This is a genomic window from Amycolatopsis sp. NPDC049159 (genome assembly GCF_040648295.1).
Classification (GTDB): domain Bacteria; phylum Actinomycetota; class Actinomycetes; order Mycobacteriales; family Pseudonocardiaceae; genus Amycolatopsis; species Amycolatopsis pretoriensis_A.
This window is the reverse complement of record NZ_JBEZDL010000023.1, coordinates 79,418-134,887: the sequence shown is the minus strand read 5'-3', so window position 1 is coordinate 134,887 and position 55,470 is coordinate 79,418. Positions and strand designations below refer to the sequence as shown.

Genomic DNA, 55,470 nt, shown 5'->3' with positions numbered 1-55,470 from the left:
GCCCCAGCAGCTTTTCGAGCGAAGGCCCGGTGACGGCGAATTCGCCCCGGCGAGCCGCGTGGAACATGCCGAGCAGCAGCGTCGCCTGCGCCTCCGGGACACCGTGCCCGGTCAAGCCGGCCACCCACTCGCCGTCCTCGGCCACCACGCGCCGGATCGGGCGGCCGGTGAGCTCGGTGAGCAGAGCGGCGACGTCGCCGAGGTCGAGGGCGGCCGGCGCGGTCAGCGGCGGCGTCGGCCCGTCGAACCGGCCCTCGTCGGCCAGGACGACGGCCGCCGCCTCGGCGAGGTCGGCGTGCGCCGTCCACGACACCGGGCCGTCGGCCGGGGCGACCAGTTCGCCGGTCCGCAGCGCCTCCCCGAGCAGCAGCGGGACGGTGGCGGCGTAGAACCCGTTGCGGAGCACGGTGAACGGCGAGCCCGCCGCCGCGAGGTGGCGTTCGGTCGCCGCGTGGTCAGGCATCGGCGCGAAGAGCGAGTCCGCCGCGGCCGCCTGGTGGCTCGTGTAGAGCACGCGCTTCACCCCCGCCTCGCGCGCGGCGTCGATCGCCGCGGCGTGGTGCGCGACGGCCGTGTCGCCGGTCACGTCCGTCGAGACGACGAGGACCTGCGTCGCGCCCTCGAACGCCTCGGCCAGCGAGGCCGGGTCGGCGAAGTCGCCGCGGCGCACGCGGACGCCCCGCTCGGCGAGCCCGGCCGCGCGGGCGGGCTCGCGGACGCTCACGCCGATTTCGCCGGCCGGAACCCGGTCGAGGAGGTGGGCGACGACCTGCGAGCCGAGCTTGCCGGTGCCCCCGGTGATGACGATCATGGTGCTTCCCTTCGTTAACGTCGTTAGTAACTACGTTAGCACCATTGATAGCAGAGATGCGTTACCATCGAAACCATGAACCGGACGGAAGCCCGCGAGAAGATCGTCGAAACCGCCGCGCGGCTGCTCCAGGAGCACGGCGCGGCGGCGGTGACCGTCCGCGCGGTCGCCCAGGCGGCCGGCCTGCAGGCACCGGCCCTCTACCGGTTCTTCGAGGACAAGGACGCGCTGCTCGACGCGGTCGCCGAGCACGTCTTCACCACCTACGTCGCCGAGAAGTCCGGCACCGCCGGCACCGGCGACCCGGTCACCGACCTCCGGACGGGCTGGGACGCGCACATCGGCTTCGGTCTCGCCAACGCGGCTCTGTTCGGCCTGCTGGTCGTCCCCGGCCGCGTGTCCCCGGCGGCGGAGGCGGGCCTGGCGGTGTTGCGCGCCCGCATCCGCCGCGTCGCGGAGGCCGGCCGCCTGCGCGTCCCCGAGCCGCGCGCGGTCGACCTGGTCCACGCCGCCGGCACCGGCACGGTGCTCGCCCTGCTGGCCGCGCCGCCGACCGGCCGCGACCCCGGTCTCGCCGACGCGATGTGGGAGGCGGTCGCGCACCGGATCCTGACCGACGTCCCGACCCCGGACGCCGCGCCCGCGCAGCTCACCGACGCCGAACGCGCGCTGCTGGCCGAATGGCTGTCCCGGCCGCGGCAGTGAGTTATTCACCCTCCGGGGGTTTGCGCGATTCGTGGACACTTTTGTCTGCGGTGTAACAACTTTCGGACTCCTCGCGCCATAGGGGACAGCGTTCGCGCTTGTCCGGTCCCCGCCACCCCAGGAGTTCGTGATGAGTTCTCGTCGCTCCACGCTTCCGCGAAGATCCCGACGTGCCTTGGCTTTGGGCGTCGTCGTGCCGCTCGCCCTCGGCTTGGCCGTGGCCGCCGCGCCACCGGCCGCCGCGGTGCCGGCCGGGTTCGCCGACACCGTCGCCATCGGCGGCCTGACCTCGCCGACCGCCGCGGCGCTCGCGCCCGACGGGCGGGTGTTCATCGCCGAGAAGAGCGGCCTGGTCAAGGTCTTCGACTCCCTCGCCGACCCGACCCCGACCGTGTTCGCCGACCTGCGCACCCCGACCCAGGACTTCTGGGACCGGGGCCTGCTCGGGCTCGCGATCGACCCGGGCTTCCCCGCCCGGCCGTACGTCTACGTCTCCTACACCCTCGACGCCGAGCCGGGCGGCACCGCGCCGCGCTGGGGCGACACCTGTCCCACGCCGCCGGGCGCGACCGACCAGGGCTGCGTCGTCACCGGCCGCGTCTCCCAGCTGACCATGGGCCCGGCCGGGACCGCGGTCAGCGAGAAGCCGCTGGTCACCGGCTGGTGCCAGCAGTTCCCCAGCCACTCGATCGGCTCGCTCGCCTTCGGCCCGGACGGCGCCCTGTACGCGGGCGGCGGGGACGGCGCCAGCTTCAACTTCGCCGACTACGGCCAGGTCGGGAACCCCTGCGCCGACCCGCCCTCCCCCGCCGGCACGAACCTCTCGCCGCCGTCGGCCGAAGGCGGCGCGCTGCGCTCGCAGTCCCCGCGCCGGGCGGCCGGACAGCCGGTGCTGCTCAACGGCACGATCCTGCGCATCGACCCCGACACCGGCGCCGGGCTGCCCGGCAACCCGTTCGCGGGCAGCGCCGACGCCAACGCCCGCCGCATCATCGCCTACGGCGCGCGCAACCAGTTCCGGTTCGGCTTCCGGCCGGGCACGAGCGAACTGTGGGCCGGCGACGTCGGCTGGAACACGTGGGAAGAGATCAACCGCGTCGCGAACGTCGGCGACGCCGTGGCCGAGAACTTCGGCTGGCCCTGCTTCGAGGGCACCGCCCGGCAGGCAGGCTACGACGGCGCGAACCTCGACCGCTGCGAATCGCTCTACTCGGCGGGCGGCCAGACCGCGCCGTACTACGCCTACAACCACAACGCCAAGGTCGTCGCGAGCGACCCGTGCCCGACCGGCGGCTCCTCGATCAGCGGCATCGCCTTCGAAGCCGGCAGCAACTACCCCGCCGAGTACGCCGGCGCGCTGTTCTTCGCCGATTCCTCCCGCGGCTGCATCTGGGCGATGCAGGCCTCCGGCGGCCAGCCCAGCCCGAGCCGACTGGTGCCGTTCGTGACCGGAGCCAACGTGCCGGTCCAGGTGCTCACCGGCCCCGGCGGCGACCTGTTCTACGTCGCACTCGGCGCCGGTGAGCTCCGCCGCGTCAGCTACCCCGGCGGCACCAACCGGCCGCCGGTCGCCGCGGCCACGGCGACGCCGTCGAGCGGGCCCGCGCCGCTCACCGTCCAGTTCGACGGCACCGGCTCCACCGACCCGGACGCCGGGGACACCCTGAGCTACGCCTGGGATCTCGACGCCGACGGCGCGTACGACGACTCCGCCGCGCCGCGGCCCACGTGGACGTACGGCACGGCGGCGGCGGTCGACGCGGGGCTGCGGGTGACCGACTCGCACGGCGCGACGGCGACCACGACCGTCCGCGTCACCATCGGGAACCCGGCCGGGCTCGACCCGGTGCCGGTCATCGACACGCCCGACGCCGCGCTCACCTGGTCGGTCGGCCAGACCGTGCCCTTCGCCGGGCGCGCGATCGACGCCCAGGACGGTCAGCTCCCGCCCTCGGCGCTGTCGTGGCGGCTCGCGATCCGGCACTGCGCGGCCAACGGCACCTGCCACACCCACAACGTCCAGGACTTCCCGGGCGTGGCTTCGGGGTCGTTCGTCGCACCGGACCACGAGTACCCGTCGTACCTGCAGCTGACGCTGACCGCGGCGGACTCGACCGGCCGCACCGGGACCAAGACGATCGACCTGCAGCCGAAGACGGTGGCGCTGAACTTCACGTCGAGCCCGAGCCAGGCGATGCTCACCGTCGGCGGGACCCAGCAGCGGACCCCGTTCTCCCGCACGGTGATCGCCGGATCGACGAATTCGATCAGTGCGAACAGCCCGCAGAACCTGCCGCCGCTCAACCTGAAGTACGCCTTCACCAGCTGGGCGCACGGCGGGGCGCGCACGCAGAACGTCGTCGCGCCGCCGGCCGGGGCGACCTACCAGGCGAACTTCCGGCTCTGCTGGCTGCTGCAGCCCTGCTGACCGGGTGGCCCGGCCCCCGCGCGGGGGCCGGGTCAGCCCTTGGGCTCCTTCGTCTTCTCCGCCTTCGTCGACTCCTTCGCCGCCTGCTTGGACTCCTTGGCGGCTTCCTTCGACGCCTGCTTCGACTCCTTCGCGGCTTGCCTGGACTCCTTCGCCGCTTGGTTGCCGTTCGCCGATTGGTTGCCGTCCGCGGCCGTCTCGCCGGCGCCGGTGGTCTCGGCCTGCTCCTCGCCCGCCGCCGCTTCCCCGGACTCCCCCGGCGTCGGCGGCACCGACGTCACCTGAGCTGCCGAGGCCGGTTGCGAACCGCTGCCCGCGGCGGGCACGCCCGCCGCGGGCCCGGTTTCCGCCGGCTGCGAAGCCGCACCGTCGGCGCCCGGCGCCGGCGCGAGGTCGGACGTGCTGGCGCCGATGGTCACGGTCGTGACCAGCGCCGCGCTCGCCGCGGCCACCTTCGCCGCCGTCGCCCACGACAACGCCGACGTGCTCGCCGCGGCACTGGACGAGGCGAGCGATCCCGTGGCGGACAACCACTGCGACACGATCGGGACGCCCAGGATGAGCGGGGCGATCGCGCCGGGCAGTTCTTCGTTGAGCAGCCGGAGGCCGCCGGCGAGTTCCCGGCAGTCGGGGCAGCGGTCGAGGTGGCTGGTGATCCGGTGGGCCTTGTGGTCCCCGATCCCGTCGCGCACGTACCGGGCCAGCTGCCCGGAGACGACCTTGCAGTTCCGCCGCCGCGCGGCCGGGACGTGCTGGTCCAGGTAGGCCTGGCGCAGCCCTTCGCGGGCGCGGTAGGCCAGCGCGGCGACGCCGTTGGGCGTCATCCCGATGTCGGCGGCGATCCGCGCGGGCGATTCGCCGTCGATTTCGGTCCGCCACAGGACAGTTCGCCACCGTTCGGGCAGGCTCGCGAACGCATCCGCGGCGACGCTCGCGTGCAGCCGGCTGTCCACCGGCTCGTCGCTCCGTTCGCCCGGCACGACGTCCGGCACCTCGGCGACGAGCGAGACCGCCGAGTCCCGCCGCCGCCAGCTGATCATCGTGTTCCGGATGGTGGTCAGCAAATACGGCCGGAAATCTTCGTCCGGACCGTCGCCGGAGCGCAGAATCCGTAGTACGCGGGTGAATCCTTCCGCGATCAGGTCGTCCCGCTCGGCCTCGTCGGCCGCGATCGCGGCCGCCACCCGGCGCGCGGCCCCGAGGTGCCGGTCGTACAACCGGCCGTACGCGGCGATGTCCCCGCCGCGCACCGCCTCGATCAAAGCCGCGTCGCTCGGGCCGTCCACCGTCCCGGCCACCGCCGGCACCACCTCGGTCACCACACCCCCTCGCCCGTGCGCTTGCACGTGCAGAACGTTCCGCGAATAGTCGCGCAACGAGTGACACCAGCGCAAGGTTGCGGCCCCGGGAGGACTTCCCGGATTTCTCCGGATCCGAGTGACCGGTGCCTTCGATTTGTCACTTCCCTGAGCTTTCCCCGGCGAATCCACCCCCGCCGCCGGGCCCGTCGTTGCCCTCTTCCGTACCGGCGAGTAGAAGACGAAGGCGGTGGCCGGGCCGGCCACCGCGTTCGTGTCCGATGTGGACGGTGGCGGGAGCCGGAGCCGACCCGCCGCGGCCACCACCAGGAAGGATTCCCATGCGCAGAGCCCTGCTCGTCCTGCTGACCGCGCTCCTGCCCTGTCTCGTGCTCACCGCACCCGCGCGCGCCGGCGCGCCCGCCGTGACGGCGATCCCCGCGAACGCCGGCCGGGGCTGGCCGGTCAGCGGCTCCCAAGGCGTCCTCGACCTCGCCGCGCGCGGGTACGTCGAGGAGGAGTACCTTCTTTCCGGCCAGGCCGACACGTACGCCCAGACCGGCCTGTGGACCGAAGACGGGCGATGGGCCACCCGGATCGTGAGCACCGGCACCCCGTACACCACGCGGCTGGTCGTGGTGCGGCCGGCGGATCCCGCGCGCTTCAACGGCACCGTCGTGGTCGAGTGGCTCAACGTCAGCTTCGGCGTCGACATCCCGGTCGACTTCTCGCAGTCTTACGAGCACTTCACGCGTGAGGGCTACACCTACATCGGCGTGACGACGCAGAAAGCGGGTGCCGACAAGCTCAAGAGCCTCGACCCAGGCCGGTACGCCGGCGTGGACCTGAGCGGGGATGCGCTTTCCTACGACGTGTTTTCCCAGGCCGCGCAGGCCGTCCGGGCCACACCGCGGCTGCTCGGCGGCCGGACGCCGTCGGTCGTGCTGGCCACCGGCCACTCGCAGTCGGCACTGCGCCTGACCACCTACGCCAACGCGATCCAGCCGGTGCGCCACGCCTACGACGGCATCCTGATCCACGGCCGCGCCGCGCCGGCGGCCCCGATCGGCGACGGCGCCCTCGGCCCGCTCTCCGCCCGCATCCGCACCGATCTCGACGTGCCGGTGTTCGTCCTGCAATCCGAAACCGACGTCGTCGCTTCGGCTTCGGTCCGCCAGAACACGGCACGGGTGCGCACCTGGGAGGTGGCCGGCACCGCGCACGCCGACCAGTACGGGCTCGACCTCTACAACGCCGCCAACGCGCGGGACGGCTCCCTCAACGGCGGCGCGCCGACGACGTGCGACAAGCCGGTCAACAGCATGACCTTCCGGTACGCGGAGAACGCGGCGTTCGCGCACCTGGACCGCTGGGCCCGCGGTGGCGGCGCCCCGCCCCTCGCGCCGCCGATTTCGCTGCTGCTCAACGTCATCGTCGTGCGCGACGCCGATCAGAACGCCCTCGGCGGCGTCCGGCTGCCGGATTTCGAAGCCCCGCTGGCGGCCTACGCGCCGAACAACAGCGGCGGCAACGTCCCGGGTGCCTGCCTGCTGCTCGGGACGACGACACCGTTGTCACCGGCGCGGATCCGGCAGCTGTACCCGGACCACGCCACGTACGTCGCGAAGTTCACCGCGGCGGCGGACCGGGCGCTGCGGGCGGGCTACCTGCTGGGCGCCGACCGTGACGAGGCCGTGGCCCGCGCCCAGGCGGCCCCGGTGCCGTGACGCTTCAGTGCCCGCCCGGCCACCGCGGGGCGGGCACTGAAACCTGTTCCAGCACGTGAGCAAGCCGCCAAACCTTGCCCCGTCGTCGGATGTTGCCCGAAACAGTAACGTGTTCTAGTCTGACGCCGTGGAAGGGAGCCCGATGGACGAGCAGGCGATGCGGTACCCGAACCACCTCGGACACCTCGTCGTGTCCGCCCTCAAGCGCCACCGGGACAAGCCCGTGATGGTGCTCGGCGACACCACGCTGACCGGGGGCCGGACCGCCGAACAGGTCAGCCAGTACGCCCAGGCCTTCGAGGCGCTCGGGGCCGGCACCGGGGCACCCGTGGCGCTGCTGTCGCTGAACCGGCCCGAAGTCCTGCTCGTCATCGCCTCCGGGCAGGTGCAGGGCTCGCGGCGGACCGCGCTGCACCCGCTGGGCTCGCTCGACGACCACGCCTACATCCTCGCCGACGCCGGCATCACCACGCTGATCATCGACCCGGTGCCCGCCTTCGTCGACCGCGCGCTCGGCCTCCTGGAGAAGGTGCCCGGGCTGACCCGGGTGCTCACCATCGGACCGGTGCCGGACGCCCTGTCCCACGTCGGCAAGGACCTGACCGCCGCCGCCGCCGGGTTCGAGCCGCGGCCGCTCGTGCCGGTCGAGCTGCCGCCGGACCAGGTCGTGTCCATCACCTACACCGGCGGCACCACGGGGAAACCCAAGGGCGTCATGGGTACCGCGCGGGCGATGACCACGATGACCCAGATCCAGCTTTCCGAGTGGGAGTGGCCCGAAGCGCCGAAGTTCCTCATCTGCACCCCGCTTTCCCACGCCGGCGCGGCGTTCTTCGCGCCGACGCTGCTCAAGGGCGGTTCCCTGGTCGTGCTGCCGAAGTTCGACGTCGCCGAAGTGCTGCGCGTCATCGAAGAGCAGCGGATCACCGCCACCATGCTGGTGCCGACCATGCTCTACGCCCTGATGGACCACCCCGACTCGCGCACCCGCGACCTCTCGTCGCTGCAGACGGTCTACTACGGGGCGGCGTCGATCAACCCGGTGCGGCTGCGCGAGGCGATCGACCGGTTCGGGCCGATCTTCGCGCAGTACTACGGCCAGTCCGAAGCCCCGATGGCGATCAGCTACCTCGCCAAGGGCGACCACGACGACGCGCGGCTGGCGTCCTGCGGGCGGCCGTCGGCCTTCCTCCGCACGGCGCTGCTCGGCCCCGACGGTGTCCCGGTCGCCCCCGGCGAGCCCGGCGAGATCTGCGTTGCCGGGCCGCTGCTGGCCGGCGGTTACTGGAACCTGCCGGAAGTCACCGCCGAGACCTTCCGCGACGGCTGGCTGCACACCGGCGACGTCGCCCGCGAGGACGAGGACGGGTTCTGGTTCATCGTCGACCGGGTCAAGGACATGATCGTCACCGGCGGGTTCAACGTGTTCCCCCGCGAGGTGGAGGACGTCGTCGCCGAGCACCCCGCGGTCGCGCAGGTCGGCGTGATCGGCACGCCGGACGAGAAGTGGGGCGAGGCCGTGACGGCGGTCGTCGTCCTGCGCGAAGCCCTGGACGAGGCCGCGATCGAGCGTCTCACCACCGAGATCCAAGCGGCGGTACGAGAGCGCAAGGGCCCGGTGCACGTCCCCAAACAGGTGATCGTCGCCGCTTCCCTGCCGATGACGGGGCTGGGCAAGCCGGACAAGAAGGCGCTCCGCGCTCAGTACGAGCCCCGCAGCGCCGCCGTGTAGGGCGTTATACGGCGGCGAGCTTGCCCGGGTTCATCATCCACAGCACCTGGTCGATGCCTTCTTCGGACGCGGTGACGGTGAGCACGGTGAAGATTTCGCCGTCCCGCGAGAGCAGCATGGCGTGCGCGCCGTTGACGAACGCCGGCGTCACCGACACCCCTTCCCAGAACCGGGTGGCGAACGCGCGGACGTACTTCGCCACCGTCGTCGCGCCGCGCACCGGGATGCGCGAAGCCCGGGCCGCTCCCCCGCCGTCGGAGTAGCTGATCACGTCGGCGGCGAAGAGCTGCTCCAGCGCCGCCAGGTCGCCGGCCTGGGCCGCGGCGACGAACGCGGTCAGCAGGCGGCGCTGCTCGGGCAGCCCGGCGGGCGTGCGGCGCCCGGCCGCCAGGTGCTTGCGCGCCCGGCTGACCAGCTGGCGGGCCGCGGCTTCCGTCGTCTGCACGATGTCGGCGATCTCGCGGTACGGGTAGTCGAACGCTTCGCGCAGCACGTAGGCCGCGCGCTCGGTCGGGGTGAGCTTTTCCAGCAGGAGGAGCACGGCGAGCTCGAGCACGGCGCCCCGTTCGGCACCCAGCTGCGGGTCGGCGGCCGTGTCGACCGGCTCCGGCAGCCACGGGCCGACGTAGGTTTCGTGGCGCGCGTAGGCGGTCTTGGTGGCGTTGATCGCCAGCCGGGTGGTGGTCGTGGCGAGGTAGGCGGCGGGGTTGAGCACCGCGGCCCGGTCGCTCGCCTGCCAGCGCAGCCAGACATCTTGCAGGAGGTCCTCGGCGTCGACGGCGCTGCCGAGCATGCGGTAGGCGATGCCGAACAGCCGCGGCCGCACCTCGCCGAACACGGCGGCGGCGTCGTCGAGACCCTCCACGGTTCCGAATCCTGTCACAAATCCGCGCGCTGTCTTGTCGTAGCGGGTGTGCGGCGTCCCGGGACCGTCCGGGGCGCGCCGGAACGGAAAGGACGCCCCATGAAGGTCGTCGTCATCGGCGGGACCGGTCTGATCGGCACCGCCCTGGTCGCGAGGCTGGCCGGGCACGGGCACGAGGCGGTGCCCGCCGCGCCGAGCACCGGCGTGAACACGCTCACCGGAGCGGGCCTCAAGGAGGTGCTGCGGGGCGCGGACGTCGTCGTCGACGTGTCGAACTCGCCGTCGTTCGCCGACGACGACGTGATGGCCTTCTTCACCACCTCGACCCGGAACATCGTCGAGGCCGCGAAGGACGCGGGCGCCGGGCACTACGTCGCGCTCTCGGTGGTCGGCACGGACCGCCAGCCCGGCGTCGGGTACTTCCGCGCCAAGCTCGTGCAGGAGGAGCTGATCACCGCGGCCGGCCTGCCGTTCTCGATCGTGCGCGCCACGCAGTTCTTCGAGTTCGCCGGCGGCATCGCGGACACCTCGACCACCGACGGCGTGGTCCGGCTGCCCGGCGCGGGCGTGCAGCCGATGGCGGCCGCGGAGGTCTCGGCCGCCGTCGGGCGGACCGCCGCGGGGACGCCGGTCGGCGGCGTCACCGAGGTGGCGGGCCCCGAGGTGTTCGGCCTCGACGAGTGGGTCCGCCGCGTGCTGACCGCGCGTTCCGACCCGCGCGAGGTGGTCACCGACCCGGCGGCGCCGTACTTCGGAGCCGTCCCGGGGCCGGAAGACCTGCTGCCCGGCCCGGGCGCGCACCTCGCGGAGACGACCCTCGGCACCTGGCTGACCCGGTCGTGACGCGGTCCCGCACGGGTGGCGCGGTGCCACCCGTGCGGGATCGGCTTGCACGTCTCGCTGTCCTGCACCCGCAGGGACAGCCGCAGTTTCATCCCCTGCTTGTCCTCGCGGACGTCGCTGCGGATCTTGTCGGCGTCGAAGTAGTACGGCCCCTGGGTGGTGGCGCGGTGAGGGTGCACGTCCGCGCGCCGGCCTGCACGGATGACCATGCTGCTACGCTTTACTCAACTAATTGACTAGGTGAGGTGGCGCAATGAGCAGCTTCCGCAAGGCCGTCGAGGCCCGTGATCCCGAGGCCATGGCCGCGACGCTCGCGGAGAACGTCGTGTTCCGCAGCCCGGTGGCGTTCAAGCCCTACCCCGGCAAGGCGATCACCGCCGCGATCCTGCGGGGTGTCCTGCGCGTCTTCGAAGATTTCCGTTACGTGCGCGAGCTGAGCGGCGACGAGGGCCGGGACCACGCGCTCGTCTTCGAAGCCCGGATCGGGGACGTGCGGGTCGAGGGCTGCGACTTCCTGCACCTCGACGCCGACGGCCTGATCGACGAATTCACGGTGATGGTCCGCCCGCTGTCGGCGGCGCAGGCACTGGCCGAGGCGATGGCGGCGCAGTTCGAGCAGATTCAGCGCGAAGCGCTCAACTAAGTGAGTATGGCACTGCGCCACGCCCTGATGGCGGCGCTGCTCGAAGGCGAGGCGTCGGGCTACGACCTGGCGAAGGGTTTCGACGCCTCGGTGGCGAACTTCTGGGCGGCGACCCCGCAGCAGCTCTACCGCGAACTCGACCGGATGGCGACCGGCGGCCTGGTCGCGGCCCGGCTCGTGCACCAGGAACGCCGTCCGGACAAGCGCCTGTTCTCGCTGACCGAGGCCGGGCGCCGGGCGTTGCGCGAGTTCACCGCGCGCCCGCCCCGCCCGGGCGTGATCCGCGACGAGCTCATGGTCCAGGTGCAGGCGGTGGACGAGGGCGACGAGGCGGCGGTGCAGGCCGCGCTCGAGGAGCGGATGGCCCGCGCGGAAGCCAAGATCGCCCGCTACGAGCGGCTCCGCGCGCGGCTGCTGGACGGCCGCTTCGAAGACGACTACCTCGCCGAGGCGGAGCGGATCGGGCCGTACCTGACGCTGATGCGCGGGCTGGCGTTCGAGCGCGAGAACCTGCGGTGGTGCGAGCAGTCCCTGAAGATCCTGCGGCGCCGCGCGGCCGGCACCTAGCGCGTCAGCTCAAGCCGGCGTCGTGGACCAGGATCGCCACCTGGGTGCGGTTCGCCGCCGCGAGCTTGGCCATGATGCGTCCGATGTGGACTTTGATCGTCGACTCGCTCACCACGAGCGCCTTCGCGATCTCCGCGTTGCTCTGGCCGCGTCCGATGTGGACGGCGACGTCGTGCTCCCGCGGTGTCAGCACCGACAGCCGGGCCCTGGCCTGGACGCTCCCGCCGCCCGAGGCGAAGTCCGCGAGCAGGCGCTTGGTGATCTTCGGGGACAGCATCGCCTCGCCGCGGGCCGCCACCCGGACCGCCGTCACCAGCTCGCGGGGCGGGGTGTCCTTGAGCAGGAAGCCCGCCGCGCCGTGGCGCAGCGCCGTGTAGACGTACTCGTCGACGTCGAACGTCGTCAGCACGACCACCGCGGGCGCCGCCGGGTGGCCGGCCAGCCGCTTGACCACCTCGAGGCCGTCGACCTTCGGCATCTGGACGTCGGTGAGCACGACGTCCGGCCGGTGGCGGTCGGTCAGCTCGACCGCGTGCGAGCCGTCGGTGTCCTCGGCGACCACTTCGACGTCGTCGGCCGACTCGAGGATCATCCGGATGCCGCTGCGGACGAGTTCCTCGTCCTCCAGCAGCACGACCTTCACCGTCATCATGCTTCCCTTCCCACCGGGAACCGGGCCAGCACCCGGAACCGGCCGTCGCCCGCCGGGCCCGTCCGCAGGTCGCCGCCCGCCAGTTCCACCCGTTCCCGCATTCCGACCAGCCCGTAGCCGGACCCCGGGACGGCGCTGCCGTGCGGGGTGAGCCGGTTGGTCACCTCCACCGCGAGCCGGTCACCGGTGACGTCCAGCCGGACGTCGACCGCCGCGTGCGGCGCGTGCTTGCCCGCGTTGGTCAGCGCTTCCTGCACGACCCGGTAGACGGCGCGGCCGACCTGGTCCGGCACCACGGGCAGCGGGTCGGGCAGCGCCAGCTCGACCCGCGCACCGGTCGCGGCGACCTCTTCCACCAGGTCTTCCAGCGACGCGAGCACCCCGGCGCCCGGCACCTCGACGGCGTCGTCGCGCAGCACGCGCAGGATGTCCCGCAGCTCGTCGAGCGCGGACGCGCTGGTGGCCCGGATCGTCTCGGCGGCCTGCTCGGTCTTCTCGTCCGGCGCCCGCAGCGACAGCGCGCCGGCCTGCAGCGCGACGGCCGTCACGCGGTGGGCGACGACGTCGTGCATCTCCCGCGCGATCCGCCGCCGCTCGGCGAAGACCGCCTGGTCGGCCAGCAGTGTGCGGGTGCGCTCGGCTTCGTCGGCCCGCTCCCGCAGCACGGCCAGCAGGGCGGCGCGCTGGTGCATCCACAGGCCGGCCAGCGCCGGGCCGAGCACGAAGAAGCCCAGCACGAGCACCAGCAGCGTGAAGCTCGCCGGCGCCCGCAGCACCGGCACGACGTTCCCGGCGATCCCGGCGATGACGACCGCCAGCCCGGTCACGACGCTCACGCCGTACCGGACGGCGACCGAGTACTGCGCCACCATCAGCGGCAGCAGCGTCACCCCGGCCGGCATGCACGCGACCGCGACCAGCAGCACCAGGAACGGCCAGCGCCGCCGCACGAGCAGCGCGAGCCCCGAGACGACCACCGCCGGCACGTAGAGCGCCGGGTGCGGGTCACGCGGGTCACCGCCGGCGAGGGTGACCGCGATGATGGCGGCGGCCACGGCGACGTCGAGCGCGAGCAGGAGGGCGCGCCCGTCCCACCACACCAGCGCTCGCCTCATCGTGCCCAGGTTAGGGCGCACGCGGTCAGCCGTCACGGCGAGGCAGGGTGAAGGTCACGACCGCGAGCCCCGCGGCCACCAGCCCCGCGAACACCCCGGTGCCCGAGGGAGCGGACAACGCGGTGCCGCTGAACGGCAAGGCGGTCATGGGCACGCCGCCGAGCGCGGCCAGCGCCGTCTCCGCGACGAACACCCACACCGCGAAGACCCCGATCGCCGGCCCGGTGTGCCGCAGCAGCCCGCCGAGCGCGACCCCGGCGAGTCCGGAAAGGACGGTCAGCAGCAGCACGCCCGCGACCGCCCTGCCTGCCGCCCCCGCGCCGGCAGGCAGGGCACCCCCACCGGTGAGCACCCCGGCGGCGGTCAGCACCGCCATCAGCACCCCGCCGCCCAGCCCGAGCCCGGCGGTCACGAGCGCCCGCGCCCCGACGATCCGGGCCGGCGAGCGCAGCACGAGCTTGGTGGTGGCGAGGGTCCCGTGCTGGTGGTCGAGCCCGAACGCGGCCACCCCCACGGCGGCGACGAGCAAGGCGCCCACGCGGTCGGTGAGGCCGAACGCGGAGGTGAACGCGTCCAAGCTGCCGAGGTCGCGTTTGAGCCCCCAGTAGAGCCCGGAGGCGAACTGAACGGCCCCGGCGCCGGCGAGCAGCAGCCACGTGGAGCGCAGGGACCGGACGCGGAACCATTCGTAGGCGAGGGCGTGCTTCACGACCCCACCCCCCGGTACCGCACGGCCGCCGCGGTCGCGGCCAGGAAGGCGTCCTCCAGGCCGCTGCGCCGCACGAACAGCTCGTGCACGGCCACCCCGGCACGCGCGGCGACCGCGGCCACCCGGCCGGTGTCCGCCGTCTCCACGACCAGTTCGCCCGCCGTCTCCTGCCTCACGCGCAGGCCGTCGCGGGCCAGCGCCACCAGCAGCGCGCTGGGCTGCGAGGCGCGCACCACGACATCGGCCCGCGCGTGTTCCCGCACGAACTCCTCCAGCGGCCCGGCCGAGACGAGCCGCCCGGCGCCGATCACGATCAGGTCCTCCGCGAGCAGGGACACCTCGGCGAGCAGGTGCGAAGACGCGAGGATCGTGCGCCCCTCCCCCGCCAACCCGCGCAGCAGATCCCGGATCCACCGCACTCCCTCCGGATCCAGGCCGGTGGCCGGCTCGTCCAGGATCAGGTACTCCGGGTCGCCGAGCAGCGCCGTGGCCAGGCCGAGCCGCTGCTTCATGCCGAGGCTGAAGCGGCCGGCGGGCCGGTTCGCGGCCGACTCCAGCCCGACGGCCGCCAGGACCTCCCGGACCCGCCGGGCGGGCAGGCCGCCGCCCGCGGCGACCATCCGCAGGTGCGCGGCGGCCGTCCGCGCCGGGTGCACCGCGGCGGCGTCGATGAGCACGCCGACCGTCCGCAGTGGACCGGGGACGTCCGCGTAAGCCCGCCCACCGAACGTGGTCCGGCCCGCGCCGCGGGTCAGGCCGAGCATCAGGCGGATGGTCGTCGACTTGCCGGCGCCGTTGGGGCCGAGGAAGCCGGTGACGACGCCGGGCCGCACGGTGAACGAAAGCCCGGAGACGCCGGTGCCGCCGCGGTAGGTCTTGGTCAGCCCCTCCGCGACGATCATCGGCGGGCCGGCAGGTAGGCGTCGCGCCGGCCGACCGCGAACCACAGCAGGCTGCCCAGGAACGGCGCGCAGAAGGCGAAGATCACCCAGACGAGCTTCATGCCCCCGGTCAGCCGCGAGCCGAGGATGCTGACGAGCGCGGACAGGAACAGCACGACGAAGGCCAGCACGACGGCGCCGGTCAGGCCGAGCAGGAGCCACGACCAGGTTTGTTCGTGGCCTTGGACCAAGTCGGCCGGGTGCATCGGTTCTCCTTGCGACGACGGGAAAGGCGACACGTCCATGATCGCTCTTCCCCGAGGCGCGCACATCGGGAGTCCGGAGGACCCCGGGTCATCAGAAAGTACTACTCCGGACCGGGCGCTTGTACGGCTCTTGTACGGCCACCCCCGACCATCGGCCGCACAAAGCGTTCTGGAGGACTCGTGAGAACCACACTCAAGGCCGCGGTCGCCACCATCGGCCTGGCCACCGCACTCACCGGCCTGGCCGCCCCCGCCGCGCAGGCCGCGTCGGCCTACCCGGTTTCGACCACAGTGGACGGCCGGACCGTCAAGGACCCCGGCGTCGCCGTCGGTGCGCAGCGCATCGCGAACATGTACCCGGCGGGCACCTCGGTCACCCTGGCCTGCCAGGACACCGGCCCGGCCTACGGCGGCAGCAGCGTCTGGGACCTGACCACCGACGGCCTGTGGGTGCCCGACGCCTACGTCAAGACCGGCTCGACGTCGATGGTCGCGCCCCGGTGCACGACCCCGCACGCCTTCCCGGCCAAGGCCGACCTCGACGGCCGCGCGCACAAGGGTGACGCGGCCGGCGCGACGGGCAGCGTCGCCGACAAGTACCTCACCGGCGCTGCGGTGCCCGTGGTCTGCCAGGCCACCGCGTCGGACGAGATCTGGGACTTCACCGCCGACAACCTGTGGGTGCCCGACGCCTACGTCAAAACCGGCACCGACGGCTTCGTCGGCGGCGTCCCGCACTGCGACACCGACGGCCTCGAGCCGGGCGGCTCGACGTCCGCCGCGGACCCGCGAGCCGACAGCGCGATCGCGTTCGCCAAGGCGCGGCTGGGCCACACCGACTGGAACAACCAGTGCGAGCTGTTCGTCGAACGCGCTTTCGGCACGAGCGGCCGGTTCGCCAGCGCCACGACGCACTACCAGTGGCAGAAGAGCAACGGCCGGATCCACACCGGCTCGGTCGCCCCGGCCGGCGCGGCGGTCTTCTTCACCAGCACCACCAGCAACGGGCACATCATGCTCGCGCTCGGCGGCGGGGTCGCGATCAGCACCGGCCCGTCGGTCTACCAGACGAGCACCTACGCGCAGCGCTCCGACTACCTCGGCTGGGCCTACGTCCCGTCGAGCTGGTGAACGGATACCGCCCATCCGGCGAAGGCTGTTGCTCTTCCACCTGTCCGGCACGACGATGAGCCGGGCACCGATCGGACTCTTGGGGGTCAGATGAAACTGCGCCATCGATGGACCAGGGCCGCGCTCGCCGCCGGCGTGCTCGCGGGCCTGCTCGCCGCTCCCCCCGCCGCGCTCGCCGCCGCGGGACCGACCACCCTCACCGCGAGCCAGTACACCCTCGCGGCGAACTACAACCAGTTCGACACCGTGAACAACGCGCTGGTCTCGACGCTGGGCACGGCGGCCGTGCACACCGTGATGGAGAACGCGAACCACGACCGCACCGCCCTGCCGTCGTCGTTCTCCGTGTCCGGTCTGTCCGGCGGTTTCCGCTTCGACAGCGGCGACAACTCCGACTGCGCGAACTACCCGCAGGGCATCACCACCAGCCGGGACGCGGTCGGCACGGCCAACAGCGGCAACTACGACGGCCACCAGCTCGTGCTGGTCAGCTGGTACACCAAGGACGGCTGCGACGGCGCCCAGCAGCGCAGCCGCATCACGCTGGTCGACTGGGACGCCACCTACCCGAACGCCTACCGCAAGGTCCTGCTGGTCGAGCCGACCGGGACCGCGGCGGCGCCGGACTTCAAGGACATCCCGATCCACGCGGGCGGCGTCTCCTGGTACGGCGACTACCTCTACGTCGCCGACACCGGGAAGGGCATGCGCGTGTTCGACATGCGCAAGATCCTCAAGACGAACACCGGCGGGACCGCCGACCAGATCGGGCACCAGAGCGGCAGCACGTACTACGCGCACAACTACGCCTACGTCCTGCCGCAGGTGGGGTCGATCACGTCGAAGACGACGTCGGGCACGAACCTCGCGTGGTCGTCGATCTCGCTCGACCGGGTCAGCAAGTCGATCGTGATGACCGAGTACACCTGCCCGTCGGGCTGCACGGACTACCCGAACCGGGCGCCGCGGGCGATCCGCTACCCGTTCGCCTCCTCCGGCGTGTTCGCCGCCACGACGACGGCGAGCCAGGCGCTGCAGCTGCCCTGGTACAAGCTCAACGGCGTCGCGTCGCACAACGGCCGCTGGTGGTTCAACTCCTCCGGCCAGAAGCAGCTCTACTACTGGAAGCCGGGCGCGAGCTCCTCGACGTTCGCGTGGGTGGGCAGCGGCGAGAGCATCTCCTACTGGGAGGACGACACCGCCGCGGACCTGCTGTGGTCGCTGCAGGAGGGCGCGGGCAACCGCAACGTCTTCGCGGTCACCCAGGCCACCTACGGCGGTGGCTGAGGTAGCCTGACCACATCGGACGATTCGGACAGCACAGCGACCCGAGGCGGTACCGCCGCCTCGGGTCGCTGCTTGCCGTCCTGTTGTTCCTCGGCGGCGCCCCGGCGGTCCAGCCGTGGGCACCGGCCCCGGACGGCCCGGCGGTGGCCACCGCGCCTTCGCACGACCTGATCTCGGTCCGCCCGGCCGTCCCGCGCGGGCCGGCCACCACCCCGGTCCCGTCGGCGATCGCCCCGGCCCCGGCCGGCGTCGCGCCCGCCCCGAAGTGGTGGCGCGCCGAACTCCCCGGCGAGGCACTCCGGGCGACCGCGCTCCCGACCTCGCGCTCCACCCGCGCCCCGCCGTCCTTCGCGAGCTGAACCCCCTCACACGACGCCCCGTTCGGCGTCGTGCTCACTGCTGCGCGAAGGAAACCCCATGTCCGTTGTCGTGTTGACCCTGCTCGCCGCCACCGCCGCGGCCGCCGCCGGCCTGCTGTGGAAGATGTACCGGGCCGACGAGCCCCTGCTCGGCGGGCTCGCCATCTGCCTGCTGGTCGGCCCCGGAACGGTGCTCGCGTTCCTGCACGTGGGCCTGGCCGCCTAGCGTCGCGTCCACGTCCGGTAAGGCACCCCAATGTGGCGTTGGGTGCGTTGAACGCACCGAACGCCACATTGGGGTTGTTTCCATCGTGGTTGTGGCTGGTCGCGGTGGTGAACACGCGGTGTTTCGGTGACCTGGCAAGAAGTGCCGACCGGACCGGGGTGGCCTTGCCGCGACAGACCCTGACCATGGTCGCCGAGTTGATCCGCCGCCACCGAGGTCGGCTGCGCTCACGCTGGCGCAAAGCCACCCCCGCCGGACAGGCGCGGGTCGTGCTGCGTCACGACCCGCGCCGGGCCGACCTCGGCGGCGGGACGGGTGTGTCGGCCTCCACGATGCGGCCCTGGGTCCTGAAAGTCATCGCCCTGCTCGCCGCCCGGTGCGGCCAGGCCGCACTGCCGACATCACCGCCGGCCGCCGGCCGCGGATCCGGGAACGTCTCCACACCCGAGGCCTGACCCCGGCCGGCACAGAGACATCCGCACCACCCGTAATTGCCGTATCTGCGCTGGAGCCTGTGAGCAGATCGTGCTCACTCCCTATGAAGCCGAAGCCCGCCGGCCGCTGACGAAGGCCCAGCAGCAGGCGAACGCGGAGTTTGTCCTGGACAACCTCCGGATGGCACCGGGGCAGGCCAACCCGGCCTGACCAGTGCTCGACCCGGCCGTCGGACAAGCAGCGACGCGCGAACCTAGCCCAGGTCCGGCGCCGGGCGGAGCTCGATCGTCGTTCCGGGCTCGTGCAGCTCGAGGACGACGATCGCGTTCGTACCCTTCCGCCACAACGGCTTCGGTGCGTACAGGGTCCGCTGCGGCCCGATCTTCCAGTAGCGGCCGAGGTTGAAGCCGTTGAGCCACACCACGCCCTTCTCCCAGCCGGGCAGGGCGACGAAGCCGTCTTCGGGGGCCGTGATGTCGGTCGTGAAGCGGTGGAACGCCGGGGCCGCGACGCTGCCGGAGCCGAAGCGCAAGCCCGACAGGTCGTCGAGCGGGAGCGGGCGGATCTCCCAGCCGAACAGCTTCTGCTGGGTGCTCATCGCGACCCAGCCGTCGATGCCCTTCCGGTCGGCGAGGTAGGGGCCGTAGTTCACCCGGCCCATCGCGTCGACCAGGATGTCCAGCCTGGTCGACGGCTTCGTCAGCTTCAGGTCCAGCGTGCCCGCCGGCCGGTTGCGGTCCAGCACGCCCAGCGGCGAGCCGTCGGCGAAGACCAGTGCCCGGTCGGCCAGGCCGTGGATGCTCAGCGGGCCGGAATGCGGGCCCTGGACCGTGGTGCGGTAGTGGATCAGGCCGGTCGCCTGCCCGAGGCGTTCCATCGGCACCGGCTGCGCGGACCGCACCGGTTTCGCCAGCGCGTCCAGGGAGTCCAGCAGCGGCACCGCCCCCGACGCCGTCAGGGTCCGCGCCGCCAGCCGGGCGGACGGTCCGGGCGCCGGCGCGACGACGCCGGTGTACTTCGTCAGCACGGGCCGCAGCGCGGTGAACTTGGCGCCGAGGTCGCCCGCTTCGCCGACCGGTGAGTCGTAGTCGTAGCTGGTCACGGTCGGCTGGTAGGTGGTGCCCGAGGTGTTGGCCCCGGCGGTGAACCCGAAGTTCGTGCCGCCGCAGGCCATGTAGAGGTTCACCGACGCGCCGGTGGCCAGCAGGGCGTCCACAGAGGACGCCATCCGCGCGGCGTCGCGCGTGTTGTGCTGCTCGCCCCAGTGGTCGAACCAGCCGTCCCAGTACTTCGCCATCAGCGCCGGCTTGCCCGGCTGGAACGCCTTGAGCGCGGCCAGGCCGGACGCGGGATCGCCGTCGCCGGTGCCGGCCTCGAAGGTGCCCGGCAGGGAACCGAAGCGCAGGAAGAAGTCCGACGCGCCGTCCGCGGCGAACAGCAGGCTCGTCATGCCCCGGCTCCGCAAGCCGTCGCGCAGGTGGGCGAGGTAGCTCGTGTCGTTTCCGTAGCTGCCGTACTCGTTCTCGATCTGGACGGCGACGATCGGGCCGCCGTGCTGGGCTTCCAGCGGCGCGAGCCGCGGGATCAGCTGGTCGTACCAGGCGTCGACGGCCTCGAGGTACGCCGGATCCGCGCAGCGCAGCTCCAGGTCCCGGTCGGCCAGCAGCCACGCCGGGAGCCCGCCGAACTCCCACTCCGCGCAGATGTACGGGCTCGGCCGCACGATCACCGGGAACCCGAGCTCCCGCGCGAGCCGGAGGAACGCGGGCAGGTCGCGCCACCCGCCGAAGTCGGCGCGACCCGGCTTCGGCTGGTGGAAGTTCCACGGCACGTACGTCTCGACGGTGTTTAGCCCCAGCGCCTTCAGCCGCAGGAGCCGGTCGCGCCACTGGTCCGGGTGGATCCGGAAGTAGTGGATCGCCCCCGACACGATCTGGAACGGCTTCCCGTCCAGCAGGAACTCTTCGCCGGACACGCTCAGGCCGCGCCGTCCCGCCGCGCCCGCCGGACCGGCCAGCACCGCGCCTGCCGTGATCGCCGCCGCGCCGCCGAGGAAGCTCCGCCTGCTCACCGCGTTCACGCCTGCCCCCGCAGCTCGACCAGAAGAGCATCGAGGACACCGTCGCCGACGAGGGCCTGCCGCACGCCCCACCGGTTGGTGTCGCCGGTCTTGACCGCCGTGGCTCGTGTGACGAGGTCGTCGGCGGCCGCCGTCAGCCGGTCGGCCGCCGCCTGGTCGCCGCGGGTGGCGGCGGCCAGCGCGTCGAGCCGGGTGACCAGCGCGCCACCCCACAGCGCGGTCGCGTCCAGCCACGGTCCGGCCTCGGCGACGAACGCGCTCCGCACCCGGCCGCCGCGGATCACCCCGGCGGCGTCGCGGACGCGGACCGCGTACGCCCGGAGTTCGGCCAGGGCCCGGTGGTCCCCCGCGTTCCAGTGCCGCCAGAAGTCCGCGGCCTTCGCGGCCAGAACCGGCGCCTGCGGCTGCCACGGCGTCGGGCCGAACGTCGGGGCCAGGTGTTCGAGGTCGGCGAACACGGTCAACGCCGCCGTGGCCCGCGGGTCACCCCCGGCGAGCCGGGCCAGTGCCTGCGGCCACGACCGCTGCGGCGAGTAGCCGGCGTCGTTCCACGCGAAGTCCGCGGCACCGAATTCGGCGACCTCGCTGGCGGCCTCCTGGTTCATCGGGTTGGCGACGATCCCGTTGAGGTAGGCCGAGAGCCCGGCTTCCCGTTGCGCGTAGGGCGCGAGCAGCAGCCGTCCGGCCGACTGCTCGTAGTCGTTGACCGGGTAGTTGTCCCAGAGGAACACCTTGCGACCGTACACAGTGGACACCTGCGCGGCTTCGGCCGTGGTGACGCTCGGCGGCACGACGTCGGTCCCGGTCCACTGCACGACGACCGAAGGATCGAGGTGCTCGCGCAGTTCGGTCTTGTACGGCGAATCCTTCAGGTCGCTGTACTCGGTCGGCACGGTCTGCAGCGGCCGGACGCCCTGGTGGGTCTGGCCGAACTCCTCGGTGATCGCGTTGAGCAGCGAGACCTGCGCCGCGCCCGCGGCGGCCTGGCCGGGCGCTCCGAACGCCGTCTGGTCGGCGGCGCAGTTCCACTTCGTGTACGAGATGTCGTCGAACGGCAGCGAAAACGAGCGCACGCCGAGGTCGTAGACCGCCTGGAACTTCGCTTCGACCGCGGCGACGTCGGCCGCCGAGGAGAAGCAGATCGAGACGCCGGGCGAGAGCGCGTAGGTGAATTCGACGTGGTGGGCGCCTGCCGAGCGCACCAGCTGCCCGAGCGTGGCCAGCTCGTCGGCCGGGTACGGGTCGCGCCACCGCGCGCGCAGGTAGGTGTCGTCCTTGGCACTGTAGATGTAGGTGTTCGCCTTGACCTCGCCGAGGAAGGCGAGCTGGCGCAGCCGGTCCGCGGTCGTCCACGGCGGACCGTAGAAGCCCTCGATCGACCCGCGCAGCGCCATGTCCGGCCAATCGCGCACGGCCGCGCCGGCGATCGCCCAGCCGTGTCCGCTCCGGACGAACAGCTGCCGCAGCGTCTGCACGCCGTAGTACTGCCCGGCGCCGTCGCGCCCGCCGATCGTGATCCCGGTGCGGGACACGCTGAGCGCGTACCCCTCGGCCTGCCCCGGAACGTCGCGACCGGTGCTGCCGAGCCGGACGGCCAGGCCGCGGCCCCCGGTCTTGACGCCGTGGTCGCGCAGCAGCGAGGTCAGCAGGTCCTTCGCCGCCGGGTCGGTGGTGGCGTCGGTGACGAGCGCGACCGACGACGGCAGCGGCACGTCCGCGGCGGTCCGCTCGATCTGCTGCGGGGCCGGGGAAACGACCGGAAGCGCACCCCCGGCGGCGGCGGGTCCCGCCGCGGTGAGGGTGGCGGCCACCGTGACGACGGCGGCGAACAGGGCTCGGTGGCGGATCATGGCTCCCTTTCAGGCGGCGGTGCGGTACAACGCGAAGGTGGCCAGGTAAGGCGTGGCGCGGGACTGCGTGACGACGACGCGCAGGTGCGCGGCGGTCACCGGCGCGGGCAGGGTGATCAGCCGGGTGAAGCCGATGGTCGACACGGTGGCGAGGGTCCGCCAGGCGCCGTCGACCTCGGCCTGCACCTGCGCGCCTTCCACGTGCTGGCCGCGCGTGATGTCCTCGCCGAGACGGATCTGGTCGAACGTGACCGGCCGGGGCAGCCGGACGTCGAGCGGGCGGTCCAGCCGTTCCGCTGTCGTCAACGCCGAGTCCGTGACCGCGGCCGGGCCGCCCGCGGCGAGGTTGCGGGCCTGCGTCCGGGCGATCGCCTGCCCGAAGCCGGCCAGCGCGGCGGTGTCGGCGGGCGCGATCCGGCCGTCCGGGCCGGGCGGGACGTTGAGCAGCAGCGACGAGTTCCGCCCGACGGTCCGGCGGTAGAGCTCGACCAGCTGTGCGGCGGTCTTCGGCTGTTCACCGGGGTGGAAGAACCAGCCCGGCCGGAGGGAGACGTCGGATTCGGCGGCCGCCCACTGCAGGTACCGCACCGACGGGTCGGCCAGCTTCTGCCGCGAGCCGAGGTCTTCGGCGGTCGCGCCGCCGAGGAACAGCTCTTCGTTGTGCGCGGTCGCCGGGTCGCCGGTGGTGGGCAGCGGGCTCCACTCGGTTTCGCGCGCCTGCCCGGCCTCGTTGCCGACCCAGCGCACCCCCGCGGGCCCGGCGAAGGTGACGGTGTCCGGGGACAGCGCGTGGACCAGCCGGAACCACGTCGTGAAGTCGTAGGTCTCGCTGACGCCGTGGTCGCGCCACGGGTTCGCGCCGTCCAGCCACAGTTCGTCGATGGGGCCGTACTGGGTGAACAGCTCGTAGATCTGGTTGAGGTAGTAGGCGTTGTAGTCGTCCTCGTCGACGGTGAACCGCGGCAGCTTCCCGGCGGCGAGCGCGGCGGCGCGATCGTCGTGCGGGACGAGCGCCGGGATGGTCCGGCGGGTGACCGCGCTGCCCGTCCCGTACCGGCTCTGGCCCTGCGGCGCGCTCGCCCGGTCCTCGTAGGTCGCCTGCTCCTCGATGCTCAACGGCTGCCCGGCGGCGACCTTCGCTTCGATCCGCGTCACCTCGTCGGCGAAGAACCGCTTCGGCAGTTCGGCTCCATCGGCGGGCGACAGGTAGACGCCCACCTCGAGACCGGCCGCACGGGCCGAATCGACGTAGTCGCGCAGGACGTCGCCACGCGGGTTGGCGCAGGCCGTGTTCCGCGTCTGCCAGTACGCGGACGGGTCCTGGGCACGGTTCGCTTCGGCCGTGTCCCGGGCCGGGTCGGCGCAGCCGGGCGTCAGCCACCACGGGCTCGCGACGACGGAGTGGTTCGTGTAGCGCGTCGGGTAGAGCACGAAACCGTCGTGGTGCTTCGCCGTGAGCATCACCTGCGTGACGCCGGCGGCCTTGAGCGAGCGCATCCACTGCGCGGTGTCGACGGCCGTCGGCGCGAAGGTGGACTCCCGCTCCGCGCCGGAACCCCATTCGCGGTCGGTGAAGGTGTTCATCCCGAAGTGGGTGAACGCGGTGACCGGCCGCTGCTGCCAGGCGAGCTGACCTTTCCGCGGCACGACGGCGGCGGCCTTGGCGAGGATCCGGGCCGGGCTGTCGCAGGATTGCACGCTCATGATGGCCGCGGGCCGGATCGGCCCGGTGCACCCCTCGGCCGCGGAGGCCGGAGAAAAAGCTGGTAGCGCGGCCAAAACGGTGATGACGGCGGCGAAGACGAGACCGCGGAGCGGCATGGTGCTCCCTCGTGACGGACCGCGGCCACGAACCCGGCGGCGGCGAGACGGGGTGGACGTCCGCCAGACTAGGTCGGCCAGCCATCGGATGTCTAGACCTGACGAAGTGACAACGAATGTCGTGGAACGGCAACCGGGCGGCGGTCCGGTAGCCTGTGTTCACTATTCGAACAGCGGTACCAGACTTTCGGCGGAGGCCCCCGTGACCAAACCGACGCGGTCCCCCGACACCCGCGCCGACCAGGCGGACATCCAGGCCGTGAGCCGGGTCAGCCAGATCCTGTCCCTGTTCGACCCGGCGACCCCGGAAGTCACCGCGGGCGAGGTCGCCGAGCGGCTCGGCCTCAACCGCACCACGGCGTACCGCTACTGCACGTCCCTGGTCGCGGCCGGTCTCCTCGAGCGCAGCAACGAAGGCGGCTACGCGCCAGGTGGGCTCCTGCTGCAGCTGGGCGCGTTCGCCATCGGCCACCGGCGGGTGGTCAACCTGGCCCCGCGGCACATGCAAGCGCTGTCGCGGGCGACGCAGACGAGCGTGGTGCTGAGCCTGTGGGGCCTCACCGGGCCGGTGGTGTCGCGGGTCGAGGAGAACGTCTCGACGATCGTGGTGGTGTCGGTGCGCGTCGGCAGCCACCTGCCGCTGGACACCGCGCAGAGCAAGGTGTTCCTGGCCTACCACGCCGACCAGCTGTCGATGGAACGGCTGATCGGCACCCTTTCCGGCACGGCGCGGGACGAGCTGCGCGCCGACGTCGACCGGGTCCGGGCGGTCGGCCACTGCTCGGCGATGAGCACGCCGGGGATAGTGGCCGTGGCCGCGCCGGTCTTCGACGAATACGGCATCTGCGCGACGATCGCGATCGTGGGGCCGGACAACACGTTGTCGATGAACGACGACACCCCCGAGCTGCGCGTGGTGGTCGACGCCGCGCGGGAGCTCACCCACGAGCTGGGCGGGCACTACCGGCCGGACGACATCCAGCCCGCGGTGTAGGGCAGCCACGCCGGCGTGGGCGGCGGCGCCACGTCGGCGTACTCCCGCGTCCCGGCCAGCGCGCTGCCGACGAAGTCTTCGCCGACCCCGGCGACGCCGTCGACCAGCTCCCGGAGCACGGCGGGACCGCCGATCCACAACGCCGTGACGACTTCGACGGCGCGGGCACCGGCGGCGAGGAAGCGCAGCACGTCCTTCGAAGTACGGGCGCCGTTGGTACCGATCAGGGGTACGTCGAGCCGCTGGAAAGCCTTGCCCACCCAGTAAAGGCTCATCGGCAGGCAGCCCGGTGAGCTCCACGCGCCCCACGAGCCCAGCACCGCACCGCCGTCGAGGTCGGGCAGGAAACCCGGGTAGCGGCCGACCAGCCCGACCGCGTCCGCGCCCGCCGAACGAGCGGCGCCGGCCAAAGCGACGACGTCCGACGCCTGGCCCGGCAGCTTCACGAACAGCGGGACGTCGACGGCGGCCCGCACGATCCGGACGGCCTCGGCGACCCCGTCCGCTTCGGTCAGTTGCCGCACCGCCCGGGCCTCGCGACCGTGCGGGGCACCGATGTTCAGCTCGACCGCCGGGACGACCGAAGCCAGCGCCCGCCCGATCCGCGCGGCCGCGGCCGGCTCGCCCAGGGTGATGCTCCCGAGCACCGGGCAGCCCCTCTGAGCGCCGTGGGCCACCGCGGCGGCGAGCACGGAAAGCCAGTCGTCCAGTTCCACCTGCGCGAGCCCGGAGCGGTTGAGCAGGCCGTCACCGAGCCGGACCTTCGCCGGCGGTCGCACCTCGCCGTCCGCGGAAACGAAGGCGTAGCCGGCGATGTCGAGCTGCCGCCGGGCGGCGGCGCTTTCGTTCACCGACTTGGCCACCACCGCCCCGGCGCCCGCGTCGACGCACGCGGTGATCCCTTCGAGGGTCATGGTCAGCTCGGAGGAGCCGACCCACACCGGGTTGGCGGCGGTCAGGCCCGCGACGTCCATTCAGGACAGTTTCGGGATCGTGCTGTCGTCGGCCATGTCGACGTCCTTCGTCTCCGGGCCGAGGAAGCCGCCGAGGCTGATCAGCAGGCCGGCCAAGACGATGAGGACGCCCGGGGCGAGGTGCGCGGGCATGAACCCGTCGAAGCGCTGCAGGTAGAACTGGTAGAACGCCGGGGCGATGAGCGCCAGGCTGTAACCGACGCCGTAGCCGGTCGACCGGATGCTCGCCGGGAACCGCTCGGTCAGGTACGCCGCGATCGGGCCGAAGGTGCCGACGGTGAACACGCCGATCAGCACGCCGAAGCCGAGCGCCGCGCCGAAGCCGCCGTTCGACGCCATCAGGGTCGTGTACGAACCCGCGCCGAGCACGACCATCGAGAAGCCGTAGCCGATGTAGAACCGGCGGCGGCCGATGCGCTGCGACAGCATCCCGAACAGCGGGTAGGACAACGCGGCGGCGGCGTTGATGACGAGCATCGTCAGCGTGACCTCCTTGCTCGAGAGGTCCAGGTGCGCCTTCAGCTGCGCGGGTGTCACCGCGGCTTCCATGTTGGTCGCGAGCCACGTGCCGGTCATCAGGACGAACACCTGGCCCAGCGCCCGCGGGTACTTCCGCAGCAGCCGGACGAACGGCAGCTTGTGCTTCTCGCCGGTCAGCTCGGACGGCGGCTCGTGCACCTGCTTCTGGTAGTAGCGGAACAGCACCGCCGCCAGCAGCGCACCGACGAAGAACGGGATCCGCCAGCCCCACTGGACGTACGCGCTGTGCAGGCCGGCCGACGGCAGCAGCTGCAGCATCAGCAGCGTGATCGCGGCGATCACCGCGTACGCGGCGGGCGAGGTCGAGGTGATGATCGAGGCGTAGAGCCCGCGTTTGTGCTTCGGGCTCCACTCCATCGCCAGCGGCACCGCGGTCGTGTATTCGCCGCCGAGGAAGATCCCGTCGACGAACCGCAGCGCGATGAGGGTGCCGACCGACCACATCCCGATCGTCTCGTGCCCGGGCAGGCACGCGGTCACCAGCGTGATGACGCCGAACCCGCCCACCGCGACCAGCGTCGTGCGCTTGCGCCCGACCGTGTCGGCGAAGTGGCCGAAGATGATCGCGCCGAGCGGGCGGCCGATCAGCGTCGAGGCGAACACCAGCGACGCCAGCAGCGCCGTCGTGCTCGCGCTGAGGTTCGCCGCCTGGAAGTACGCGGCCGCCGGCGCCAGCACGACGATCGGCAGGTAGATGTCGAACTGGTCGACGAAGTAGGCGAGCGTCCCGCCGCGCACCGCGGCGCGCACCTTGGCGGGGTCCGGGCCGTGCGGGGTACCGGGACGCGCGGCCGTCTCCGCGGGGCTGGGCGGTGTGGACATCATCGTCCTCCGTTTTCGAACCTAGTGTTCACGAAGCGAACGTGAGTCACTCTAAATACCGCCAACCGTGAACACAAGAGCGGTCACAGGGTTGACAGACGGTCTTATAGTGAACTTTGACTTCATAATGCGAACGAGAGGCACGCTGATGAGCCCCGCCATCGCCGCCGTCCTGGACGGTCTGGTCGACATGCACGTCCACTCCGGTCCCAGCCCGTTCCCGCGGCGCTTCGACCACGTCGAGGCCGCGCAGGACGGCGCCCGGATCGGGATGCGCGCCATGGTCGCGAAGTCCCACCACCACAACACCCAGATGGACGTCCTCGCGATGAAGGGCCGCCTGGAAGGCGTCAAGGCGCAGGCCTTCGGCGGGATCGCGCTGAACAGCACCGTCGGCGGCCTCAACGTCCACGCCGTGCGGATGACCCTGCGGATGGGCGGCAAGGTCGTCTGGTTCCCGACCATCTCCTCCGGCCGGCACATCGACTGCCACCCCGAGGACGGCGCCTTCCCGACCACCACCGTCCCGCTGACGCTGGAGCGCATCGACATCGTCGACGGCGAAGGCGCCCTCAAGCCCGAGGCGCTCGAGATCCTCGACGAGATCAAGGAGCAGCAGGCCGTCCTCAACGGCGGCCACATGTACCCCGAGTACATCAAGACCCTGTTCCAGGAGGCGCACGAGCGCGGCATGAAGCGGATGGTCGTCAGCCACCCCGACTTCGTCATCGGCGCCGACCCCGCCCTGTGCCGCGAGCTGATCGAGCTCGGCGCGTTCATCGAGCACGAGGTCGGCATGTACGACCCCGAGGGCACCCAGAAGTGGGACCCGAAGAACCTGCTGACCTGGATCGAGGCGCTCGGCCCGGAGCACACCGTGCTCGCGTCGGACTTCGGCCAGAAGGCCAACCCGAAGCCGGTCGACGCGTGGCTGCGCGTCGGCGCGGCGCTGCTCGACCTCGGGCTGCCGGAGAAGGACCTGCGGCGGATGGTCCGCGACAACCCGACGTACCTGCTGAACCTCGACGCCTGAAAGGACGCGCTCGTGTACGAAAAGGACGATCCCCGCTCGGCCCTGGCCACCGCGGCCCCGCCCGACAACGGCACCAGGATCACCGCCGCGCAGTACCTCGACCTGCGCGAAACGCCGGTCGTGCGGGCCCAGAACGTGATCCTGATCCACACCGACGCCCGCAACGGCGACGACCTCGACAACGGCACCCTCGACGGCGAGCTGGCGATCGTCGTCACGAGCGCCTCCCCCGCGTTCACCGTGCTCACCGCGGACGGCGCGACCAAAGTGGACTCACCGGGTCTCGTCGTCGTCCCGCCCGGCGCGTCGCGGATCGGCGTACACGGCGACGGCCCGCTGGTCCGGCTGGTCGAGGCCACCGAAACGGCGTGGCGGGACCGCGTCGCCAACGCCGGCGCGTACGCCGAGAACCACCCGCGCGTCACGCTGCTGGAGCGCTGGCCGGCGCCCGCCGAAGAACGCGTTCGTGTCTACCCGCTGTCCGAGGTGCCGGACGACCCGAAGCGGTTCGGGCGGATCTTCCGGACCCGGTCGTTCATGGTGAACTTCCTGCCGCCGCAGGAGGGCCCGCGCGACCCGCGCAAGCTCTCCCCGCACCACCACGACGACTTCGAGCAGCTTTCCCTGGCCGTGCAAGGGGAATACGTGCACCACATCCGCACGCCGTGGCTGCCCGACAGCACCACCTGGCGCGAGGACGAGCACGTGCGGATCGGCAGCCCGTCGGTGACGGTCATCCCGCCGCCGACCGTGCACACGTCCGCGGCGAGCGACCCCGGCGTGAACCAGCTGATCGACATCTTCAGCCCGCCGCGGGTCGACTTCTCGGAAAAACCGGGCTGGGTGCTGAACGCCGACGACTACCCGATGCCGTGAGCGCGCGCACCGGCGGCGGGCTGTTCACCCGCCCGGCCACGCCCGTGGGCACCTGGCTGAAGATCGCCTCGACCGAGCCGGCCGAGATCATGGCGTTCGCCGGGTTCGACTTCGTGGTCGTCGACCTGGAACACGCCCCGCTCGACCTCGTCACGGCGTACCGGCTGATCAACACCGCGGCCGCGCTCGGCCTGACGCCGATCGTGCGGGTGCCGGACAAGACGCCGTCGACCATTCAGAAGATCCTCGACGCCGGGGCGATGGGCATCCTCGTCCCGCACGTCGACACGGTCGAAGAGGCGGCGGCGGTCGGGCGGGCGTGCCGGTTCCCGCCGCACGGCGTCCGCGGCGCCGGGGGCACCAGCCGCGCCGGGGCGTGGGGGCTGAAGCCGACCGCCGAGTACCTGGCCACCGGCAACGACGACGTCCTCTGCATCCCGCAGCTGGAGAGCGTCGAGGCGATCAAGGCGGCGCCGGAGATGCTGGCGCTGGACACCGTGGACGCCGTGTTCGTCGGCGCGGCGGACCTGTCGATGTCGATGGGCTCGACGCCGGCGTCGCCGGACGTGCTCGACCTGATCGCCTCGGCCGTCGCGGCCGCGCACGACGCCGGGAAGAAGTGCGGGCTGGCGTTCGGCGGGGTCCCGGACAGGGCCGCCGCGGCGGTGCGGGAGGGCTGCGACTTCGTGCTGCTGAGCAACGACACGACGATGCTGGCCGAGGCCGCGCGCGGGCTGGTCACCGCGTTCCGGGACGCGACCGCATGACGTTGTCCTTGCCGCGCACGGCGTTGTCGATCGCCGAGCTGGACGACCTCGACCACGCCGGGGTCATCCGGTTCGTGCGCGCGCTCGAGGAGTACGGGCACCGGATGGTGTGGCTCCCCGAGGTCGCCGGCCGGGAGGCGTTCACGACGGCGGCACTCGTGCTGGCGTCGACGTCGTCCTTGATCGTCGGCAACGGCGTGGCGCGGGCGCTCGAACGCGTCCCGAAGTCGGCGGGCTCGGCGGCGCGGGAGCTCGCCGCCGGGTACCCCGGGCGGTACGTGCTGGGGCTCGGGGTGAGCGGGGCGGTCCGCGAACGCGGGGCCGGGCCGCTGCCGTTCCTGCGCTCGTACCTCGACGGCGTCGACGAGGTGGCGCCCGGCGTGCCGCGGGTGCTCGGCGCGTACTCGGCGGGGATCACGAAGCTGGCCGCCGAGCGGGCGGACGGGCTGATCACGTTCCTCGTCACGCCGGAGCACACCCGCTGGGCGCGCGAAACGATCGGGGACCTGTTCCTGTCCGTCGTCCAGTGGGCGGTGGTCGGCCGTTCGCGGGCCGAGGCCCGGGAGGTCGCCCGGGAGCGGCTCGCGTACTACCTGACGCTCCCCCACCAGATCGCGAAACTGACCCGGCTCGGGTTCACCGACGCCGACCTCGCGCCGCCGGGGTCCGACCGGCTGCTCGACGCGCTCGTCGCCTACGGCACGCCGTCCCAGGTGCGCGAAGCGGTGCGGGCGCAGTACGAAGCGGGTGCCACCCAGGTCGCGCTGTCGCTGGTCGGCCCGCTCGACGAAGCGAAGCTCGACGCCTACCGGGCGCTCGCACCACAGGAGGATTGATGCGCACGGCCGAGAAAGTCATCATCACCACCGCCATCACGGGCTCGGTGAACATCCCGTCGCAGAGCCCGCACCTGCCGTTGTCCGCCGACGAAGTCGCCGACGCGGCCCTGGAAGCCATCGAGGCCGGGTCGGCCATCGTGCACCTGCACGCCCGCGAGCCGGACGGGCGGCCGACACCCGATCCCGACGTGTTCGAGAAGATCGTCGGGCGGATCACCGCGGAGACCGACGCCGTCGTCAACATCACCACCGGCGGCGCGTCGTCGATGACGATGGACGAGCGGCTCGCGGCCGCGCGGCGGCTGAAGCCGGAGCTCGCGTCGATGAACATGGGGTCGATGAACTTCGTCTATTCCGGCATCGCGGACAAGGTGACGGAGTGGAAGCACGACTGGGAAAAGCCGTACGTGCTCAACACGTATTCCCACCCGTTCGTGAACACCTTCGACCGGATCGAGGACACGCTGCGCACGCTCGGTGCGGCCGGCACGAGGTTCGAGTACGAGTGCTACGACATCGGGCACCTGTACTCGCTGGCGTACTTCGTGGAGCTGGGGCTGGCGAAGCCGCCGTTGCTGATCCAGGGCGTGTTCGGGGTGCTCGGCGGGATCGGCGCGGACCACGCGAACCTGGAGCACATGGTCCGCATCGCCGACAAGCTCTTCGGCGACGACTACGCGTTTTCGGCGTTCGCGGCCGGGCGCGACCAGCTGGCGTTCGGCACGCACAGCGCGTGGCTCGGCGGGCACGTGCGGGTCGGGCTGGAGGACAGCCTGTGGATCGGCAAGGGGAAGCTCGCCGCGAGCAACGCCGAGCAGGTCCGCAAGATCCGCGCGGTGGTGACGGATCTCGGCAAACCGATCGCGACCCCGGCCGACGCCCGGGCGATGCTGGCACTGCGAGGAGGACGGGCATGAGCCTGCTGACCGGAAAAGTGATCCTGGTCGTCGGAGCCAGTTCGGGCATCGGCGCGGACGCGGCACGCGTCTTCGCCGCGGACGGCGCTTCGGTGATGCTGGTGGCCCGCACCGAGGAACCCTTGGCGAAGCTGGCCGCGGAACTGTCCGATTACGACGTCGCCTACACGACGGGCGACATCACGTCGGCGTCCAGTGTGGACGCGTTCGTGGCGGCGACGGTGTCCCGTTTCGGCCGCCTGGACGGCGCGTTCAACAACGCGGCGATGGGCGGTAGCGGCCGGCTCGACGCCGTTTCGGAGGAGGACTTCGACCGGATCATGGCGGTGAACGTGAAGGGCACGTGGCTGTGCCTGCGCGCCGAGGTCCGCGCGATGACGGGCCCCGGCTCGATCGTGAACGTGAGCAGCATCGGCGGCCTGCGCGGTAGTTCGGGCATGGGCGCGTACCAGGCGACGAAGCACGCGGTGATCGGCCTGACCCGCACGGCGGCCCACGACTTCGGGCCACTGGGCATCCGCGTCAACGTCCTGGCCCCGGGCCCGACGGAAACCCCGATGCTGGCCGAGCTGCGCCGCACGATCCCGGGCGGGGTGGAGGCCCGCATCGCGGCAACGCCGTTGCGCAAGGCGGGCACGGGCGAGGAGGTCGGCTCGACGGCGGCGTTCCTGCTGAGCGACCGGGCCAGCCACCTCACCGGGGTGGTCCTCCCGGTGGACGGCGGCTTCACGGCTTGACCCGTACATCGTGAAGGCCACCGTGGGGAAGTTGTGCTTCCTCACAGTGGCCTTCACGAATCAGGCGTCCGAGTTCGATGGCGGGGCTCACGCCTGACCCTCATCGATGGAGGGTTCGGGTAGAGGTCGGAATGCTCCTGCGCGCTCTGCGCGAACTGGCGGAGGTACGGCGAAACCGGAGTTCCTTCCTGCTGCGAGTCTCGCAGAGCGAAGAACCCCGCGGTCTCGGCCGGAGCGACGACGCGTACCGCGATCAGCCCCCACAGCGCGATAGCGTCCCGCGTCGAGACATACCGCCGGCAGCAGAGGAATCCGAGCATGTTGAGCGACGAAGCGCGTGGTTGGCCGACCGGAAGTCCGCGGCGGACAGGTCGCCGGCCGGAGTGCCGCTTGCCTGCGCTTCGAACAGCACCGCCCGTCCATGCTGGTTTTCGACCAAGAGCTGACGTTCGTGCGTGTCGAGCAGGAGGTCGCGGCGGGATGTACGCCGGTCGTACCTGAAGACGAACGTGCTGAAGAGTACCGCGACGAACGACACCACAACGGCCATGGTGAAGGGCTTCGGCCTTCCGAACGACCTGTCCACCACCCGACTCAGGCCAGATCGGGGATCAGCTCTCCGATCAGCCGGATGCTCTTCAGCACCTTGTCGTGCGGGATGCCGCCGATCTGCTGCAAGCACATCATCCGGTCGATGCCCAGCTCCGCGTACGCGCGCAGCTTCTTGCGGCACGTCTCCGGGCTGCCCACGATCAGCGAGTCCTGCGCGCTCAGCACCTCGAAGACCTCCTCGTCGGCGACCTGCTCGCCCTGCAGGATGCGGGCGATCAGCAGGTTCGCCTCCGATGGGGTGTTCGCCGCCTCGCCGCGGAGGAAGTCGCCCGTCAGGCCGCCGCCGTCGGGGGCCGAGAGCAGCTGTTCGTTGCGGGCGTTGGCGCGGACGAACTCCGTTGCCGCTTCGAAGAACGTCAGGGCCGTCACCGTGTACCAGGCCGCCGCTGCCGCGGCGCCGTTGCGCATCGCCTCCTCGTCGGTGTCCGCGCAGTGGACGAACGTGAAGAAGCCGACCTGGTTGTTGACGTACGCGCCGACCGGGTCCGTGCACGCCTCGGCCGCCGCGCGGTAGAGGCCGATCAGGCGGCCCGCGCGCTCCAGCGACTCCCACATCGTCGTGCCCAGCACGCCCACCCCGCGCCGGCCCGCCTCCTCGAACGACGCCGGGCTCGCCGCCGCCTGCCAGAGCGGTGGGTGCGGGCGCTGCAGCGGCTTGGGCCCGATCGCCACGTCGTCGATCTGGTAGTCGTCGCTCCCGTAGGAGAACCGCTCGTCGGTCCACATCTTCGGCACCATCTCGAACGCCTGCTGCGTCTGGGCGCGCGCCTCGACCGGCTCGATGCCGAACAGCCGCCACTCCGGGATGGTCGAGCGAGTCAGGCCCAGCTCGACGCGGCCGCCGCTGAGGTGGTCGAGCGTCGCCGCGCGTTCGGCGACGCGGATCGGGTGGTTGAACCGGCCCGGCGCGAGCACGGCGGAGTGGCCGAGCCGGATCCGGCTGGTGCGCTGGGACAACGCGGCCAGCATCAGCTCCGGCGCCGAGGAGAGGCTGAACTCCCCCGCGCCGTGGTGCTCGACCTGCCACCAGCAGCCGTAGCCGAGCTCGTCGGCGAGGACGGCCTGTTCGATCGCCTGGCGGAACCGCAGCTGCTCGTGCCCCTCCGGCCACGGGCGCGGGTTCTGGATCTCGTTGAACAGGTCGATCTGCATCCACGGCCTCCGCTCGTCGGACTTACCGAGAAGTCAGTCCCCGAGAGCGACCACCCCGTTACGCAAGTCGCACGTTCGGCCGAACGATCAGCCCGGCCCCAGGTCGGCCGACAGCCAGTGCTCCGGCCGCAGGAACACCGTGAGGTGCTCACCCAGCTCCTTCCGCTCGTACGCCACGAACTCCTCGGCCGCGCCCGGTGGCAGGTACCGCGACGCCATTTCCAGCGACCGCTCGTCGGTGTCCGGTTCGGTCCGCGTCACCGGCCCTTCCACCGACACGTACCGGACCGTCGGCGATGTCCGCTGCGCCAGCAGGCTGAACCGGCCCGCGGCGAGGATCGCCCGCGTCTTGCGCGCGTCGGGCCCCGTGCGCACCCACAGCTCGCCACCCGGCGTGTACTGGTACCAGATGGGCACGACGAGCGGCGCCCGGTCGGGCCGCTCGACGACGGACAGCGCCCCGACGTGCGGTTGCGCCAAAAATTCTTCGCGTTCCTCCTTGGTCAGCACCATGCTCCGGAAGCTACCCGCGGGGTCCGACAAAAACGTGGGCTGACGCGACGGGGTGACACGGAAGGGGCGGTGACCATGGCCGTCCAGCCGACCGGGCCGCGCCGGGCAGAGGTGCTCGCCGCCCTCTCGCTGGCCATCGACCTCGGCCTCGGCCAGCCGATGGAGCACATGCTGCGCTCGGCGCTGATCGCGACCCGGCTCGCCGGCCGGCACTGGACGGCGGCCGATCCGGCGGAGATCGTCGGCGACATCGTCCTCGGCCGCTGGTTCGGCGCGGGAGACCGGGTCCGGGAGCTCTGCTCGGTGACGACCGGCCGGGTCGCCGACCGCGGGCACGTGGCCTACCGGCTGCGGGTGCACCGCGACGACGTCGACCACTTCGTCGAGCAGCAGGCCTACTACGCGGAGCGGGACGGCGAGATCGGCTGGCTGCGCGTCCTGTACTCGGGTTACCGGCCGCTGCCCGGCTGAGATCCGGATCACGTGGGCGTGGCTCACCGTGCCCACGGGGCCGCCGCCTGCCATCCTGTGCCGTCAGGAAGACAGGCGGACGGAGGCACCCGTGGGCGTCATCAGCTGGATCGTGCTCGGGCTCATCGCGGGGTTGATCGCGAAGGCCCTCATGCCGGGCAAGGACCCCGGCGGCTGCATCATCACGATCCTGCTCGGGATCGGCGGCGCCTTCGTCGGCGGCTGGGTCGGCAAGACCCTGTTCCACACCGACCTCGGCACCTTCTTCGACCTGCGCACCTGGGGCCTGGCGGTCCTGGGCGCGCTGATCATCCTGGTGATCTACCGGATGGCGTTCGGCCGGAGCCGCCGCGACTGACGCTCAGTTGAGGCTGACGCCGTACGCGCTCAGCGCCTCGCCGACCGGCTGGAAGTACGACGTCCCGCTGCCCTTGCCGGACGTGATGCCCAGGCCGACGCTGCCCGCGAACAGGCAGCCGCCCGAGTCGCCGGGGTTGACCAGCGCGTTGGTCTGGATCAGCTGGTAGACCGAGCCTTCGGCGTAGTTCACGGTCACGTTCAGCCGCTGGACCGAGCCCGACGTCAGGTTCGTCGTGCTGCCGCTCTTGCTGATCCGCTGGCCGACGGTCGCGGTGCCGGCGGAGCTGATCCGCTGGGTGGAGCCGTTCCACAGGGTGACCGCGCCGGGGGCGCTGCCGCTCGTGTTGCGGATCAGGCCGTAGTCGTTGGTCGGGAAGCTCGACCCCTGCGACGGCCCGACGTTCCACTGCGACACCGCGCGGGTGCAGTGGCCGGCGTCGACGATGTAGTTCTGGCCGCCGCGGTTGGTGTTGAAGCCCACCGAGCAGCGCGTGCCGCCGCCGGTGATGGCTTCGCCGTTGTAGATGGCCGTGTGCATCTCGCCGGCGACCCGTTCCACCCGGACGCGGTCGCCGAGTGACCCGGCGGCCTTGAGCAGCGCGTCGGAGCCCTTGGCGGCGTCGGCGACGGTCAGCACGATCTGGTTGGTCTTCGGGTCGAGCCCGATCGAGGTGTGCGCGACGGCGGGCAGCGCCTGCAGCGTGTCCTGCGCGCTGGTGAGGGCGGCGCTGGAGTGCTTGACCAGCTTGGCCTGCGCTCCCGCCGCGGTGACCTGGTCGGCGGCGGCCCGGTCGAGCACGTTGACGACCGGCTTCGCGGCGGCGTCGAGGTACCCGCCGGCGGCGCGGGCCCCCAGCGCGGCGGTGACCTGCTGCACCGTGCCGACGCTCGCGGCCTGCGTGCGCAGGAGCGAGACGGCGGCGGACTCGCTGATCCCCGCTTCCGCGGCGAGGGAAGCGACGGCGTCCCGCTGCACCGACGGCGAGTACCCGTCGATGGTGGTGGCGGTGGCGCTGACGGGCGAGAAGAACCCGATGGCCGCCGCGGCGGCGAGGAGGGTCGTGGCGGAGCGTGCGGTTCTGCGCATGCCGGGAGCTCACTTTCACGGGGAAAGCCGGCGAGGGGTGGCCACGCCGGCCACGGTGGGGGAACTGGTGAGCTCGAGGGTGCTGCGCGCGCCGCGAGAGACGGTACCGACTTTCGTCGGACAGGACAAAAGATAGGTATCGGGCAAATCGCCTACGCAGTTTTCGCGGGCAGTAAGCCGGCCGGTGCGGTCGGTCACTGTGCGCGACTCGGGCGTACGAGTGGTTCCGCCGCCGGAGGGTCAGGGGGCGCGTACCGTTTCAAGAACGGACATGGCGCGCTCTCCTCCCCCTCGGGGCGCGCCCTGTCCGCCCCAGTGAGCAGGGGTGGCGCGACCGCTGCTTCCCGCACACAGCCGCAATCCGGCCTGCGCAGATGCCGCGCCGTGAAGCGCGGGCCACCCGCCGGACCCTCCGGCGCACGACAGCGGCTCGGGAGGCTCGCGGCGACAACCCGACTGCCGCCAGCCCCGGTCCGCGCGAAGGCCGCGCCGCGAAGCGCGGGACAGCCGCTACTGCGGGCGGCCCTCCCAATGCACCACACCCGGCGGCTCGACGAACTTCCGCAGGTGCTGCTCCTCGGTCCGCCCGTGCAGCGGGAACCGGAAGACCGACCCATCCGGCCACGTCAGCGTGTGCCGGCGGAAGTTCACCGCCGGCAGCTCCGGTTGCCGGGCCTCCCACACGATCCGCGGCGGCGGCGCGTCCGCCGGCTCGACGTACGTCGATCCCGTATCCACCAACGCCAGGCACGACGGCGAAAACGCCAGCCACGGCCCCCGCAACGACCGCAGCTGGTCGGCCAGGCCGAGAACCTGCGCGTCCGCCGGCCCGGTCACCCGCACGTCGCGCTGGAACACCCGGCCGGCCCCGCCGCCGTTGGCCAGCGAGAACACCGACACCACCGCGGTACCCACACCGCGCAGGACGCCGCGGAAGAACTGGCTCACCGGCTCCGAGCCCTCGACCGTCCCGTCCGGACGGCGGCCCGGTACCTCGAAGCCCACGTCGGGGTCGCCCAGGCGCAGCACGATCACCGGCTCGTGCCAGCGGTCGCGCACCAGGGCCTCCACGCGCTCGCGGAAGCCCGGGCGGACCTGGGCGTCGTCGGCCCACTGCTCGGCCCGGGCGTTGAGCGCGGCCGCGCGGTCGGTCAGATGTCGAGGTCCTTCCTGGTCTCCTCCGGAGTCCGGTCCCCGCCGATCTCGCTCTTGTCGAACCACGGTTCGTCCCCTTCGGGCGTCACGGCTTCCTTGCCTTCGGCGAACGCACCCTTCGCGGCCCCGATGCCGGCCTTCACACCCGCACCCGCGAGGAGCGGGCCGGCGCCGACCGAGGTGCCGAACATGGTCGTCAGCACGCGGTTGCTCGGCTGGAAGCCCTGGGCGACCGCGCCGAAACCGAACTTGGTCTCACCCGGCATCACGCCGACGCGCAGCTTGGTCGTGAACTTGACGACGTTCGTCGAGAACTTCGCCAGGAACTCGATGAAGGTGTCGAGCAGCTTGCCGAACTTGCCCAGGTACGAGGTGACCTTCTTGAGCACCGTCGCGGCCTTGGCGATCGACGCCGTCATGGCGGCGGCCACCGTGCCGCCGAAGCTGATCACCGACGCGGCCAGCGCCGGCAGCCACAGCGTGATCAGCCAGGACACCAGCTCGGTGATGATCCCCTTGATCACCTCTTCGATGACCACCATGACCATCGACCACATCTGCAGCACCTCGGCCACCGAGCCGGCGGCGGAGCCGATGCCGCGGATGCCCGAGGAGAAGTCGCCGAGCGCTTCCTTCGCGGCGTTGCCCGCTTCGTCGACCCACTCGGCCAGCGCGGTGTCGCCGGTCTTCTCGAAGTCGTCGGCCAGGGCGACGAAGCCCTGCGCGATCGTCACGAAGTTCTCGGACGCGTGCCCGATCGCCGGGCCGTCGCCGGTGACCTGGTGCAGCGCGTCCTGCAGCGGCTGGACGAGCTCGAGCAGCATGTTCAGGCCGTGGCTGACCAGCCAGCCGATCGGGTCCATCGCGAAGGTGACCATGTCGCCCGCGGCGGCACCGACGAACGCGGCCCCGTCGCCGACCAGCGCGCCGCCCGCGGAGGCCAGCTCGCTCGGGTTGTCGGCCTGGAACGCCTGCTGGGCGTGCGCGCCGATCGACTTGCCCGCCTTGTAGGCCGTGCCGGCCACCGGCACGTAACCGGCCGCGCGGTCGAGGTTCGCGCCCATGCTCTCGTCGTACGCCTCGACGTTCAGCGCGTCGGCGATGCTCTTCTTCGGCTCCGTCATTCGCCCTGGCCCCCGACCGCGTCGATTTCCGCCTCGTAGCGCCCGAAGGCGATCTTGCCGGCGTCTTCCATGCCCTGGTACATCTCCGCGGCCTTGGTCAGCTTCGTGGTGAAGCCGTCGACGCCGTCCTTGAGGTCGGTCAGCAGCGACCGCAGCTCGGTGAGGCGGTCGGTGTAGCCCTGCTTCGCGAACAGGCCGATCAGGCCCCAGGCCTCGTTCGTGACGTCGGCGGCGTCGATCTTGGCGCCGAACTTGTCCGCTTCACCCTCGTAGAAGGGCAATTGCCGGGCGTAGGCGTTGATCGCCCCGATGTTCGTCTGAATTCCGTCTGGCATCGCGGTTTCCCTAGGATCGGCGGAGGATGGGGCCCTGACCGAAGTCGTCGTCCTCGTCGGCGGCGGGCCGCCGGACGGGCCGCGACGGCTGCCGCGGCTGCGGTTCCGACGCGGGCTCGGGCGCCGCGGTTCCGAACGCCTCGGTCTGGGCTTCGCGAACCTGCGCGGAGACGTCCACGCCGAACGAGTCGCCGAAGGCGTCGTCGACGATCCCGGCCTGCTGCTGCACGGCCCCGGCGACCGCGCGCCGGATGGTGTTCATGATCGTGGCGGCGAGCTGCCCCGGCTCGACGCGCGTGGCCCCGGCGGTGAGCCGCAGGTCGGTGATGGCCCCGCCCGCCCCGGCGGTCACGGTGACGGTCCCGTCCGGCGACGTCACGGTGCTCTCCAGCCGCGCGACCCGTTCCTGCATGTCACCGACACCGGCGAACCGGGCCTCGGCCTGCCGCACCTTGCTGCGGAAGTTCTCGAACTGGGCGATCAGCTCGTCCATCTGGGCGGACATGTGTCTCCCTTGCGCATTACGGGGGCGTTGTCCGCATCATGACAGATTCGCCCGTCGCCCGATCCGCTTTCGGCGGATCCCGGCGTTCAGAAGTCGACGAGCTCGACGGACACCGCGCAGGTGTCCCCCACGTCGAGCCCCTCGGCTTCGCGGACGGCCCGCTTGACGGGCAGCACGTAGGCGCCGCGCGCGCTGTCCGGGAAGATCGACGTCCGCCACCCGGTCCCGCCGACGGTCACCCGGACGCGCACGGAACCGAACCCGCGCCGCGGGCCCGCGGTGAGCTCCCGGATGTCTTCCGAAGCGGCGGCGGGCAGCGTCACGAAGACCCAGGTCTCGGTGCGCCGGGCGGACCACTCCCAGAGCTCGGCTTCGAAGACGACGTTCACGGCCGGGTCAGCGGCAGGGCGGCCGGTAGTGGTCGACGCGCAGGCCGCGGAACTCGAGCTCGTTCGGCGTCTTCCCGACGAACACCAGCCCGCGCGCCTCCGGCAGCGCCGAGGCGAACGAATACGGCGGGGTCCCCAGCTCGGGCAGCGACGTCCACCGATCGGGTGCGAACCCGAAGAACTTCGTGACCAGCCGCCCGTGGGTGGAGGGCACCAGCGTCAGCCACTTGTCGCCGCCGCTCCAGTGCGACGCCGGGCGCAGCTGGACGTACAGGTCGTCGCTCGCCCGGTAGGTCAGCCAGAACCCGGCCGAGTGCGAAAGGTCGGCCTGCGCTTCGAACTCGTTCGCCAGCCACAGCACGGCGACGTGCCACTCGGCGCCGACGAACGACACCTTCGCCGTGTAGCGGTGGTGGTCGCGGACCAGCAGGCTCCCGGTCGCCGGCACGGTGGCGCCTTCACCGCTGGCCAGCCACTGCTGGTACCGGTCGATCGACGGCGTCGCGCACTCGCGGCCCGCGGGCGCGGCACCGGCGGGCGGTGGGGCGAGCAAAGGGAAAACCAGCAGGGCAGCGATTGCCGAGAGCGTCCTGGCGAAGGGGAACCGACCGCGCATTCCCGGGAAACTAGCACAGGAAAGGGCCTTTTCCCGCTGTTCACGACCGCCCGGCCGGGCGGCTGGGCCGGACGGCTAGGCTCGTCGTCGGCGAAAACGACCACCGTCGCCGACGCCGAACGGCGGGCAAGTGCACCACGACGCGGGAGAACAACCCATGCTGGACCGAGCGGTCATCGACGCCGTCTTCCCTGCCGACCTGCCCGAACCGGGGCACTGGGAGGAGCGCTACCCCGCCCGGCAGCTGCCCGAGGGCGCGCTGGTCACGCGCTTCGGCCCGTCGCCGACCGGGTTCGTGCACATCGGCGGCATCTACACCGCCACCATCGACCAGGACGTCGCCCGCCGCAGCGGCGGCCGCTACCTCGTGCGGGTCGAGGACACCGACCAGTCCCGCGAGGTCGAAGGCGCGCTGGAGCAGTTCGAGCGCGGCTTCGCCTACTTCCACCTCGCCGCCGACGAGGATCTGGACCGCGGCGGCGCCTACGGGCCCTACCAGCAGTCCGCCCGCGAAGAGATCTACCTGACCTTCGTGCGCGACCTCCTCCGCCAGGGCAAGGCGTACCTCGACTTCGCCACCAAGGACGAGCTCGCCGCCATCACCCAGCGGCAGCAGGCCACCAAGCTCCCCACCGGCTACTACGGCAGCTGGGCCATCTGGCGCGACGCCGACCCGGCCGACGTCCAGGCCAAGCTCGACGCGGGCGACCCGTACGTCGTGCGGTTCCGTGCCCCCGAGGACGCCACTGCCGCCGGCGCGCGCGCCCGGTTCACCGACGCCATCCGCGGTCCGCTGGAAGCCGAGGCCAACCGCAACGACGTCGTCATCCTCAAGAGCTCCGACCAGAGCCCGCGGCTGCCGACCTACCACTTCGCGCACGCCGTCGACGACCACCTGATGCGGGTCAACCTGGTGATCCGCGGCGACGAGTGGATCTCGTCGGTGCCGGTGCACCAGCAGCTGTTCGCCGCGCTCGGCTTCGAGCCGATCACCTACGCGCACATCGCGCCGCTGATGAAGCAGGACGGCGGCAGCAAGCGCAAGCTGTCCAAGCGGAAGGACCCGGAGGCGTCCGTCGACTTCTACATCGAAGCCGGCTACCCCACCGAGGCCGTCCTCTACTATCTGCGCGGCCTGGCCAACGGCCGGCTCGCCGAGCTGCCGCTCGAGCAGGCGCTCACCGAGCCGATCAACCTCGCCGAGTGCGGGGTCGCCGGCCCGCTCGTCGACCTGGTCAAGCTCGACGACATCGCCGCCGACCACATTGCGACGCTCTCCGGCCCGACGATCCTGGCGGCGGTCCGCACCTGGGCCGAGCGGTTCGACAAGGAGCTGCTGGCGGTCCTCGACGCCGAGCCGGAACTCGCGTTGCGGGCGCTCGCCGTCGAGCGCGACGGCGCCGAGAACCCGCGCAAGGACCTCAAGAAGTGGAGCGAATTCCGCGCCGTCTACGGGTTCTTCTTCCCGCAGCTGCACGCGGCGGTGACCGGGGCGGACGACGAGCGCATCGCCGCGCTCGGCGTCGACAGCGCGGTCGTGCAGGCCGTGGCGCGTGACTTCTCGGCCGATTACCGGCAGCTCGACGACGGCAGCGAGTGGTTCGACCAGATCCGCGCGGTCGCCGCCAAGCACGGTTTCGCCCGCAACGCCAAGGAGTTCAAGAAGAACCCGGAAGGGTTCCCGGGCTCGATCCGCGAAGCGTCGCAGATCATCCGCATCGCGCTGTCGGGCTCCACGCGCAGCCCGGACCTGCACGCCATCAGCCAGGCGCTGGGCCGCGACGAGGTCCTGGCGCGGATCGCCGCGCTGACCAAGTAGCGGTTGCTACCCGGCGAGGCGGGAACGGTCGTTCAGCACGGCCCAGACGACCTTCCCGCCCGACCAGGACCGGCTGCAGCCCCACGTGCGGGCCAGCTGCGCGACGAGCTTCAGCCCCATGCCGGGTTCGAACGGGGAGAGCCGTTCGAGCAGCACCGCCGGGCGCGTGTCCTGGTCGCCCACGGCCACCGTGCACACGCCCCGGCGCAGGTCGAGCCGCAGCCGCGGTTCCGAGGTGGTGTGCCGCAGCACGTTCTCGACGAGTTCGGTGGCGATGAACCGGGCGTCTTCGGCGAGCTCGGGCACGCCCCACGCGGCCAGCTCACCGCTGACGAAGTCGCGGACCCGCGCCGAGCTGCCCGCGGCGCGGGCGAAGGTGCGTTCGCTGCGCCGCCGCACCCGGTGGTCCGGCGCCGCCACCGCGCCGGCCAGGTCGGCGTCGGCCGCCACGACCGTGAACGGGATGCCGGGCCAGTCCCCGATCCGCCGGGCGACCAGCGAGAACACCCCGGTCAGCGACGCGTCGGCGATCGCCAGCGCGCGGATGTCGACCACCAGGCCCTCCGGCGCGTCCGTCGCGATCTCGAGCAGGCCGTCGCGCAACACCGGGTACGAAGCCGGGTCGAGTTCGCCCGTGACGGTGACCACGGTGGCCTCTTCGTGACTGCCGACGGCCAAGTGCACCGCGGAATACGTCATCGCCACCCCGTTGCTTCCCCGCTTCTCGCGGCTGTCGCCGCCACGGAGGGCGCGCACCTGGGTTTATACGTTAGCCGAGACACCACACCACGACGTGTAACCCCCATCGCGCGGACTAAACCCGCCCGGAACGCGCGGCGCCCGGAGTGTCCTCGGTGCCGGACTCCGGGCGGACGTGGCATGCTCGACGCGTGACCACCTGGATCGACGTGATCAACTTTGTGCGGACGCGGTACGAAGTCCTGGAAGAGTCGGACGGCTGGCTGCGGTTCCGGCTGCACGGCCCGAGCGACCGGACCCAGCAGGCGACGGTCCACCACCTGGCCGAACTCGACGGCGGCTCGTGGATCGAGATCTCCTCGCCGGTCGGCTGGGCCGACTCCGTCGACCTGCGGAAGCTCCTCGAGCTCGCCGGCGGTTCGGCGGTCGGCGGCGCGGCCGTGGTGGACGGCGTCGCCCTGCTCAAGCACACCGTCCCGCTGGAGGACCTCAGCATCCAGGAGGAGTTCGAGCGGCCCCTCAAGGCCGTCGTCGCGCGCGCGGACGCCTTCGAGCACGAACTGACGGCGGCCGACGAGTTCTGACCGTCCACAAGGGACGCCCCGGCACCGCTCCCGTCCCCAGTGGACGGGACGCCGGTGCGCCCCACGGCGAGCGGTCGGGCATGCTTGTCCCCGGTGTCAGTGGGCCGAGGGGACGAGAGGGCGAGAAATGGGTGTTTCACCCGATTTGACCATTCCGGCGAAGGTCGACAGCCCGGTTCCGCCGAAGCCGCCGGCGTCCGGCGCCGCCCGGTGGCTGCTGGAGCACCGGGTCGCCCCGATCGGCCGCGCCGGCGCCGAGGACCAGGGCACCCCGCAGGCCTGGTGGAAGGTCATGTGCCTGACCGGCGTGGACTACTTCTCCACGCTCTCCTACCTGCCCGGCATCGCCGCGCTCGCCGCCGGGGCGCTCTCGCCGCTGGCCACGCTGCTCATCGTCGCGCTCACCCTGCTCGGGATGCTGCCGATGTACCGCCGGGTCGCCCGGGAAAGCCCGCACGGGCAGGGTTCGGTCGCGATGCTGGAGAACCTGCTGCCGTTCTGGCGCGGGAAGCTCTTCGTGCTCACGCTGCTCGGGTTCGTGGCGACGTCGTGGATCATCACGATCACGCTGTCCTCGGCCGACGCCACCGTGCACATGCTGGAAAACCCGTACCTGCCGGGCTTCCTGCACGGCCACGCCGTCCTCATCACCGTCGTGCTGCTGCTGATCCTCGGCGGGGTGTTCCTGCTCGGCTTCAGCGAGGCCGTCGGGGTCGCCATCCCGCTCGTCGCGGTGTTCCTGGTGCTCAACGCCGTGGTCACCGTCGCCGGGGTCATCGACCTGCTCGGCGACTCCGCGGCCCTGTCCCACTGGACCGACGCGCTGACCGCGGGTGGCGGCGGGTTCGGCGGCATCGTCGGCCCGGCCGTGCTCGCCTTCCCGCTGCTCGTGCTCGGGCTGTCCGGCTTCGAGACCGGCGTCAGCATGATGCCGCTGGTCGCCGCGGACGGGAAGTCCGCCGAGGAGAAGCTGGAGTCGCGGATCCGCAACACGCGGAAGCTGCTCACCGTCGCCGCGCTCATCATGTCCGTGTTCCTCATCGCGACGAGCTTCGTCACCACCGTGCTGATCCCGGCCGACGCGTTCAAGGACGGCGGCGAGGCCAACGGCCGCGCGATGGCCTACCTCGCGCACCACGAACTGGGCGAGATCTTCGGGACCGCCTACGACATCAGCAGCGTCCTCATCCTGTGGTTCGCCGGCGCGTCGGCGATGGCCGGGCTGATCAACATCGTGCCGCGGTACCTGCCCGCCTACGGCATGGCGCCGGAGTGGGGCCGCGCCGTCCGGCCGGTCGTGCTCGTCTACACCGCGATCAGCATCCTCATCACCATCGCGTTCGGCGCCGACGTCAACGCCCAGGCCGGCGCCTACGCGACCGGCATCCTCGCGATGATGGTCTCGGGCGCGGTCGCGGTCAGCATCTCCGCGATCCGGCGCCGCCACCGCGGTGCCGCCACCGGCTTCGTCGTGCTGACGCTCGTGCTGCTCTACGCGCTCGTCGAGAACGTCATCGAGAAGCCGGACGGGATCGCGATCTCGGCGCTGTTCATCCTGGGAATCATCGTCGTCTCGCTGGTTTCGCGGGTCACGCGGACCACCGAGCTGCGCGCCGAGCACATCGAGTTCGACGACGAGGCGCGCCGGTTCATCGCCGACTCGCTGGCCCACGACGGCGCGCTCAACATCATCGCGAACAAGCGCCAGGGCGGTGACCACGCCGAGTACTCCGCCAAGGAGGCCGAACAGCGCGGCATGAACCCCGTGCCCGGGGCGGCCGACATCCTGTTCCTCGAGATCGACGTCGTGGACCCGTCGGAGTTCAGCAACGTGCTGCAGGTGCGGGGCGTCGATGTCGACGGCTACCGGATCCTCCGCACCGCCAGCCCGGCGGCGCCGAACGCGATCGCCGCGATCCTGCTGACCCTGCGCGACGTCACCGGCGTCCGGCCCCGCTGCTACTTCGAGTGGTCCGAAGGAAACCCGCTGGGGCACCTGTTCCGCTACCTGCTCCTCGGCCGCGGCGACACCGCGCCGGTCGTCCGGGAGATCATCCGCAGCAGCGAGAAGGACCCCGACCGACGGCCCGGCATCCACGTCGGCGGCTGAGAGGAGATCCCGATGGGTTCGTTCGACGTGCCACTGGACGGCGAACGCGGCCAGCTCGAGGCCTTCCTGGAGGAACACCGCGGCGCCATGGAGGCCGCCCTCGACGGCCTCACCGAGGACCAGGCCCGCCGCCGGCTCGTCCCGTCGGCGACGACGTTGCTGGGACTGCTCAAGCACGTAACGTGGATGCAGCGCGTGTGGTTCGAGGAGTGCGTCGGCGGCAAGTCCCGCGGGGAGCTCGGCCTGGCCGCGAGTCCGGACGAGTCGTTCCGGCTCGCCGACGGCGACACCATCGCTTCGGTCACCGCGGCCCACCGGGAAGCCTGTGCCACGGCCCGGAAGGCGGTCGCGGACCTGTCACTCGACGCCGTCGTGACCGGTCACCGCACCGGACCGCGCACGGTGCGCTGGGTGTACCTGCAGGTGCTGCGGGAGCTGGCCCAGCACGGCGGGCACGCCGACATCCTGCGCGAGCAGATCCTCGCCGGCTGAGACGGCGCTTCGCGACGAGGGCGAGGTACCGTCGGCCGAGCGGTCGTGCCCCCGGGAACTCGCGTAGCTCAGCGGGCCGCGGGCGGCGGTCCCGCACGCCGGACCGGAGCGCGGGCCGGGGCCGGGGCGCGACCCGCCGGCGGACGCGGGCCCCGCGCCTGCTGCCGGACAGGGGGGCGACCGGGATCGCGGGCCGGCGGCTTCGCCTGGGCCTGGCGGACCGGGCGGCGCGCGGGTTCGGGTGGGGGCGGGCCCGGGCGGTTGGCCCACGAGTCGAACAGGAGGATCAGGCCCGCGAAGACCGCGCAGCCCAGTCCCAGCAGGACGTTGACCAGGGAACCGAGGATTCCGGCGACCAGCAGCACCGGCAGCACGGCCATCAGGCAGTACGGGTCGATCCGGCCGAACTTCCGGCGCGACCGCCCTTCGCGCGAGCTCATCGCGCCGCCCCCGGCTTCCTCCTCGACATTCTTGCAGTATGCAGCGTCGCGCCCGGCGGGGCCACCTCCCCGCGCAGGGCCGCCTCGACCTCGGCACCGGTGAGGCGTCGCGGGCCGACGTAGTAGAGCACCGAGCCCGCCGCCAGCTCCGCGTCCCAGGCCGGGTTGACCGCCAGGTCGGTGCCGGTGCGCACGGCCAGCACCGTCGCCCCGTACGTGCGCCCGAGCGCGAGGCGGCAGTGTTCGGCGGGGAGCCGGCCGAGGGACTCCGGCAGCGTGACCGAGAACGTGTCGGCGCCCCCGGCCGTCATCAGCTCGGCGTAGACCTCGGTGATGCCGGGGGACGTCAGCTCCTCGGTCACCATCCGCGGGGTGTGCCACTGGACGCAGCGGATCCGCGGGTCGACGTAGCGGACCAGCTCGGCGCGGTCGAGGTCCCGCAGCGTCACGACGACGTGCGCCGACGGCGTGGCGTGGTCCACCGTGACCGCGACCGCGAGCGCCGCGTTGTCGTCGGCCACGTCGACCAGGACCGCGGCGGCGCGGGCCACGCCCGCCCTGGCCAGCACGTCGGCCGCGGTCGGGTCGCCGCGGACGAACTGCACCGGCCGGTCCGGCATCGGGTGGACGCCGACCTCCTCCCCCGCGCACAGCACCAGCGCGGGCACCCCGTCGGCCAGCAGCTGGGCCACGATCCGCTCGGTCCGCCCGGCGGCGTACCCGATCAGCACCGTGTGGCCGCTCGCGCGCACCGCCTCCGTCCCCTGCATCCGCCGTCCCTTCGCCTGTTCCAGCACCGACGCGAGCTTGGTGAACACCGTCGTCAGGGTCGCGATCCCGCCCACGATCACGTAGGCGCCCACGAGGTGCCCGGCGAACGTTCCGGGCGAGAAGTCGCCGTACCCGACCGTGGTCGCGGTGACGACGAAGTACCACCAGTAGGTGCCGGGCCGGACCAGCTCGCTGCCCGCCGGCTCGGCCAGCGCCATCAGCGGCCAGCTGGTCGCGAACACGACGAGCACCACGGCGGCCGGCAGCAGCCAGCCCCGGCCCGGGTGCAGCACCCAGCGCGCGAACAGCCGCGAAAGGAAGAACGCCACCGGCCCTCCTCACTCAGCGCGACCGCGGTCCCGACACCCGATCACACGGTGCGACCAGGCACAACGGTCTTTACCCGACCGTGACGGCGGACAGAAACGGACAGAATCCCGCCGTTCCCGGGGAAAACCCGACCTTCCGTGGTGCACTGGCTCCGGGTCGGCGACCGATGCGAAGGGGTTACGCGCATGGCAAACGACGTCCGGCGGCGGTTCGGCGCGGCGGTCCTGGTGGTGGCGACGGCGAGCGGGGTGCTCACCGGCCCCGCGACCGCGGCTCCGGCGGCCCGCTCGGCACTCGAGTTCGCGAACCCCGGCAGCCAAGCGCTGTACGGCACCGCCTACGACGCGGCACTCGGCAACCTGCTGCGCACCAACACGATCGGCTACGACCCGAAGTACGACAAGAGCGGCCTGCTCGACCCGGCCGTCGGCTTCGTCCGCGCGGGCGGCGGGTACGCGCAGCCGTGGACGCGCGACGCCTCGGTCAACAGCTGGAACGCGACGAGCCTGCTCGACCCCGCGCTCGCGCGGAACACCCTGTGGGCGGTGGTCGACAAGGACGCCGGCGGCACCCTGCGCGTGCAGCAGGACGACCAGCAGTGGGACCAGGTCGTCTGGGCGACGGCCGCGTGGCACCACTTCCTCGTCACCGGCGACCGCGGGTTCCTCGAAAACGCCTACGCCACCACGAAGAACACGCTCGGCATCCGCGAAACCGCCACCACCGCGGGGTTCAACCGCACCTACGGGCTGTTCACCGGCGCGTCGTTCTTCAACGACGGCATCGCCGGATACCCCGCGCCGCCCGCCGACGCCACCGAATCGGTCAGCACCGGCAGCATGCCGTGGCCCGGCGTCGCGAGCGGGATGTTCTTGAGCACCAACGAGGTCTACTACGCGGCCTACGTCAACGCCGCGAGCATGGCCGGGCAGCTGGGCCGCCCCGCCGCGGAAGCCGCCGCGTACCGCACCAAGGCCACCGCGCTGAAGAACGCGATCAACCGGAACTTCTGGAACCCGAAGACCGGCCTCTACGACTACCAGCTCCTCGCCGACGGCACCCGCGGCGCGTACCAGGAGGGCACCGGGCTGGCGTTCGCGCTGATCTTCGGCGTCGCGAACCCCGCGCAGGCGCGCTCGATCGTCGCCAACGCCCGCGAAATGGCGTGGGGCATGCCCGACACCTACCCGAACTGGGCGCGCTACTCCGACGCGCAGCCGGGCCGGCACAACGCCATCGTCTGGCCGCTCGTCCAGGGCCTGTGGGCGAAAGCGCTCGCCGGGCAGGGCGACCAGAACGGCTTCGCCGCCGAGACCACGCGCCTGGCGAAGCTGGCCGGCGGCAACAGCGGCTTCTGGGAGATCTACCACGGCGGCACCGGGGTCGTCGACGGCGGCTACCAGCGGCTCGGCGACACCGTGAAGTTCCACTGGGGTTCCGAACCCGACCAGACCTGGTCGGCGACCGCTTTCCTCGATATGGTCCACAGTGGACTGTTCGGGCTGCGCTTCACCGCCGGCGGCCTGGCCTTCGCCCCGACCCTGCCCAGCGGCTGGGGTGACGTCACCCTGCGGCACCTGCGCTTCCGCGCCGCGGACCTCACCGTCACCCTGCGCGGCGCCGGGACCGCGATCCGCTCGGTCACCCTCGACGGCAGGCCCGCCTCCGCCGAACTCCCGGCCACGCTCAGCGGCGCGCACACCGTCGAGATCACGTTGACCGGCGCACCCGCGGGCGACCGCGACGGCGACGGCGTCCCCGACGCCCAGGACCGCTGCGCCGACACCGCCGGAACCGTCGCGGGCTGCCCGGATCCGGCGCACCTGGAGGCCGAAGACGCGCACAACACCGGCGGGGTCAAGACGAACGTGAACCACACCGGCTACTCCGGGCGCGCGTTCGTCGACGGGCTCTGGGCCGAGGGCGCGGCGTCGGCGTTCACGATCCACCGCGCCGGCACCGCACCCGCGACCGGCACGCTCGCCGTCCGGTACGCCAACGCCAACGGCGACGCCCGCACCGTGACGCTGTCGGTGGACGGCCGCCCGCTGCGGCAGCTGAGCTTCCCGAAGGTCTCCGACAGCTGGGACGACTGGGGCACGGCGACCTTCGCCGACATCCCGGTCACCGGCCCGGACCCGGTGCTCACCCTGTCCTACGCGGCCGGCGACACCGCCCGGATCAACCTCGACTGGCTCTCCTACCGCTGACCGCGAACACCATCCCGATGTCGGCGGCCTCCTGCACGGGGTCCTGCACCGCCTCGACGGTGAACCCGCGCGAGGTGAAGACGTCCCGGACGGTCTCGCGGTGCTCGCGCCAGCCTTCGACCTCGACGACCGCCTGCCGCACCAGCGGCCAGTGCCGGTCTTCGAGGCCGCGCAGGACGTCGAGCTCGGCACCTTCGACGTCGACCTTGAGCAGGTCGACGCGCTCGATGCCGTGCTCGTCGAGCACCGCCGAGAGCGGCCGGACCCGGACGCGGTGGGTTTCGAGCTCCCGCATGACGCGCAGCTTGCGGCCGACGACACCGCGCAGGACGGGGGCGGGGATGCGGCGCAGCCCGCCGCCGAGCCCGCCCCGCCGGATCATTTCGACGACGCTGGCGGTGACCCGGCGGCGCTCGACCTCGATGTTGCCCGCGTCGCGCAGCGACGACGAAAAGATGGTGGCGGCCGGGAAGTAGCTGAAGTCGAGCTCGGCTTCGACGGCGGCGAGACCGTAGGGCAACGCGGTCAGCCGGTCCGCGAAGAACTCGCTGGCGTTGCGCTCCAGGGTCGCGAACAGCGGCGGGAGCGGTTCGAAGGCGAAGATCCGCGCGTCCCCGCCGAGGCGTTCGAAGACGGCGGCGGAGAAGACGCCGACGTTGGCGCCGACGTCGAGCACGGTCGCGCCGGGGGAAAGGCCGACGCCGTTGGCGAAGTAGGCGCCCACCTCCTCGCGCAGGAAGGCCACCTCCCACGCGTTGATGCTGTGGAGGTCGATCGCGTCCATGGGCACGGCGAAGGAATATCAGCATCGGCCGCGGCGGTCCACCCCCGGAAGGCGCTTTCCGGGGTCCGCATGGACGGCCGGGGATCCGGGTAACCGCCGATCATGACCGAAGCCGAGCACCAGCCCATCAGCCCCGACGTCCCGCGCCCGCCGGGCACCCCGGACGTCGACCTCGACATCGAAATCCCCCCGGCCGAGCGCGAGAAGCCGGAAGGACAGGACGTCGACGAGGACGCGGGCGAGGTCGAACCGCCCTCGTGAGCTAGCCGGCCGGCCAGGGGCGGGCCGCGGTCAGCAGGCCGATCATGCCCGCGACCAGGCGCAGCTGCTCCACGGTCCGGATGTCGGCCTCGACCAGCCGCGGCGAGCAGACCAGGATCGCGAGAGCCTGCGCCCGCGAGAGAGCGACGTTGAGCCGGTTGCGGGACAACAGGAAGTCGAGCCCGCGGGGCAGGTCGACCGCCGACGACGACGTCATCGTCGTGATCACCACCGGCGCTTCCTGCCCCTGGAACCGGTCGACCGTGCCCACCCGCACCCCGGAGAACCCGGCTTCCTCCAGCGCACGGGTCACCGTGCGCGCCTGCAGGTTGTAGGGCGCGACCACGACGATGTCGGCGTCGCCGAGGGGCCGGGTCGTGCCGTGGTCGGTCCACGCGCGGCCGTGCAGGTCCGCGACGATCGCGGTGACGACCGCGGCTTCCTCGACCGACCGGGTCGTGTTGCCGGTGTGGTCGGTCTCGGCCACATACAACCCCGCCTCGACGCCCTCGAGCGACCGGTCGGCCGCCGTCGGGTGGGCGTGGAGGCGGCCCGCGTAGGACAGGTCCGACACCGGCGCGCACACGGCCGGGTGCATCCGCCGCGTCTCGTCGAGGAAGTAGCCCAGCTCGGGCGGCATGATGTCCGCCTCGCCGATGAGGTGGCCCAGCGCCGAGGCCTCCGCGCCCGCCGGGTGCGTGCCCTGCACCACCTGCGGCAGCTGCTGCGGATCGCCCAGCAGCAGGACGTTCCTGGCGCACACGGACACCGCGAGCGCGTCGGCGAGGGCGAACTGGCCCGCCTCGTCGATGATCAGGTAGTCGAACGGTTCTTCGCGGATCGCGGCGTTGGCGAAGGTCCACGCCGTCCCGCCGACCAGGTGGCCGGTGTCGTGCTCCTCGCGCCACTTGACCAGCGCCGGGTTGCTCTTCGGCTGGTCCCACGGCGCCGCCGGGTCCGGCGTCCGCTTCGCGCGCTTGGCGCACGGCAGGTCCGGCGCGCTCTTCTTCGCCGCGCTCAGCACGTTTTCCACGGCCTTGTGGCTGTTCGAGGTGACCGCGACGGTCCGGCCGGCCCGCACGAGCCGGGCGATCAGCCGGCCGGCGAGGTAGGTCTTGCCCGCACCCGGCGGCCCCTGGACGGCGAGCGTCGAGCCGTCCAGCTCTTCGGCGGCCTCGATCACCGTGGCGACCAGGTCGTGCCCCGGCGCGGGCAGCGCCTCGCCGAAGCGCAGGCGGGGAGGGGTCCGGCGGAGCAGGTCGATCCCGGGGTGCCGCGGCAGCGCCGGGAGCGCCTCGACGGTCAGGCGGGCCAGCTCGGCGACGGCTTCGTCCTTCGGCGAGGGCCGCACCGGGCTGCCGGGCAGGACCGCGGTCGGCCGGTCGTTCGTGGTGGCGTCCGGCGGGCTGCTCTCCTCCACCGTCAGCTCGACCGCCGACGCCGCGACGACCTTCGCGTCGCGGGCGGTATCGCCGTAGCGCAGCCGCACCTCGTCACCGGGCGCGAACGGGTGCGGCCGGTCGGGGTCGCACGCGAGCTGCAGCGTCCGCTTCGCCGTGCGCACCCGCCCGGCCGGGGGCACCCACTCCCCCGCTTCCAGCGCCACCGGGACGGCGCAGGCGGTGTCGACTTCGAGGTCGCCGAGCGGCGCGGCCAGCTGGCGGAAGTACTCCCACCAGGCCGGGTTGGTCTCGCGGCGGTGGTAGCCGACCGACGCCGCCAGCAGCGCGCGGGCGCGGTCGTCCGCGGTGAAGCCGGCGGGGTCGTCCGGCAGCCCGTCGAGCAGCGGGTCGACCAGCGCGGCCAGCGCCGCGGCCCGTTCGGCACGCCGCTCGGCGGCGACGTCTTCCTCGGCCGCGCGCAGCAAAGCGTCCTCGGCGGACTCCTCGGCCGGTTCGGGCGTGTCGATCCCGGCTTCGGCGCGGACGCGGTGCAGGAAACCGAACAGCCGCAGGGCGGAGACGCAGTCGTCCTCGGTGTCCTCGGCGATCCGGCGCAGCACCTCTTCCGCGCGTTCCGGCTCGCCGGACCGGTCGAACGCCAGGTACTCCTCGTACTCGTCGACGTCGGACACGGCGGTCTTGCCGCGGGCGCCGGGCTGGTAGAGCGGCTCGAGGTGGCGGATCGAGTACGACCGCTGCGACACGCGCAGCGCCTTGCGCACGACGGCGTGCAGGTCCACGACCGCGCCGCTGCGCAGCAGGTGGTCGACGGTCTCCTCGCGGGTGCCGTGCACGGCCGCGAGCCGCTTGATCGCGGTCACCTCGTAGGGCGCGTAGTGGTAGACGTGCGAACCGGGGTGCTCGGCGACGCGCGCGGCGGCGAAGTCGACGAACTCCTCGAAGGCCTGCTTCTCCTGGGCCCGGCTGTGCGCCCAGAACGCCGTGAACTGCCGCTCGTCCGCCTCGGTGACCGCGCCGAAGAGGTACTCCAGCCCTTCGCCGGCGAGGGCGTGCGGGTCACCGGCGAGGTCGGCGAAGACGTCGCCGGGCGCGGGTGCCGGCAGGGCGGCCAGCGCGTCGGGGTCGACGACCTCGTAGGCGATTTCGCCGGTGGTGTCCTGCCGGACCTGGAGCGCGGCCTGGGCACGCAGGGCCTCGAACGCCGTCACGGACAGGTCCCGCGGCCGGTCACCCGGCCCGGCGGCGGCGAGCGCGTCGATCGAGCCCAGGCCGGCGGCGGTCAGCTTGCGCCGCTGGTCACCGCGCATCCCGGCGACGAGCGAGAGGTCCCGGTCGGCCTCCCGGGCCGACGAGCAGTGCCGGGCGAACGCGCAGCCGGCGCAGGCCGGGCGTTCGTCAGCCCACACGGGGACGGGCACCCGCGGGGCGCGATCGCGCAGGCGGGCCCGCAGCCGGGCGACGAGGGGCCGGAAGTCTTCGACGCGCAGCGTGCGGGTGGTGCCGTCGCTCAGCCCGAGGTGCAGGAGCGGCCCGGCGGCCTCGCCGAGGGCGTCGGCACAGGCGGTGAGCCGCACGACGGCGCCGGGCGTCGGGTGCCGGACCGGCTGGGCGTCGAAGACCTCGTAGCGGCCTTCGGCGTTCTTGACGAGAGCGTCGACCTGGCCCGTGAAGTCGCCGTCCCGGAGGACAGCCCGGGGAATCTCGGGCGCCCCGGCCCGGATGGCCGCTTCGGTCGCTTCGGCTTCCGCGGCCTCGGGACGCCGGCCGGGCACCGCGGTGTCGGCGGGGCGCGGCGCACCCGGCAGCCCGGCGGCCCAGGCCTGGTGGAGGAGGCTGCGGTGCTCACATTCGAGCAGGTCGGCAAGATCGGCTGGGGTGACCATCGCGGGGAAGTCTGACACGACGGCCGGGTGAGGCTGCCCGACACGCCCCGCGGCCGGTCTTGAATGAGTCGTTCAGGACCTCGGAAGACCTGGACGACTCATTCAGGACGGCTGCGGAGTGGGTCGGCGAGGCGGTCATCGGGTTGGGTTCGGCGGCGGAGTGGGTCGGCGGGGCTGGTCAACGGGGTGGCTTGGCGGCGCGGGGCGGCGACCCGGCCAACCGGGTGAGCCGGCGGGGCGACCTCAGCCTGGGCCAGCGACCCGGATCGGCAGCGCGGGCCGCCAGCGCCGCCGGGCCGCCGGGCCGAGCCAGCGGGGCAAGCATCAACCCGGGCCAGCGACCAGGTCAGCAACGCGAGCCAACGCCGCCGCGCCAGCGGGGCAGGCATCAGCCCGGGCCAGCCACCAGGTCAGCAACGCGAGCCAACGCCGCCG

General features: G+C 72.3%; 55 protein-coding genes (1 of these 55 running past the window's edge). 27 read left to right on the top strand and 28 right to left on the bottom strand.

What is annotated here, in order from left to right:
- Positions 1–811, bottom strand: partial view of an NAD(P)H-binding protein gene (locus tag AB0B33_RS36610; protein WP_360780518.1) — the 5' portion only. Its footprint begins 50 nt before the window's first position; 811 of the gene's 861 nt are visible here — the first part of the coding sequence; its start codon is at positions 809–811; its stop codon lies off the left edge, out of view.
- A 75-nt stretch (positions 812–886) separates the two neighbouring features.
- On the opposite strand from AB0B33_RS36610, the gene AB0B33_RS36605 reads away from it, so the two are divergent.
- Both AB0B33_RS36605 and AB0B33_RS36600 read left to right on the top strand, forming a co-directional pair.
- Complete coding sequence (locus AB0B33_RS36605; protein ID WP_360780515.1) at positions 887–1,516, top strand: TetR/AcrR family transcriptional regulator; 630 nt, start codon at positions 887–889, stop codon at positions 1,514–1,516.
- 130 nt (positions 1,517–1,646) lie between these two features.
- Positions 1,647–3,944, top strand: a complete 2,298-nt coding sequence (locus AB0B33_RS36600; RefSeq protein ID WP_360780512.1) for a PQQ-dependent sugar dehydrogenase — start codon at positions 1,647–1,649, stop codon at positions 3,942–3,944.
- A gap of 32 nt (positions 3,945–3,976) precedes the next feature.
- Here the strand turns inward: AB0B33_RS36600 and AB0B33_RS36595 are convergent, their stop codons facing one another.
- The gene (locus AB0B33_RS36595) at positions 3,977–5,263 is read right to left on the bottom strand and encodes a sigma-70 family RNA polymerase sigma factor (RefSeq protein WP_360780510.1); all 1,287 of its coding nucleotides are present in this window, start codon (positions 5,261–5,263) and stop codon (positions 3,977–3,979) included.
- Positions 5,264–5,583: 320 nt separating this feature from the next.
- Here AB0B33_RS36595 and AB0B33_RS36590 point away from each other — a divergent pair, with 320 nt between their 5' ends.
- The gene (locus AB0B33_RS36590) at positions 5,584–6,969 is read left to right on the top strand and encodes an alpha/beta hydrolase domain-containing protein (protein ID WP_360780507.1); all 1,386 of its coding nucleotides are present in this window, start codon (positions 5,584–5,586) and stop codon (positions 6,967–6,969) included.
- A 127-nt stretch (positions 6,970–7,096) separates the two neighbouring features.
- Positions 7,097–8,701 (top strand): fatty-acid--CoA ligase FadD8, encoded by a 1,605-nt coding sequence (gene fadD8 / locus AB0B33_RS36585; protein WP_360780504.1) that lies wholly within the window; start codon positions 7,097–7,099, stop codon positions 8,699–8,701.
- Between the two features lie 4 nt (positions 8,702–8,705).
- Here the strand turns inward: fadD8 and AB0B33_RS36580 are convergent, their stop codons facing one another.
- Positions 8,706–9,566 carry an RNA polymerase sigma-70 factor gene (locus AB0B33_RS36580; RefSeq protein ID WP_360780501.1) on the bottom strand — a complete coding sequence of 287 codons (861 nt, stop codon included), beginning with the start codon at positions 9,564–9,566 and terminating at the stop codon, positions 8,706–8,708.
- A 99-nt stretch (positions 9,567–9,665) separates the two neighbouring features.
- Between AB0B33_RS36580 and AB0B33_RS36575 the strand changes: the two genes are divergently transcribed.
- From AB0B33_RS36575 to AB0B33_RS36565, 3 genes are all read left to right on the top strand, one after another.
- On the top strand, positions 9,666–10,409 hold the full coding sequence (locus tag AB0B33_RS36575) for an SDR family oxidoreductase (protein ID WP_360780498.1): 744 nt from the start codon (positions 9,666–9,668) through the stop codon (positions 10,407–10,409).
- A 253-nt stretch (positions 10,410–10,662) separates the two neighbouring features.
- On the top strand, positions 10,663–11,052 hold the full coding sequence (locus tag AB0B33_RS36570) for a nuclear transport factor 2 family protein (RefSeq protein WP_360780495.1): 390 nt from the start codon (positions 10,663–10,665) through the stop codon (positions 11,050–11,052).
- Positions 11,053–11,058: 6 nt separating this feature from the next.
- Positions 11,059–11,619, top strand: coding sequence for a PadR family transcriptional regulator (locus AB0B33_RS36565; RefSeq protein ID WP_360780492.1), 561 nt, complete (start codon positions 11,059–11,061; stop codon positions 11,617–11,619).
- Between the two features lie 4 nt (positions 11,620–11,623).
- On the opposite strand, the gene AB0B33_RS36560 is transcribed toward AB0B33_RS36565, so the two are convergent.
- Genes AB0B33_RS36560 through AB0B33_RS36540 form a run of 5 tightly spaced genes read right to left on the bottom strand, consistent with a single transcriptional unit; the run spans position 11,624 to position 15,242 of the window.
- Positions 11,624–12,268 carry a response regulator transcription factor gene (locus tag AB0B33_RS36560; protein WP_360780670.1) on the bottom strand — a complete coding sequence of 215 codons (645 nt, stop codon included), beginning with the start codon at positions 12,266–12,268 and terminating at the stop codon, positions 11,624–11,626.
- Positions 12,268–13,386: a sensor histidine kinase gene (locus AB0B33_RS36555; RefSeq protein WP_360780489.1), complete on the bottom strand. Its 1,119-nt coding sequence runs from the start codon at positions 13,384–13,386 to the stop codon at positions 12,268–12,270. Before AB0B33_RS36555 ends, AB0B33_RS36560 begins: the two co-directional genes overlap by 1 nt.
- A 25-nt stretch (positions 13,387–13,411) precedes the next feature.
- The gene (locus AB0B33_RS36550) at positions 13,412–14,095 is read right to left on the bottom strand and encodes a hypothetical protein (protein ID WP_360780486.1); all 684 of its coding nucleotides are present in this window, start codon (positions 14,093–14,095) and stop codon (positions 13,412–13,414) included.
- Positions 14,092–14,997 (bottom strand): ATP-binding cassette domain-containing protein, encoded by a 906-nt coding sequence (locus tag AB0B33_RS36545; RefSeq protein WP_360780483.1) that lies wholly within the window; start codon positions 14,995–14,997, stop codon positions 14,092–14,094. The genes AB0B33_RS36550 and AB0B33_RS36545 overlap by 4 nt, the downstream gene beginning before the upstream one ends.
- A complete protein-coding gene (locus tag AB0B33_RS36540; RefSeq protein WP_247023818.1) occupies positions 14,994–15,242 on the bottom strand; it encodes a PLD nuclease N-terminal domain-containing protein in 249 nt (82 codons plus the stop codon). Before AB0B33_RS36540 ends, AB0B33_RS36545 begins: the two co-directional genes overlap by 4 nt.
- Positions 15,243–15,422: 180 nt before the next feature.
- Between AB0B33_RS36540 and AB0B33_RS36535 the strand changes: the two genes are divergently transcribed.
- From AB0B33_RS36535 to AB0B33_RS36515, 5 genes are all read left to right on the top strand, one after another.
- Positions 15,423–16,373 (top strand): hypothetical protein, encoded by a 951-nt coding sequence (locus AB0B33_RS36535; protein ID WP_360780480.1) that lies wholly within the window; start codon positions 15,423–15,425, stop codon positions 16,371–16,373.
- 90 nt (positions 16,374–16,463) lie between these two features.
- A complete protein-coding gene (locus AB0B33_RS36530; protein ID WP_247023820.1) occupies positions 16,464–17,660 on the top strand; it encodes a hypothetical protein in 1,197 nt (398 codons plus the stop codon).
- Positions 17,661–17,743: 83 nt separating this feature from the next.
- Positions 17,744–18,019: a hypothetical protein gene (locus AB0B33_RS36525; protein ID WP_360780477.1), complete on the top strand. Its 276-nt coding sequence runs from the start codon at positions 17,744–17,746 to the stop codon at positions 18,017–18,019.
- A gap of 58 nt (positions 18,020–18,077) precedes the next feature.
- On the top strand, positions 18,078–18,245 hold the full coding sequence (locus AB0B33_RS36520) for a hypothetical protein (RefSeq protein ID WP_247023822.1): 168 nt from the start codon (positions 18,078–18,080) through the stop codon (positions 18,243–18,245).
- 38 nt (positions 18,246–18,283) lie between these two features.
- Positions 18,284–18,700 (top strand): hypothetical protein, encoded by a 417-nt coding sequence (locus AB0B33_RS36515; protein WP_360780473.1) that lies wholly within the window; start codon positions 18,284–18,286, stop codon positions 18,698–18,700.
- A 233-nt stretch (positions 18,701–18,933) separates the two neighbouring features.
- Here the strand turns inward: AB0B33_RS36515 and AB0B33_RS36510 are convergent, their stop codons facing one another.
- Genes AB0B33_RS36510 through AB0B33_RS36500 form a run of 3 tightly spaced genes read right to left on the bottom strand, consistent with a single transcriptional unit; the run spans position 18,934 to position 24,431 of the window.
- Complete coding sequence (locus AB0B33_RS36510; RefSeq protein ID WP_360780470.1) at positions 18,934–20,751, bottom strand: beta-galactosidase family protein; 1,818 nt, start codon at positions 20,749–20,751, stop codon at positions 18,934–18,936.
- A gap of 5 nt (positions 20,752–20,756) precedes the next feature.
- A complete protein-coding gene (locus AB0B33_RS36505) occupies positions 20,757–22,610 on the bottom strand; it encodes a beta-N-acetylglucosaminidase domain-containing protein (RefSeq protein WP_360780468.1) in 1,854 nt (617 codons plus the stop codon).
- Between the two features lie 9 nt (positions 22,611–22,619).
- On the bottom strand, positions 22,620–24,431 hold the full coding sequence (locus AB0B33_RS36500; protein ID WP_360780465.1) for an alpha-L-fucosidase: 1,812 nt from the start codon (positions 24,429–24,431) through the stop codon (positions 22,620–22,622).
- 202 nt (positions 24,432–24,633) lie between these two features.
- Between AB0B33_RS36500 and AB0B33_RS36495 the strand changes: the two genes are divergently transcribed.
- Positions 24,634–25,425: an IclR family transcriptional regulator gene (locus AB0B33_RS36495; RefSeq protein WP_360780462.1), complete on the top strand. Its 792-nt coding sequence runs from the start codon at positions 24,634–24,636 to the stop codon at positions 25,423–25,425.
- Here the strand turns inward: AB0B33_RS36495 and AB0B33_RS36490 are convergent.
- Both AB0B33_RS36490 and AB0B33_RS36485 read right to left on the bottom strand, forming a co-directional pair.
- Entirely contained in the window at positions 25,392–26,399 is a 1,008-nt protein-coding gene (locus tag AB0B33_RS36490; protein WP_360780459.1) for a hypothetical protein, read from the bottom strand. The two genes, AB0B33_RS36495 and AB0B33_RS36490, sit on opposite strands and share 34 nt — an antisense overlap.
- Positions 26,400–27,764 (bottom strand): MFS transporter, encoded by a 1,365-nt coding sequence (locus AB0B33_RS36485; protein WP_360780456.1) that lies wholly within the window; start codon positions 27,762–27,764, stop codon positions 26,400–26,402.
- A 145-nt stretch (positions 27,765–27,909) separates the two neighbouring features.
- Here AB0B33_RS36485 and AB0B33_RS36480 point away from each other — a divergent pair, with 145 nt between their 5' ends.
- The 6 genes from AB0B33_RS36480 to AB0B33_RS36455 are packed head-to-tail and all read left to right on the top strand — an operon-like array spanning position 27,910 to position 32,930.
- Positions 27,910–28,794 (top strand): DUF6282 family protein, encoded by an 885-nt coding sequence (locus tag AB0B33_RS36480; RefSeq protein WP_247023830.1) that lies wholly within the window; start codon positions 27,910–27,912, stop codon positions 28,792–28,794.
- Between the two features lie 12 nt (positions 28,795–28,806).
- A complete protein-coding gene (locus AB0B33_RS36475) occupies positions 28,807–29,670 on the top strand; it encodes a hypothetical protein (protein ID WP_360780454.1) in 864 nt (287 codons plus the stop codon).
- The gene (locus tag AB0B33_RS36470; RefSeq protein ID WP_360780451.1) at positions 29,667–30,437 is read left to right on the top strand and encodes an aldolase/citrate lyase family protein; all 771 of its coding nucleotides are present in this window, start codon (positions 29,667–29,669) and stop codon (positions 30,435–30,437) included. The genes AB0B33_RS36475 and AB0B33_RS36470 overlap by 4 nt, the downstream gene beginning before the upstream one ends.
- Positions 30,434–31,273 (top strand): LLM class flavin-dependent oxidoreductase, encoded by an 840-nt coding sequence (locus tag AB0B33_RS36465; protein WP_247023833.1) that lies wholly within the window; start codon positions 30,434–30,436, stop codon positions 31,271–31,273. The genes AB0B33_RS36470 and AB0B33_RS36465 overlap by 4 nt, the downstream gene beginning before the upstream one ends.
- A complete protein-coding gene (locus tag AB0B33_RS36460; protein WP_360780449.1) occupies positions 31,273–32,193 on the top strand; it encodes a 3-keto-5-aminohexanoate cleavage protein in 921 nt (306 codons plus the stop codon). Before AB0B33_RS36465 ends, AB0B33_RS36460 begins: the two co-directional genes overlap by 1 nt.
- The gene (locus tag AB0B33_RS36455) at positions 32,190–32,930 is read left to right on the top strand and encodes an SDR family NAD(P)-dependent oxidoreductase (RefSeq protein ID WP_360780446.1); all 741 of its coding nucleotides are present in this window, start codon (positions 32,190–32,192) and stop codon (positions 32,928–32,930) included. Before AB0B33_RS36460 ends, AB0B33_RS36455 begins: the two co-directional genes overlap by 4 nt.
- A gap of 253 nt (positions 32,931–33,183) precedes the next feature.
- On the opposite strand, the gene AB0B33_RS36450 is transcribed toward AB0B33_RS36455, so the two are convergent.
- From AB0B33_RS36450 to AB0B33_RS36440, 3 genes are all read right to left on the bottom strand, one after another.
- Entirely contained in the window at positions 33,184–33,471 is a 288-nt protein-coding gene (locus tag AB0B33_RS36450) for a hypothetical protein (protein ID WP_360780443.1), read from the bottom strand.
- 53 nt (positions 33,472–33,524) lie between these two features.
- A complete protein-coding gene (locus AB0B33_RS36445; RefSeq protein ID WP_360780440.1) occupies positions 33,525–34,694 on the bottom strand; it encodes an LLM class flavin-dependent oxidoreductase in 1,170 nt (389 codons plus the stop codon).
- 87 nt (positions 34,695–34,781) lie between these two features.
- Positions 34,782–35,207, bottom strand: a complete 426-nt coding sequence (locus AB0B33_RS36440) for a pyridoxamine 5'-phosphate oxidase family protein (protein WP_360780438.1) — start codon at positions 35,205–35,207, stop codon at positions 34,782–34,784.
- A gap of 75 nt (positions 35,208–35,282) precedes the next feature.
- Between AB0B33_RS36440 and AB0B33_RS36435 the strand changes: the two genes are divergently transcribed.
- Complete coding sequence (locus tag AB0B33_RS36435) at positions 35,283–35,678, top strand: hypothetical protein (protein ID WP_360780435.1); 396 nt, start codon at positions 35,283–35,285, stop codon at positions 35,676–35,678.
- A 91-nt stretch (positions 35,679–35,769) separates the two neighbouring features.
- Complete coding sequence (locus AB0B33_RS36430; protein WP_247023841.1) at positions 35,770–36,036, top strand: GlsB/YeaQ/YmgE family stress response membrane protein; 267 nt, start codon at positions 35,770–35,772, stop codon at positions 36,034–36,036.
- 3 nt (positions 36,037–36,039) lie between these two features.
- Here AB0B33_RS36430 and AB0B33_RS36425 read toward each other — a convergent pair whose 3' ends face one another.
- The 7 genes from AB0B33_RS36425 to AB0B33_RS36395 all read right to left on the bottom strand — a co-directional run bounded on the left by AB0B33_RS36425 (position 36,040) and on the right by AB0B33_RS36395 (position 41,249).
- Positions 36,040–37,125, bottom strand: coding sequence for a S1 family peptidase (locus AB0B33_RS36425; RefSeq protein WP_360780433.1), 1,086 nt, complete (start codon positions 37,123–37,125; stop codon positions 36,040–36,042).
- A 510-nt stretch (positions 37,126–37,635) separates the two neighbouring features.
- A complete protein-coding gene (locus tag AB0B33_RS36420) occupies positions 37,636–38,346 on the bottom strand; it encodes a hypothetical protein (RefSeq protein WP_360780430.1) in 711 nt (236 codons plus the stop codon).
- Positions 38,277–39,404, bottom strand: coding sequence for a hypothetical protein (locus tag AB0B33_RS36415; protein WP_360780427.1), 1,128 nt, complete (start codon positions 39,402–39,404; stop codon positions 38,277–38,279). Before AB0B33_RS36415 ends, AB0B33_RS36420 begins: the two co-directional genes overlap by 70 nt.
- A complete protein-coding gene (locus AB0B33_RS36410) occupies positions 39,401–39,739 on the bottom strand; it encodes a hypothetical protein (RefSeq protein ID WP_247023844.1) in 339 nt (112 codons plus the stop codon). Before AB0B33_RS36410 ends, AB0B33_RS36415 begins: the two co-directional genes overlap by 4 nt.
- Before the next feature lie 10 nt (positions 39,740–39,749).
- Positions 39,750–40,244, bottom strand: a complete 495-nt coding sequence (locus tag AB0B33_RS36405; protein ID WP_247023845.1) for a YbaB/EbfC family nucleoid-associated protein — start codon at positions 40,242–40,244, stop codon at positions 39,750–39,752.
- Between the two features lie 86 nt (positions 40,245–40,330).
- Positions 40,331–40,633 (bottom strand): DUF1905 domain-containing protein, encoded by a 303-nt coding sequence (locus AB0B33_RS36400; RefSeq protein WP_360780424.1) that lies wholly within the window; start codon positions 40,631–40,633, stop codon positions 40,331–40,333.
- Between the two features lie 7 nt (positions 40,634–40,640).
- A complete protein-coding gene (locus AB0B33_RS36395; RefSeq protein WP_360780421.1) occupies positions 40,641–41,249 on the bottom strand; it encodes a hypothetical protein in 609 nt (202 codons plus the stop codon).
- A 157-nt stretch (positions 41,250–41,406) separates the two neighbouring features.
- Between AB0B33_RS36395 and AB0B33_RS36390 the strand changes: the two genes are divergently transcribed.
- Positions 41,407–43,068 (top strand): glutamate--tRNA ligase family protein, encoded by a 1,662-nt coding sequence (locus tag AB0B33_RS36390; RefSeq protein WP_360780419.1) that lies wholly within the window; start codon positions 41,407–41,409, stop codon positions 43,066–43,068.
- A 6-nt stretch (positions 43,069–43,074) separates the two neighbouring features.
- Here AB0B33_RS36390 and AB0B33_RS36385 read toward each other — a convergent pair whose 3' ends face one another.
- Positions 43,075–43,767 carry an ATP-binding protein gene (locus tag AB0B33_RS36385; protein ID WP_360780667.1) on the bottom strand — a complete coding sequence of 231 codons (693 nt, stop codon included), beginning with the start codon at positions 43,765–43,767 and terminating at the stop codon, positions 43,075–43,077.
- 191 nt (positions 43,768–43,958) lie between these two features.
- Between AB0B33_RS36385 and AB0B33_RS36380 the strand changes: the two genes are divergently transcribed.
- The 3 genes from AB0B33_RS36380 (at position 43,959) to AB0B33_RS36370 (ending at position 46,953) form a co-directional block, all read left to right on the top strand.
- Positions 43,959–44,351, top strand: a complete 393-nt coding sequence (locus AB0B33_RS36380; protein ID WP_247023850.1) for a hypothetical protein — start codon at positions 43,959–43,961, stop codon at positions 44,349–44,351.
- 127 nt (positions 44,352–44,478) lie between these two features.
- Entirely contained in the window at positions 44,479–46,461 is a 1,983-nt protein-coding gene (locus tag AB0B33_RS36375) for an amino acid transporter (protein WP_247023851.1), read from the top strand.
- 12 nt (positions 46,462–46,473) lie between these two features.
- Entirely contained in the window at positions 46,474–46,953 is a 480-nt protein-coding gene (locus tag AB0B33_RS36370) for a DinB family protein (RefSeq protein WP_360780416.1), read from the top strand.
- A 68-nt stretch (positions 46,954–47,021) separates the two neighbouring features.
- Here AB0B33_RS36370 and AB0B33_RS36365 read toward each other — a convergent pair whose 3' ends face one another.
- Together AB0B33_RS36365 and AB0B33_RS36360 are read right to left on the bottom strand one after the other, a co-directional pair.
- Positions 47,022–47,393: a hypothetical protein gene (locus tag AB0B33_RS36365; RefSeq protein ID WP_360780413.1), complete on the bottom strand. Its 372-nt coding sequence runs from the start codon at positions 47,391–47,393 to the stop codon at positions 47,022–47,024.
- On the bottom strand, positions 47,390–48,493 hold the full coding sequence (locus tag AB0B33_RS36360) for an ion channel (protein ID WP_360780410.1): 1,104 nt from the start codon (positions 48,491–48,493) through the stop codon (positions 47,390–47,392). The genes AB0B33_RS36365 and AB0B33_RS36360 overlap by 4 nt, the downstream gene beginning before the upstream one ends.
- A 186-nt stretch (positions 48,494–48,679) precedes the next feature.
- On the opposite strand from AB0B33_RS36360, the gene AB0B33_RS36355 reads away from it, so the two are divergent.
- Positions 48,680–50,704: a glycosyl hydrolase family 65 protein gene (locus tag AB0B33_RS36355; protein ID WP_360780407.1), complete on the top strand. Its 2,025-nt coding sequence runs from the start codon at positions 48,680–48,682 to the stop codon at positions 50,702–50,704.
- Here AB0B33_RS36355 and AB0B33_RS36350 read toward each other — a convergent pair.
- A complete protein-coding gene (locus AB0B33_RS36350; protein WP_360780404.1) occupies positions 50,676–51,488 on the bottom strand; it encodes an FkbM family methyltransferase in 813 nt (270 codons plus the stop codon). The two genes, AB0B33_RS36355 and AB0B33_RS36350, sit on opposite strands and share 29 nt — an antisense overlap.
- 102 nt (positions 51,489–51,590) lie before the next feature.
- On the opposite strand from AB0B33_RS36350, the gene AB0B33_RS36345 reads away from it, so the two are divergent.
- On the top strand, positions 51,591–51,749 hold the full coding sequence (locus tag AB0B33_RS36345; RefSeq protein ID WP_247023856.1) for a hypothetical protein: 159 nt from the start codon (positions 51,591–51,593) through the stop codon (positions 51,747–51,749).
- Between the two features lies 1 nt (position 51,750).
- Here AB0B33_RS36345 and AB0B33_RS36340 read toward each other — a convergent pair whose 3' ends face one another.
- Complete coding sequence (locus AB0B33_RS36340; RefSeq protein ID WP_360780401.1) at positions 51,751–55,035, bottom strand: TM0106 family RecB-like putative nuclease; 3,285 nt, start codon at positions 55,033–55,035, stop codon at positions 51,751–51,753.
- Positions 55,036–55,470: the final 435 nt, after the last annotated feature.

Coding starts and splice junctions, on each gene's coding strand:
- AB0B33_RS36345 (WP_247023856.1), top strand. CDS start 51,591: ATGACCGAAGCCGAGCACCAGCCCATCAGCCCCGACGTCCCGCGCCCG.
- AB0B33_RS36385 (WP_360780667.1), bottom strand. CDS start 43,767: ATGACGTATTCCGCGGTGCACTTGGCCGTCGGCAGTCACGAAGAGGCC.
- AB0B33_RS36590 (WP_360780507.1), top strand. CDS start 5,584: ATGCGCAGAGCCCTGCTCGTCCTGCTGACCGCGCTCCTGCCCTGTCTC.
- AB0B33_RS36600 (WP_360780512.1), top strand. CDS start 1,647: ATGAGTTCTCGTCGCTCCACGCTTCCGCGAAGATCCCGACGTGCCTTG.
- AB0B33_RS36560 (WP_360780670.1), bottom strand. CDS start 12,268: ATGACGGTGAAGGTCGTGCTGCTGGAGGACGAGGAACTCGTCCGCAGC.
- AB0B33_RS36355 (WP_360780407.1), top strand. CDS start 48,680: ATGGCAAACGACGTCCGGCGGCGGTTCGGCGCGGCGGTCCTGGTGGTG.
- AB0B33_RS36545 (WP_360780483.1), bottom strand. CDS start 14,997: ATGATCGTCGCGGAGGGGCTGACCAAGACCTACCGCGGCGGCACCGGC.
- AB0B33_RS36410 (WP_247023844.1), bottom strand. CDS start 39,739: ATGCCAGACGGAATTCAGACGAACATCGGGGCGATCAACGCCTACGCC.
- AB0B33_RS36425 (WP_360780433.1), bottom strand. CDS start 37,125: ATGCGCAGAACCGCACGCTCCGCCACGACCCTCCTCGCCGCCGCGGCG.
- AB0B33_RS36370 (WP_360780416.1), top strand. CDS start 46,474: ATGGGTTCGTTCGACGTGCCACTGGACGGCGAACGCGGCCAGCTCGAG.
- AB0B33_RS36365 (WP_360780413.1), bottom strand. CDS start 47,393: ATGAGCTCGCGCGAAGGGCGGTCGCGCCGGAAGTTCGGCCGGATCGAC.
- AB0B33_RS36455 (WP_360780446.1), top strand. CDS start 32,190: ATGAGCCTGCTGACCGGAAAAGTGATCCTGGTCGTCGGAGCCAGTTCG.
- AB0B33_RS36395 (WP_360780421.1), bottom strand. CDS start 41,249: ATGCGCGGTCGGTTCCCCTTCGCCAGGACGCTCTCGGCAATCGCTGCC.
- AB0B33_RS36500 (WP_360780465.1), bottom strand. CDS start 24,431: ATGCCGCTCCGCGGTCTCGTCTTCGCCGCCGTCATCACCGTTTTGGCC.
- AB0B33_RS36485 (WP_360780456.1), bottom strand. CDS start 27,764: ATGATGTCCACACCGCCCAGCCCCGCGGAGACGGCCGCGCGTCCCGGT.
- AB0B33_RS36340 (WP_360780401.1), bottom strand. CDS start 55,035: ATGGTCACCCCAGCCGATCTTGCCGACCTGCTCGAATGTGAGCACCGC.
- AB0B33_RS36575 (WP_360780498.1), top strand. CDS start 9,666: ATGAAGGTCGTCGTCATCGGCGGGACCGGTCTGATCGGCACCGCCCTG.
- AB0B33_RS36375 (WP_247023851.1), top strand. CDS start 44,479: ATGGGTGTTTCACCCGATTTGACCATTCCGGCGAAGGTCGACAGCCCG.
- AB0B33_RS36440 (WP_360780438.1), bottom strand. CDS start 35,207: ATGGTGCTGACCAAGGAGGAACGCGAAGAATTTTTGGCGCAACCGCAC.
- AB0B33_RS36605 (WP_360780515.1), top strand. CDS start 887: ATGAACCGGACGGAAGCCCGCGAGAAGATCGTCGAAACCGCCGCGCGG.
- AB0B33_RS36465 (WP_247023833.1), top strand. CDS start 30,434: ATGACGTTGTCCTTGCCGCGCACGGCGTTGTCGATCGCCGAGCTGGAC.
- AB0B33_RS36490 (WP_360780459.1), bottom strand. CDS start 26,399: ATGGACGTCGCGGGCCTGACCGCCGCCAACCCGGTGTGGGTCGGCTCC.
- AB0B33_RS36460 (WP_360780449.1), top strand. CDS start 31,273: ATGCGCACGGCCGAGAAAGTCATCATCACCACCGCCATCACGGGCTCG.
- AB0B33_RS36350 (WP_360780404.1), bottom strand. CDS start 51,488: ATGGACGCGATCGACCTCCACAGCATCAACGCGTGGGAGGTGGCCTTC.
- AB0B33_RS36445 (WP_360780440.1), bottom strand. CDS start 34,694: ATGCAGATCGACCTGTTCAACGAGATCCAGAACCCGCGCCCGTGGCCG.
- AB0B33_RS36405 (WP_247023845.1), bottom strand. CDS start 40,244: ATGTCCGCCCAGATGGACGAGCTGATCGCCCAGTTCGAGAACTTCCGC.
- AB0B33_RS36570 (WP_360780495.1), top strand. CDS start 10,663: ATGAGCAGCTTCCGCAAGGCCGTCGAGGCCCGTGATCCCGAGGCCATG.
- AB0B33_RS36435 (WP_360780435.1), top strand. CDS start 35,283: ATGGCCGTCCAGCCGACCGGGCCGCGCCGGGCAGAGGTGCTCGCCGCC.
- AB0B33_RS36555 (WP_360780489.1), bottom strand. CDS start 13,386: ATGAGGCGAGCGCTGGTGTGGTGGGACGGGCGCGCCCTCCTGCTCGCG.
- AB0B33_RS36530 (WP_247023820.1), top strand. CDS start 16,464: ATGAAACTGCGCCATCGATGGACCAGGGCCGCGCTCGCCGCCGGCGTG.
- AB0B33_RS36520 (WP_247023822.1), top strand. CDS start 18,078: ATGTCCGTTGTCGTGTTGACCCTGCTCGCCGCCACCGCCGCGGCCGCC.
- AB0B33_RS36390 (WP_360780419.1), top strand. CDS start 41,407: ATGCTGGACCGAGCGGTCATCGACGCCGTCTTCCCTGCCGACCTGCCC.
- AB0B33_RS36480 (WP_247023830.1), top strand. CDS start 27,910: ATGAGCCCCGCCATCGCCGCCGTCCTGGACGGTCTGGTCGACATGCAC.
- AB0B33_RS36415 (WP_360780427.1), bottom strand. CDS start 39,404: ATGACGGAGCCGAAGAAGAGCATCGCCGACGCGCTGAACGTCGAGGCG.
- AB0B33_RS36565 (WP_360780492.1), top strand. CDS start 11,059: ATGGCACTGCGCCACGCCCTGATGGCGGCGCTGCTCGAAGGCGAGGCG.
- AB0B33_RS36505 (WP_360780468.1), bottom strand. CDS start 22,610: ATGATCCGCCACCGAGCCCTGTTCGCCGCCGTCGTCACGGTGGCCGCC.
- AB0B33_RS36540 (WP_247023818.1), bottom strand. CDS start 15,242: ATGCACCCGGCCGACTTGGTCCAAGGCCACGAACAAACCTGGTCGTGG.